The sequence below is a fragment of the Pseudomonas sp. SK2 genome (assembly GCF_016772395.1).
In the GTDB taxonomy this organism is placed as follows: Bacteria; Pseudomonadota; Gammaproteobacteria; order Pseudomonadales; family Pseudomonadaceae; genus Aquipseudomonas; species Aquipseudomonas taiwanensis.
Genome location: NZ_CP061944.1, coordinates 112,247 through 169,917, shown reverse-complemented (window position 1 = coordinate 169,917; position 57,671 = coordinate 112,247). Strand labels below are relative to the sequence as shown.

39 protein-coding genes, 4 tRNA genes and 7 rRNA genes (2 of these 50 running past the window's edge) are annotated in these 57,671 nt (G+C 59.0%); 24 read left to right on the top strand and 26 right to left on the bottom strand.

What is annotated here, in order from left to right:
- Together IF103_RS00775 and IF103_RS00770 are read left to right on the top strand one after the other, a co-directional pair.
- Nucleotides 1-5,068: the 3' portion of a retention module-containing protein gene (locus IF103_RS00775; RefSeq protein ID WP_202675801.1), read on the top strand. It extends 9,131 nt beyond the left edge of the window; 5,068 of the gene's 14,199 nt are visible here — the last part of the coding sequence; its start codon lies beyond the left edge, outside the window; its stop codon occupies nucleotides 5,066-5,068.
- Between the two features lie 81 nt (nucleotides 5,069-5,149).
- Entirely contained in the window at nucleotides 5,150-5,491 is a 342-nt protein-coding gene (locus IF103_RS00770; RefSeq protein WP_023378073.1) for a hypothetical protein, read from the top strand.
- Nucleotides 5,492-5,567: 76 nt separating this feature from the next.
- Here the strand turns inward: IF103_RS00770 and lapD are convergent, their stop codons facing one another.
- Together lapD and IF103_RS00760 are read right to left on the bottom strand one after the other, a co-directional pair.
- Complete coding sequence (lapD, locus tag IF103_RS00765) at nucleotides 5,568-7,511, bottom strand: cyclic di-GMP receptor LapD (protein WP_027907836.1); 1,944 nt, start codon at nucleotides 7,509-7,511, stop codon at nucleotides 5,568-5,570.
- A gap of 10 nt (nucleotides 7,512-7,521) precedes the next feature.
- Nucleotides 7,522-8,193 carry a transglutaminase-like cysteine peptidase gene (locus tag IF103_RS00760; RefSeq protein WP_202675800.1) on the bottom strand — a complete coding sequence of 224 codons (672 nt, stop codon included), beginning with the start codon at nucleotides 8,191-8,193 and terminating at the stop codon, nucleotides 7,522-7,524.
- 220 nt (nucleotides 8,194-8,413) lie between these two features.
- Here IF103_RS00760 and IF103_RS00755 point away from each other — a divergent pair, with 220 nt between their 5' ends.
- Nucleotides 8,414-9,103 (top strand): GntR family transcriptional regulator, encoded by a 690-nt coding sequence (locus IF103_RS00755; RefSeq protein WP_023378070.1) that lies wholly within the window; start codon nucleotides 8,414-8,416, stop codon nucleotides 9,101-9,103.
- 95 nt (nucleotides 9,104-9,198) lie between these two features.
- On the opposite strand, the gene rrf (IF103_RS00750) is transcribed toward IF103_RS00755, so the two are convergent.
- The 13 genes from rrf (IF103_RS00750) to IF103_RS00690 all read right to left on the bottom strand — a co-directional run bounded on the left by rrf (IF103_RS00750) (nucleotide 9,199) and on the right by IF103_RS00690 (nucleotide 23,194).
- Nucleotides 9,199-9,314, bottom strand: a 5S ribosomal RNA gene (gene rrf, locus IF103_RS00750).
- 109 nt (nucleotides 9,315-9,423) lie between these two features.
- Nucleotides 9,424-9,539 (bottom strand): 5S ribosomal RNA (gene rrf, locus IF103_RS00745).
- Between the two features lie 130 nt (nucleotides 9,540-9,669).
- A 23S ribosomal RNA gene (locus IF103_RS00740) occupies nucleotides 9,670-12,561 on the bottom strand.
- A gap of 242 nt (nucleotides 12,562-12,803) precedes the next feature.
- Nucleotides 12,804-12,879, bottom strand: a tRNA-Ala gene (locus tag IF103_RS00735).
- 26 nt (nucleotides 12,880-12,905) lie between these two features.
- A tRNA-Ile gene (locus tag IF103_RS00730) sits at nucleotides 12,906-12,982 on the bottom strand.
- A gap of 86 nt (nucleotides 12,983-13,068) precedes the next feature.
- Nucleotides 13,069-14,605, bottom strand: a 16S ribosomal RNA gene (locus IF103_RS00725).
- A 442-nt stretch (nucleotides 14,606-15,047) separates the two neighbouring features.
- Nucleotides 15,048-15,163 (bottom strand): 5S ribosomal RNA (rrf, locus tag IF103_RS00720).
- A gap of 130 nt (nucleotides 15,164-15,293) precedes the next feature.
- A 23S ribosomal RNA gene (locus tag IF103_RS00715) occupies nucleotides 15,294-18,185 on the bottom strand.
- Nucleotides 18,186-18,427: 242 nt separating this feature from the next.
- Nucleotides 18,428-18,503 (bottom strand) — tRNA-Ala (locus IF103_RS00710).
- A gap of 26 nt (nucleotides 18,504-18,529) precedes the next feature.
- A tRNA-Ile gene (locus IF103_RS00705) sits at nucleotides 18,530-18,606 on the bottom strand.
- Nucleotides 18,607-18,692: 86 nt separating this feature from the next.
- Nucleotides 18,693-20,229, bottom strand: a 16S ribosomal RNA gene (locus IF103_RS00700).
- The 16S, 23S and 5S rRNA genes sit together here with 4 tRNA genes alongside, the layout of an rRNA operon.
- A gap of 547 nt (nucleotides 20,230-20,776) precedes the next feature.
- Nucleotides 20,777-21,997, bottom strand: a complete 1,221-nt coding sequence (locus tag IF103_RS00695) for a CaiB/BaiF CoA transferase family protein (protein WP_023378069.1) — start codon at nucleotides 21,995-21,997, stop codon at nucleotides 20,777-20,779.
- A gap of 15 nt (nucleotides 21,998-22,012) precedes the next feature.
- Entirely contained in the window at nucleotides 22,013-23,194 is a 1,182-nt protein-coding gene (locus IF103_RS00690) for an acyl-CoA dehydrogenase (protein WP_023378068.1), read from the bottom strand.
- Nucleotides 23,195-23,356: 162 nt separating this feature from the next.
- On the opposite strand from IF103_RS00690, the gene IF103_RS00685 reads away from it, so the two are divergent.
- From IF103_RS00685 to IF103_RS00640, 10 genes are all read left to right on the top strand, one after another.
- Complete coding sequence (locus IF103_RS00685; protein ID WP_202675799.1) at nucleotides 23,357-24,283, top strand: LysR family transcriptional regulator; 927 nt, start codon at nucleotides 23,357-23,359, stop codon at nucleotides 24,281-24,283.
- A gap of 408 nt (nucleotides 24,284-24,691) precedes the next feature.
- Nucleotides 24,692-25,813, top strand: coding sequence for a Re/Si-specific NAD(P)(+) transhydrogenase subunit alpha (locus IF103_RS00680; RefSeq protein ID WP_023378065.1), 1,122 nt, complete (start codon nucleotides 24,692-24,694; stop codon nucleotides 25,811-25,813).
- Between the two features lie 11 nt (nucleotides 25,814-25,824).
- Nucleotides 25,825-26,139: an NAD(P) transhydrogenase subunit alpha part 2 gene (locus tag IF103_RS00675; protein WP_023378063.1), complete on the top strand. Its 315-nt coding sequence runs from the start codon at nucleotides 25,825-25,827 to the stop codon at nucleotides 26,137-26,139.
- A 2-nt stretch (nucleotides 26,140-26,141) separates the two neighbouring features.
- Nucleotides 26,142-27,578 carry an NAD(P)(+) transhydrogenase (Re/Si-specific) subunit beta gene (locus tag IF103_RS00670; protein ID WP_202675798.1) on the top strand — a complete coding sequence of 479 codons (1,437 nt, stop codon included), beginning with the start codon at nucleotides 26,142-26,144 and terminating at the stop codon, nucleotides 27,576-27,578.
- 187 nt (nucleotides 27,579-27,765) lie between these two features.
- The gene (scpC, locus tag IF103_RS00665) at nucleotides 27,766-29,259 is read left to right on the top strand and encodes a succinyl-CoA:acetate CoA-transferase ScpC (RefSeq protein WP_202675797.1); all 1,494 of its coding nucleotides are present in this window, start codon (nucleotides 27,766-27,768) and stop codon (nucleotides 29,257-29,259) included.
- Between the two features lie 394 nt (nucleotides 29,260-29,653).
- Complete coding sequence (locus IF103_RS00660; RefSeq protein WP_023378057.1) at nucleotides 29,654-29,869, top strand: DUF1127 domain-containing protein; 216 nt, start codon at nucleotides 29,654-29,656, stop codon at nucleotides 29,867-29,869.
- Between the two features lie 302 nt (nucleotides 29,870-30,171).
- Complete coding sequence (locus IF103_RS00655; protein ID WP_023378056.1) at nucleotides 30,172-30,489, top strand: DUF2388 domain-containing protein; 318 nt, start codon at nucleotides 30,172-30,174, stop codon at nucleotides 30,487-30,489.
- Between the two features lie 88 nt (nucleotides 30,490-30,577).
- Entirely contained in the window at nucleotides 30,578-30,871 is a 294-nt protein-coding gene (locus IF103_RS00650) for a DUF2388 domain-containing protein (protein ID WP_023378055.1), read from the top strand.
- 36 nt (nucleotides 30,872-30,907) lie between these two features.
- Nucleotides 30,908-31,228 (top strand): DUF2388 domain-containing protein, encoded by a 321-nt coding sequence (locus tag IF103_RS00645; protein ID WP_027906620.1) that lies wholly within the window; start codon nucleotides 30,908-30,910, stop codon nucleotides 31,226-31,228.
- Complete coding sequence (locus tag IF103_RS00640; RefSeq protein ID WP_104883083.1) at nucleotides 31,225-33,183, top strand: DUF7844 domain-containing protein; 1,959 nt, start codon at nucleotides 31,225-31,227, stop codon at nucleotides 33,181-33,183. Before IF103_RS00645 ends, IF103_RS00640 begins: the two co-directional genes overlap by 4 nt.
- Nucleotides 33,184-33,218: 35 nt before the next feature.
- Here the strand turns inward: IF103_RS00640 and IF103_RS00635 are convergent, their stop codons facing one another.
- Nucleotides 33,219-33,623: a GFA family protein gene (locus tag IF103_RS00635; protein ID WP_023378052.1), complete on the bottom strand. Its 405-nt coding sequence runs from the start codon at nucleotides 33,621-33,623 to the stop codon at nucleotides 33,219-33,221.
- Nucleotides 33,624-33,889: 266 nt separating this feature from the next.
- On the opposite strand from IF103_RS00635, the gene IF103_RS00630 reads away from it, so the two are divergent.
- The 9 genes from IF103_RS00630 to IF103_RS00590 all read left to right on the top strand — a co-directional run bounded on the left by IF103_RS00630 (nucleotide 33,890) and on the right by IF103_RS00590 (nucleotide 44,058).
- Nucleotides 33,890-35,197: a CitMHS family transporter gene (locus tag IF103_RS00630; protein ID WP_202675796.1), complete on the top strand. Its 1,308-nt coding sequence runs from the start codon at nucleotides 33,890-33,892 to the stop codon at nucleotides 35,195-35,197.
- Between the two features lie 66 nt (nucleotides 35,198-35,263).
- On the top strand, nucleotides 35,264-36,034 hold the full coding sequence (locus IF103_RS00625; protein WP_023378050.1) for a TerC family protein: 771 nt from the start codon (nucleotides 35,264-35,266) through the stop codon (nucleotides 36,032-36,034).
- Between the two features lie 235 nt (nucleotides 36,035-36,269).
- Nucleotides 36,270-37,928 carry a Na/Pi cotransporter family protein gene (locus IF103_RS00620; RefSeq protein WP_023378048.1) on the top strand — a complete coding sequence of 553 codons (1,659 nt, stop codon included), beginning with the start codon at nucleotides 36,270-36,272 and terminating at the stop codon, nucleotides 37,926-37,928.
- A gap of 29 nt (nucleotides 37,929-37,957) precedes the next feature.
- On the top strand, nucleotides 37,958-39,361 hold the full coding sequence (locus IF103_RS00615) for a M16 family metallopeptidase (protein ID WP_023378047.1): 1,404 nt from the start codon (nucleotides 37,958-37,960) through the stop codon (nucleotides 39,359-39,361).
- A gap of 94 nt (nucleotides 39,362-39,455) precedes the next feature.
- On the top strand, nucleotides 39,456-40,475 hold the full coding sequence (locus tag IF103_RS00610; RefSeq protein WP_023378046.1) for a DUF5924 family protein: 1,020 nt from the start codon (nucleotides 39,456-39,458) through the stop codon (nucleotides 40,473-40,475).
- A 99-nt stretch (nucleotides 40,476-40,574) separates the two neighbouring features.
- Complete coding sequence (locus IF103_RS00605; protein WP_202675795.1) at nucleotides 40,575-41,708, top strand: ABC transporter permease; 1,134 nt, start codon at nucleotides 40,575-40,577, stop codon at nucleotides 41,706-41,708.
- Entirely contained in the window at nucleotides 41,705-42,496 is a 792-nt protein-coding gene (locus IF103_RS00600) for an ABC transporter ATP-binding protein (protein ID WP_023378044.1), read from the top strand. Before IF103_RS00605 ends, IF103_RS00600 begins: the two co-directional genes overlap by 4 nt.
- Before the next feature lie 3 nt (nucleotides 42,497-42,499).
- Nucleotides 42,500-43,438: an MlaD family protein gene (locus tag IF103_RS00595; RefSeq protein ID WP_023378043.1), complete on the top strand. Its 939-nt coding sequence runs from the start codon at nucleotides 42,500-42,502 to the stop codon at nucleotides 43,436-43,438.
- The gene (locus tag IF103_RS00590; RefSeq protein WP_023378042.1) at nucleotides 43,435-44,058 is read left to right on the top strand and encodes an ABC-type transport auxiliary lipoprotein family protein; all 624 of its coding nucleotides are present in this window, start codon (nucleotides 43,435-43,437) and stop codon (nucleotides 44,056-44,058) included. Before IF103_RS00595 ends, IF103_RS00590 begins: the two co-directional genes overlap by 4 nt.
- Here IF103_RS00590 and IF103_RS00585 read toward each other — a convergent pair.
- From IF103_RS00585 to IF103_RS00560, 6 genes are all read right to left on the bottom strand, one after another.
- A complete protein-coding gene (locus tag IF103_RS00585; protein WP_023378041.1) occupies nucleotides 44,040-45,269 on the bottom strand; it encodes a spore maturation protein in 1,230 nt (409 codons plus the stop codon). The genes IF103_RS00590 and IF103_RS00585 overlap by 19 nt on opposite strands.
- 136 nt (nucleotides 45,270-45,405) lie before the next feature.
- On the bottom strand, nucleotides 45,406-46,740 hold the full coding sequence (gene gltP / locus IF103_RS00580) for a glutamate/aspartate:proton symporter GltP (protein WP_023378040.1): 1,335 nt from the start codon (nucleotides 46,738-46,740) through the stop codon (nucleotides 45,406-45,408).
- Between the two features lie 736 nt (nucleotides 46,741-47,476).
- Nucleotides 47,477-47,947, bottom strand: coding sequence for an inhibitor of vertebrate lysozyme family protein (locus tag IF103_RS00575; RefSeq protein WP_041925428.1), 471 nt, complete (start codon nucleotides 47,945-47,947; stop codon nucleotides 47,477-47,479).
- Between the two features lie 2 nt (nucleotides 47,948-47,949).
- On the bottom strand, nucleotides 47,950-48,111 hold the full coding sequence (locus tag IF103_RS00570) for a DUF1328 domain-containing protein (RefSeq protein WP_003252966.1): 162 nt from the start codon (nucleotides 48,109-48,111) through the stop codon (nucleotides 47,950-47,952).
- A gap of 43 nt (nucleotides 48,112-48,154) precedes the next feature.
- Nucleotides 48,155-48,439 (bottom strand): hypothetical protein, encoded by a 285-nt coding sequence (locus IF103_RS00565; RefSeq protein ID WP_027906625.1) that lies wholly within the window; start codon nucleotides 48,437-48,439, stop codon nucleotides 48,155-48,157.
- Nucleotides 48,440-48,614: 175 nt separating this feature from the next.
- Nucleotides 48,615-49,436: a BON domain-containing protein gene (locus tag IF103_RS00560; protein ID WP_027906626.1), complete on the bottom strand. Its 822-nt coding sequence runs from the start codon at nucleotides 49,434-49,436 to the stop codon at nucleotides 48,615-48,617.
- 210 nt (nucleotides 49,437-49,646) lie between these two features.
- On the opposite strand from IF103_RS00560, the gene algB reads away from it, so the two are divergent.
- Complete coding sequence (gene algB, locus IF103_RS00555) at nucleotides 49,647-50,993, top strand: sigma-54-dependent response regulator transcription factor AlgB (protein ID WP_027906627.1); 1,347 nt, start codon at nucleotides 49,647-49,649, stop codon at nucleotides 50,991-50,993.
- Entirely contained in the window at nucleotides 50,990-52,768 is a 1,779-nt protein-coding gene (locus tag IF103_RS00550; RefSeq protein ID WP_023378035.1) for a KinB sensor domain-containing domain, read from the top strand. Before algB ends, IF103_RS00550 begins: the two co-directional genes overlap by 4 nt.
- A gap of 18 nt (nucleotides 52,769-52,786) precedes the next feature.
- Here the strand turns inward: IF103_RS00550 and IF103_RS00545 are convergent, their stop codons facing one another.
- The 4 genes from IF103_RS00545 to IF103_RS00530 form a co-directional block, all read right to left on the bottom strand.
- On the bottom strand, nucleotides 52,787-54,397 hold the full coding sequence (locus tag IF103_RS00545; protein ID WP_023378034.1) for an EAL domain-containing protein: 1,611 nt from the start codon (nucleotides 54,395-54,397) through the stop codon (nucleotides 52,787-52,789).
- A gap of 92 nt (nucleotides 54,398-54,489) precedes the next feature.
- A complete protein-coding gene (locus IF103_RS00540; RefSeq protein ID WP_104883086.1) occupies nucleotides 54,490-55,266 on the bottom strand; it encodes an N-acetylmuramoyl-L-alanine amidase in 777 nt (258 codons plus the stop codon).
- A gap of 81 nt (nucleotides 55,267-55,347) precedes the next feature.
- Nucleotides 55,348-55,743 carry a hypothetical protein gene (locus IF103_RS00535; RefSeq protein WP_023378032.1) on the bottom strand — a complete coding sequence of 132 codons (396 nt, stop codon included), beginning with the start codon at nucleotides 55,741-55,743 and terminating at the stop codon, nucleotides 55,348-55,350.
- A 103-nt stretch (nucleotides 55,744-55,846) separates the two neighbouring features.
- A protein-coding gene (locus tag IF103_RS00530; protein ID WP_023378031.1) for a GGDEF domain-containing protein crosses the window boundary here: on the bottom strand, nucleotides 55,847-57,671 show its 3' portion. 173 nt of this gene lie beyond the right edge of the window; the window shows 1,825 of its 1,998 coding nt (coding positions 174-1,998); its start codon lies off the right edge, out of view; its stop codon occupies nucleotides 55,847-55,849.

The window sequence follows — 57,671 nt, the reverse complement described above, 5'->3', positions numbered from 1 at the left end:
CACCAACAGCATCACCGGGGTGAGTGGCGGTAACTACGAGAACCTGGTCGCCAATCCGACGCCGGTGAGCACCACCGTCACCGATGTTCAAGACACCACCACGGTCACCCTGACCGCCACGCCATCGGTGGCCGAGGGTGGCACGATTATTTACACCGCCTCTGTAGGTGCACCCGTCACCGGTAGTCCAGTGGTGGTCACCTTGGCCAACGGCCAAACCATCACCATTCCAGTCGGCCAAAGCTCAGGCACCGCCACCGGTGCCGTGACCAACGACGTCTACCAAGGGCACGCGCCCGTCAGCAACAGCATCACCGGGGTGAGCGGGGGTAATTACGAGAACCTCGTCGCCAATCCGGCACCGGTCAGCACCTCCGTGACCGATGTTCAGGACACCACCACCGTCACGCTAACCGCCACGCCGAGCGTCGCCGAAGGCGGGACCATCGTCTACACCGTCAGCGTCGGCGCCCCCGTCACCGGTAGTCCAGTGCTGGTGACCTTAGCCAACGGCCAGACCATCACCATCCCGGTCGGTCAAAGCTCCGGCACCGCCACCGGTGCCGTGACCAACGACGTCTACCAAGGGCACGCGCCAGTCACCAACGGCATCACCGGGGTGAGCGGGGGTAATTACGAGAACTTGGTCGCCAATCCGGCACCGGTCAGCACCTCCGTGACCGATGTTCAAGACACCACCACGGTCACCCTGACCGCCACGCCAAGCGTCGCCGAAGGCGGGACCATTATCTACACCGCCAGCGTCGGCGCCCCCGTCACCGGTAGTCCAGTGGTGGTTACCTTGGCCAACGGTCAAACCATCACCATCCCGGTCGGTCAAAGCTCCGGCACTGCCACCGGTGCCGTGACCAACGACGTCTACCAAGGACACGCGCCAGTCACCAACAGCATCAGCAATGTCAGCGGCGGCAACTACGAAAACCTGGTGGCAAACAATAGCCCGGTCAGCAGTACAGTCACCGATGTACAGGAGACCACCACCGTCACATTGACGGCCACACCTACCGTGACAGAGGGCGGCCAGATCGTCTATACCGCGACCCTGACCAACCCTGCGCAAACCGCGCTTACCTTAACCCTGAGCAACGGCCAGACCATCACCATCGGCGCCAACCAATCCTCCGGCAGCGTGACGGTGGCCGCACCTTCCGATGACGTCTACATCGACGCTGGACCAGTCAGTGCCACGATCACCAATACCAGTGGCGGCAACTTCGAGAACCTCGTGGTCAACCCGGCGCCAGCGGTCACGGCCGTTTCCGATACCCTGAACAACACCACACTAGGGATCTCCGGCAGCGCGGCAGTGGCCGAGGGCAACAATGCCACCTACACCCTGACCCTGAGCAATGCCCCGCAAACTGACGTCACCGTCAAACTGAGCTATAGCGGTACGGCGACCAATGGCGTCGACTACACCGGCGTCGCAACTGTGGTGATCAAGGCCAACAGCACCCAGGCAACCTTCACTATCCCCACCCTCAAGGACGCCATCAATGAGGGCACCGAACAGATCAATGTGAAGATCGACTCAGCCACAGGCGGCAACTTCGAAGGCCTTGTGATCAACGCCGGTGCATCCAGTGTCACGACCCAGATCTATGAACCCGCCCCAGTGCTGGACCTCGATGCCAACGACTCCAGCGGCAAGAACGGCGCGGACTACCAGACCACCTTCACCGAGAACGGCAACGGCAATTCCATCAGTGACCTGGACATCTCCATCACCGACTTCGACAGCAGCCAACTGACCGGCGCTACCGTCACCCTGACCAATCGCCAGCCTGGCGATGCGCTCAACCTCGGCAACAGCGTCAACGGCATCACCGTCACATCAAGCGTGACCGACGGCAAAGTGGTGCTCACCTTGAGCGGTGCAGCGTCGCTGGCAGACTACATGCAGGCCATCAAGAACATCACCTTCGTCAACACCAGCGACGACCCAAGCACTACACCCCGCGTGATCACCGTTACCGTGACCGATGGGGTCAACGTTTCCAACACGGCCACCACCACGGTCAATGTGGTTGCGGTCAACGATGCGCCAGTCACCACAGGTGGGGCGGCCACTGGCTCGGAGGACACCGATCTGGTGCTGAACTGGAGTGACTTCAACATCACCGACGTCGACAGCTCCGCCGCAAACCTTGGGGTGACTATCACCAAGCTGCCTGACCTCGGGAACTTGAAGTACTTCAACGGCACGGCCTGGGTGAACGTGACGGTCAACCAGACCATCAGCCAGGCAGACATCGCTGCAGGCAAACTCAAGTTCGTACCGCTGACCAATCAGTCGGGGGCCGATGGCTACGGCGGCTCCGGCGTGGGCAACAAGCAGGCCGATTATGCCCAGGTCAAATACAAGCCCACCGACGGCAGCAGCCCAGGTAGCGAGGCGACGCTGAAGGTGGACATCACACCCGTCGCCGACAAACCTGAGCTGAACATTGGCAACAACAACGTCAACTCCCTAGGCCTGACCAAAGAAACCTGGAACACCCTCACCGGCTTGACCAACAGCGGCAACGGTATCACCGGTGATGCGTTGAAATCCGTGTTCGCCAACTCCGGCAGTGCGAGCAAGAGCGAAACCACGACCAATGTGCAGTCCGAGGCCAGCGTCGCCGCCCAGTCCGGCTCGAAAACTTCGGGCCTGATCTATCTGGAAGCCGGCAAGACCTATACCTTCAGCGGCACGGCTGATGACAGTCTGCTGGTCAATATCGGCGGCAAGACGGTGGTCACCGCCACCTGGGGTGCGGGCGGCAATGTCTCGGGCAGCTTTACACCCAGCGCTAGCGGCTACTACACCCTGGAGATCTACCACGCCAACCAGGCCGGGCCAGGCAGCTACGACATCAACATCAAGGTCGGCAACGGTTCGGTCGGCGACTTCAACAGTGCGACTATCCCGATGTACCCCAACGTCACCGAGTTGGCTAACGCCGGGGTGACGGTGTCTGACCTGCATGGCAGCAATGGCCAGGGTTACTACGATGGCTACAAGCTCAATGAAGGACCAGAGAACGGCAGCGTCAAGCTGGTGGGCATCAGCACCAGCCTGACCGATACCGACGGTTCGGAAACCTTGAGCGTCAAGCTTGCCGGGATTCCGGCAGGTTCGGTGGTGAGCGACAACGCGGCACACAGCATCACCGTGGGTGCAACGGCGGTCGATGTCACTGGCTGGAACCTGGGCAGTCTGGCGATCAAGCCACCGGCTTACTACTCTGGCCAGTTCGACGTGAAGATCACCTCCACCTCCAAAGAAGGCGTGGGAGGCAGCCAAGCCATCAACGAAGGCTCGGTTAAAGTCACCGTCTACCCGGAAAGCTACACCTCCAGCAACCTGGGTACCGATAGCGACACCGCGACCGGTACCGTGAACAACGATCTCATCGTCGCCGATGTGACAGGCCTGCACGTCGTGGCGGGGAAGGACTACAACATCGCGTTCATCGTCGACACCTCGGGCAGCATGGGGGCGTCCGGTGTGGATGCCGCCAAAGCCTCCATGGAGTCGGTGTTCCGGACCTTGGCCGCCAGCGTCAAGGGTGCACAATCGGGCACGGTGAACATTCTGTTGGTGGACTTCGCCACGCAGGTCAAGAGTTCCATCTCGGTTACCCTCAATGACGCCGGGCTCAAGACCTTGCTCAACGCCCTGGGCACCATGAGCTCAGAGGGCGGCACCAACTACGAGGACGCCTTCAAGACCACCGCCAACTGGTTCCAGAATCTCAAAAATGCCGGCAACACTGGCAGCAACCAGACGTTCTTCATCACCGACGGCCAACCGACCTACTACCAGACCGGCGAGCAAGCCAACCCGAACCTGGCCAACAGCAGCGTGAAACTCGATACCTTCCTCAGTAGCATCAACTACAAGGCTGGTGACACTGTCACGAACTACCAGCTCGACACCACCAACCGGGTATCGATCGACAGCAGCGGCAAACTGACCGCCGAGACGCGCGGCAGCTTCGACCTACTGACCTGGAGCTACAAGTGGAACACCGTGACCAGCGGCACGATTCGCGCCGAAGGCAATGGCGGCTATGAGCTGTCGACTCGCGCAGGTACTGGCAACACCACCAATGATGCAACGTTGAACAACTCCAACGACAGTTTCAAGATTCTCGCGGCGCTGTCGGTAGTGGAGGCAATCGGCCTGAACAGCGGCGTCGATACGAACGATCTGAAACCCTTCGACTCGGACAAGACGCCGCAATCGAACATCGACCCCAGCAAACTGGCGGAGGCCATCCTTGGCCACACCGAAGTGACACAGCCCGGCTCGGACAGAGTCGATGGCGGCGATGGCCACGACATCATCTTCGGTGACCTTGTCACCTTCGACTCGATCCCTGGCACCGGCGTGGAAGCGATCCAGACCTATGTTGCCCTCAAGCTCGGTGTGGATGCGGGCGACGTGGATGCGCGAACGATGCACAAGTACGTTTCCGAGCATTACTCCGAGTTCGATATCTCCCGCGCCAACGACGGTGCCGATACATTGATGGGAGGTGCTGGCAACGACATCATCTTCGGCCAGGGCGGGAACGACTACCTCGATGGCGGCAAGGGCAATGACATCCTCCTGGGCGGCGCGGGTAACGACACCCTGCTGGGGGGCGACGGCAACGACCTGCTGTTTGGCGGAGCCGGCAATGATGCCCTGACCGGCGGCAAGGGTAACGACATCCTCAGCGGCGGCGCCGGCGCGGACACCTTCGTCTGGAAGCTCGGCGACATCGGCCAGGATGTGATCAAGGACTTCAAAATGAGCGAGGGCGACCGTCTTGACCTGAGCGACCTTCTGCAGGGGGAGCGTGGATCGACGATCGACAACTACCTGAAGATCACCACCGTTGGCGGTGAGTCGACCCTGCAAATCAGCACGGAGGGCAAGCTCAATGCTGCCGGGGGGCTGGCCAATGCCGATGTCTCGATCAAGCTGGAAGGGGTCAACTTGTCCAACACCACGATCAATTCGCTCATAAGCGGTGCCGACCCGACCATCAAGATCGACAATTCCAATAACTGACCGGCAGGCGCAGCTCGGGAACTTTGCCTAAGCTGCGCATAGCCCAACCGTTAAGGAACCCAAGTGACGAGGACGGATGCCATGTTCTACGTGCAACGCGACAGTGAAGGGGAGTTGCTGCGGGTCGAGGCCGCCCCCTTCGAGGGCTTCGCGGAAATCCTCCCGGCCGACCATGCCGAGATCCAGGAGTGGTTTGCCGACGACGTCGTCGAAAACAGCCTCAAGCAACTCAAGCAGAGTGATCTGGACATGATCCGGGTGCTCGAGGACCTGATCGAGGTGCTGACCACCAAGGGGGTGATCAGCATCACCGACCTGCCCGTCGGCGCCCAGGCCAAGCTGCTCAACCGCTCAACGGCCCGTAGGGCATTGGGCAGCCTGAACAACCTGATCGAGGAGGAAAGCGAAGGTGGGTTGATCTGAGGGCGGGGGGGATGCAGGAGCCGCTGTCTTTGCTGGCCCAATCGCCGGCAAGCCGGCTCCTAGGATGCCCGTGTACTCATCGCCAGGGCGCAGGTTCGCCCACCAGTTGTCCTTGAACGCCCTCTACCCCCATTTCTCGCAGGACGCTCAGTTCCCCTTCCGTCTCTACCCGCTCGGCGATCAGTGGCAAGTCGATGCCATGCGCCGCCCGCTGGATGGCTTCGATGAACAGGCGCTTGTGCTGTTCCTGGTCGATGTTGCGGATGTAGCTTCCGTCCACCTTGAGGTAGGCAAGGCCCAGATTAGCCAGGTTGCCAATCATGCTGAAACGTCCGCCAAAGCGCTGTAACGCGAGGCCGAAGCCCAACCCACGCAGGCGCCGGGTCAATTGCTCGAGCATCGATTGTTCGGGCAGTTGCTCCTCTCCGATCTCGAAGATCAGCCGTGGCCCTAAAGCAACGTTCTGGCCCAGAAGCTCATAGACTCGCCTCAGGGCTTCGGGATCGGCCAGGGTTGCCCCGGACAGGTTCAGCGCCAGCACCTGGTCATGGCCACGCAGGTGGGCGAGCACTTTCTCCAGCATCAGCAGATCCAGCCGGGCCATCCAGCCAAAGCGCTCAAGCCAGGGCAGGAAACGGCCCGCCGTCAGTGCTTCGCCACGCCCGTCGTCAAGTCGGGAAATAACTTTATGGTGCAGCACTACTTCAGTGGATTGGCAGTCCACCACGGGCTGGAAGAACAATTCGAAATGGCCGTTGACGAAGGCCTTGTCCAGGCGCGAGTGCCAGTCGTGCTGGCTGTCCCCGGCCACGGCCGCCGCGCCCTGCTCAAGGCACACCCAGCCCGGTGTCGGTTGGTTCTCAGCCCTTGCCAGGGCCTCGTCCGCCAGTGTTAGCAGTGCCTGCGGTGCATCGCCTGGGGTGTAGGGTGCCAAGCCGATACAGGCGACCGGAGCGACATCGCTGGCCCCAGTGTCATGCAGACTGTGCAACGAAGCTTCGAGTGCCTGGGCCAGCTTCACCGCCTCTTCATGCACCATGCCTGGTGCAAGCACGGCGAATTCGCCTCCACGGCTGCGAGAAATCAGGTCTTTGGTTTCGGGAAAACCGGCACAGGTACGGCGCAGGTGCTCACCCACCGCCTGCAGCAACTGGTCCGTCCGCTGGCCACCCAATCGGGCATTGAGGCCTGCAAGATCCTGCACTCGAAGCAACAACAGATAGCCGGCTCGGGCTTCCTCAAGGTTGCTCACCTTGGCATTGAGCTGCATTTCGAAATAACGTCTATTGGACAAGCCAGTGAGGCTGTCCTGGTATGACTCTGCTCGGAGTCGCTCGCTTCGCTCGGCCTGTTCGGTGAACAATGCCTTGAGCTTCTCGACCATCTGGTTCATGGCCTGCACCACACGGCGCAATTCTGGGGTACGTGGCAGCGGCGAGGTGAGGAACTCGCGGCGGGCAATGGCATGGGACTGCTCCACCATGTAGTCCAACGGTCGCAGTTGCCGACGCAGCAACAACGCGCCAAGCACCGCACTAGCCGCACCACACAGCAACAACCAGCCGAGGCTGCCTAACGCACTCTGCCAGAGCTTGGCGACGGCGAACATGGGGTGGCTCACCACCTCGACGCGCGCGGCCTGCTGCCAGCCGCGGCTGACGATGGCATCCCCACCTGCGGGTTCTAGGCCAATCATGCGCACGAACCAGCTCGGCACACCACTGCTGTCGGGCTCGGCGTGGCGCTCGACCAAGGTGGCGTTGGAGTCCAGATCGACAACTTTGATGCTTGCGTAGTAGCCACTGTCGAAAATCGAGCTGACCATCAGCTCGACCATCGCAGGGTCGTCGATATTGGGTGTCAGCGACAAGGCCAATGCAGTGGCTGCATCCTGCGCGTGTGAACGCAACTGGTTGACGTACTGGCTGCGCGAGCTTTCCAGGCTGACCACGAAGCTTCCACTGAAAGCGACCACCAGGAACAAGCAAATGGCCAACAGCAATTGTTTGAACAGTGACATCTGCGCTCCCTCAGTAAACCGGTTCGGCCGGGAACCCTTCGGCCTGCATTTTTTTCAACAGATCCTGCCAACGCGACAAGCGCTTGGTATCCCCTACCTTCTTGTTGCCCGTGGTACCGGTCAGCCACAGGCCCTCGCCGTTGAAGGCATACACCGGTAACAGGTCAGGACGCTGGCTCGCCGGCTTGATGGCATCCATCAGGCTATCGAGTACCAGCGGCTGGGCCTGTGGGCTTGAATAATAGGTCAGGACCATGTGAGCCCTGTTCTGCCGCAAGGCTTTGACGTAAGTGATGCGCAGCTTTTCACTGGGGATGCCCATACGCCGTAGGCTGAAGTACTTGGCGATAGCGTAGTCCTCACAATCGCCAGCGCCTTTGATCAAGGCCTGAATGGGCGTTGCCCAATAATCGACCTCACGCCACAAGTCGATGTCTTCGACGTAACGCAACTGCTGCCAGGCATCGATACGGGCCTTTCCGGCACCCAGGGGGCCGTAGAGCGCCTGAGACTTGCGGCTGATCTGGGAGAAATCCCAGTCGGCGTGCAGAGCGCCCAGCAACAAGCCCCCCAGCAACGTGGCAAGGCCGAAACAACGCAAGACGGTTTTAAGTATCCAGGATATCGCCACTGCGAAGACCTGTTCAGGCCAGCCTAATGCAGCGATGGTGCGGCCTGCCAAGGCAAAAGACAATGGCGCGATGCAATCACGATGCCGATAGTCGGGCTAATCTAACTTTATCGTTAACTCGATATGTGTATTGCTTTCTTTGGTAGGCGACTTGCTCCACCATACCCGCGGTTTTGGGGCGCTCCCTGCTGTGTGGGCAGTGGTTTGACAAGCCTCCTTGCTCGTCACTAGTGTAATTGGATCCAACTTTAATCGTCGAGGCAGACTTCGCGTGGCCGAGAAATTCAAACTGAGCAAAGTGCTGGCCAGCGAACAGGTACCAGCACACCTGGCCCGTAGCGTGATCGAAGAACGCTTGCGCAGTGCCATCCTAGACGGTCGTTTGCCTCCGGGAACAGCCCTGCGCCAACAGGAGCTCGCGACCCTGTTCGGTGTCAGCCGCATGCCAGTGCGTGAAGCTTTACGTCAGTTGGAAGCGCAGTCCCTGCTCAAGGTGGAAATGCATAAAGGGGCCGTGGTTGCGCCCTTGATCGGTGAAGATGCAGTCGATACCTACGAACTGCGGGTACTGTTGGAATCCGAGGCATTGCGCCAGTCGATCCCCCTGCTCAATGCCGATGACATTGCTCAGGCCCGTGGGTATATCCAGCAATTGGAAAGCGAAACCAGCCACGCCGAAATCGGTCGTCTCAATCGGCTGCTCCACATGGCACTGTACAACAAGGCGCCGAACCAAAAACTGCTGCGGCTGATCGAGAATGAACTCAACGAAGAAGAACGCTTCCTGCGCTTCCATCTGTCTTCGATGGGGCTGGGCAAATTGACCCAGGATGACCACAACGCCTTGGTCGATGCAGCCAGCGACAAGCTGGTGGACGAAGCGGTCACGGTGCTGGAAAAGCACCTCAATACAGCCGCTCGTGTGATCAGGGCCTACCTGGACAAGCAAACGGCCCGCTAAGTGTGCTCACCTGAAGCGCTTAGCAATTGACGTGACGATAAGCCCAAAAGGACAAAGCCCCTGTCTGCAACGCAGACAGGGGCTCTGGATTTGAATCTTGACGATGACCTACTCTCACATGGGGAAACCCCACACTACCATCGGCGATGCATCGTTTCACTGCTGAGTTCGGGATGGGATCAGGTGGTTCCAATGCTCTATGGTCGTCAAGAAATTCTGTGTGCCGATCCGTCCTGCGGACGCTTCAGCGAAAATCTATAACTTCTACTTAAAGACAAAACCCCTACCTGCTCACGCAGATAGGGGTTTTGCGAAATGAATCTTGACGATGACCTACTCTCACATGGGGAAACCCCACACTACCATCGGCGATGCATCGTTTCACTACTGAGTTCGGGATGGGATCAGGTGGTTCCAATGCTCTATGGTCGTCAAGAAATTCTGTTGCCAGAATGTCGTGTAAACACTCTTGGCCAATTCGGATATGTGAATTTGTGGTCTTGCGAACTTTCGGTCGTTTCGTCTTCACCACCGCAATCTGCGTCAGCAAATTGCTTGGGTGTTATATGGTCAAGCCTCACGGGCAATTAGTATTGGTTAGCTCAACGCCTCACAGCGCTTACACACCCAACCTATCAACGTCGTAGTCTTCGACGGCCCTTTAGGGAACTCAAGGTTCCAGTGAGATCTCATCTTGAGGCAAGTTTCCCGCTTAGATGCTTTCAGCGGTTATCTCTTCCGAACATAGCTACCCGGCAATGCCACTGGCGTGACAACCGGAACACCAGAGGTTCGTCCACTCCGGTCCTCTCGTACTAGGAGCAGCCCCTCTCAAATCTCAAACGTCCACGGCAGATAGGGACCGAACTGTCTCACGACGTTCTAAACCCAGCTCGCGTACCACTTTAAATGGCGAACAGCCATACCCTTGGGACCGGCTTCAGCCCCAGGATGTGATGAGCCGACATCGAGGTGCCAAACACCGCCGTCGATATGAACTCTTGGGCGGTATCAGCCTGTTATCCCCGGAGTACCTTTTATCCGTTGAGCGATGGCCCTTCCATACAGAACCACCGGATCACTAAGACCTACTTTCGTACCTGCTCGACGTGTTTGTCTCGCAGTCAAGCGCGCTTTTGCCTTTATACTCTGCGACCGATTTCCGACCGGTCTGAGCGCACCTTCGTACTCCTCCGTTACTCTTTGGGAGGAGACCGCCCCAGTCAAACTACCCACCATACACTGTCCTCGATCCGGATAACGGACCTGAGTTAGAACCTCAAAGTTGCCAGGGTGGTATTTCAAGAATGGCTCCATGAGAACTGGCGTCCCCACTTCAAAGCCTCCCACCTATCCTACACAAGCAAATTCAAAGTCCAGTGCAAAGCTATAGTAAAGGTTCACGGGGTCTTTCCGTCTAGCCGCGGATACACTGCATCTTCACAGCGATTTCAATTTCACTGAGTCTCGGGTGGAGACAGCGCCGCCATCGTTACGCCATTCGTGCAGGTCGGAACTTACCCGACAAGGAATTTCGCTACCTTAGGACCGTTATAGTTACGGCCGCCGTTTACCGGGGCTTCGATCAAGAGCTTCGCTTGCGCTAACCCCATCAATTAACCTTCCGGCACCGGGCAGGCGTCACACCCTATACGTCCACTTTCGTGTTTGCAGAGTGCTGTGTTTTTAATAAACAGTCGCAGCGGCCTGGTATCTTCGACCGACATGGGCTTACGGAGCAAGTCCTTCACCCTCGTCGGCGCACCTTCTCCCGAAGTTACGGTGCCATTTTGCCTAGTTCCTTCACCCGAGTTCTCTCAAGCGCCTTGGTATTCTCTACCCGACCACCTGTGTCGGTTTGGGGTACGGTTCCCAGTTATCTGAAGCTTAGGAGCTTTTCTTGGAAGCATGGCATCAACCACTTCGTCGCCTAAAGGCAACTCGTCATCAGCTCTCGGCCTTGAGATCCCGGATTTGCCTAAGATCTCAGCCTACCACCTTAAACTTGGACAACCAACGCCAAGCTGGCCTAGCCTTCTCCGTCCCTCCATCGCAATAACTGGAAGTACAGGAATATTAACCTGTTTTCCATCGACTACGCTTTTCAGCCTCGCCTTAGGGACCGACTAACCCTGCGTCGATTAACGTTGCGCAGGAAACCTTGGTCTTTCGGCGTGGGAGTTTTTCACTCCCATTGTCGTTACTCATGTCAGCATTCGCACTTCTGATACCTCCAGCAAGCTTCTCAACTCACCTTCACAGGCTTACAGAACGCTCCTCTACCGCGTCATCAAAGATGACACCCGTAGCTTCGGTGCATGGTTTGAGCCCCGTTACATCTTCCGCGCAGGCCGACTCGACTAGTGAGCTATTACGCTTTCTTTAAAGGATGGCTGCTTCTAAGCCAACCTCCTAGCTGTCTAAGCCTTCCCACATCGTTTCCCACTTAACCATGACTTTGGGACCTTAGCTGACGGTCTGGGTTGTTTCCCTTTTCACGACGGACGTTAGCACCCGCCGTGTGTCTCCCATGCTCGGCACTTCCAGGTATTCGGAGTTTGCATCGGTTTGGTAAGTCGGGATGACCCCCTAGCCGAAACAGTGCTCTACCCCCTGGAGTGATACATGAGGCGCTACCTAAATAGCTTTCGAGGAGAACCAGCTATCTCCGAGCTTGATTAGCCTTTCACTCCGATCCACAGGTCATCCGCTAACTTTTCAACGGTAGTCGGTTCGGTCCTCCAGTCAGTGTTACCTAACCTTCAACCTGCCCATGGATAGATCGCCCGGTTTCGGGTCTATACCCAGCGACTAAACGCCCTATTAAGACTCGCTTTCGCTACGCCTCCCCTATTCGGTTAAGCTCGCCACTGAATATAAGTCGCTGACCCATTATACAAAAGGTACGCAGTCACCTAACAAAGTAGGCTCCCACTGCTTGTACGCATACGGTTTCAGGTTCTATTTCACTCCCCTCTCCGGGGTTCTTTTCGCCTTTCCCTCACGGTACTGGTTCACTATCGGTCAGTCAGTAGTATTTAGCCTTGGAGGATGGTCCCCCCATGTTCAGACAAAGTTTCTCGTGCTCCGTCCTACTCGATTTCATTGACAAGAGATTTTCGTGTACGGGGCTATCACCCACTATGGCCGCACTTTCCAGAGCGTTCCACTAATCTCAAATCAACTTAAGGGCTGGTCCCCGTTCGCTCGCCACTACTAAGGGAATCTCGGTTGATTTCTTTTCCTCAGGGTACTTAGATGTTTCAGTTCCCCTGGTTCGCCTCTTGCACCTATGTATTCAGTACAAGATAACCAGCTTGTGCTGGCTGGGTTCCCCCATTCAGAGATCTCTGGATCACAGTCTGTTTGCCGACTCCCCAAAGCTTATCGCAGGCTACCACGTCTTTCATCGCCTCTGACTGCCAAGGCATCCACCGTATGCGCTTCTTCACTTGACCATATAACCCCAAGCAATCTGGTTATACTGTGAAGACGACATTCGCCGAAAATTCGCATGTTGCTCAATTAAGAGCAGAACTCACAAATTTTACCTTAGCCTGACATCACACCAGTGAAAGTGCGTGCCAGTCTATCTATCACATATCCGAATTTTTAAAGAACGATCTGACAAAAGTCAGAAATCAACATTCGATCTGAATGTTCATTTCTAAGTTCTGAGCAGCTGTACAACCTGAAAGAGTGGTGGAGCCAAGCGGGATCGAACCGCTGACCTCCTGCGTGCAAGGCAGGCGCTCTCCCAGCTGAGCTATGGCCCCGTGTGTTCTAGGCCGCACCAAGTAATTGGTAGGTCTGGGCAGATTTGAACTGCCGACCTCACCCTTATCAGGGGTGCGCTCTAACCAACTGAGCTACAGACCTATAACAGGGTCGCGTTACAGCATCGTCTTTATACAAAGAATCAAGCAATTCGTGTGGGAGCTCATCAGCAGGCTGATGTCGTCGATTAAGGAGGTGATCCAGCCGCAGGTTCCCCTACGGCTACCTTGTTACGACTTCACCCCAGTCATGAATCACACCGTGGTAACCGTCCTCCCGAAGGTTAGACTAGCTACTTCTGGTGCAACCCACTCCCATGGTGTGACGGGCGGTGTGTACAAGGCCCGGGAACGTATTCACCGCGACATTCTGATTCGCGATTACTAGCGATTCCGACTTCACGCAGTCGAGTTGCAGACTGCGATCCGGACTACGATCGGTTTTGTGAGATTAGCTCCACCTCGCGGCTTGGCAACCCTCTGTACCGACCATTGTAGCACGTGTGTAGCCCAGGCCGTAAGGGCCATGATGACTTGACGTCATCCCCACCTTCCTCCGGTTTGTCACCGGCAGTCTCCTTAGAGTGCCCACCATAACGTGCTGGTAACTAAGGACAAGGGTTGCGCTCGTTACGGGACTTAACCCAACATCTCACGACACGAGCTGACGACAGCCATGCAGCACCTGTGTCAGAGTTCCCGAAGGCACCAATCCATCTCTGGAAAGTTCTCTGCATGTCAAGGCCTGGTAAGGTTCTTCGCGTTGCTTCGAATTAAACCACATGCTCCACCGCTTGTGCGGGCCCCCGTCAATTCATTTGAGTTTTAACCTTGCGGCCGTACTCCCCAGGCGGTCAACTTAATGCGTTAGCTGCGCCACTAAAATCTCAAGGATTCCAACGGCTAGTTGACATCGTTTACGGCGTGGACTACCAGGGTATCTAATCCTGTTTGCTCCCCACGCTTTCGCACCTCAGTGTCAGTATCAGTCCAGGTGGTCGCCTTCGCCACTGGTGTTCCTTCCTATATCTACGCATTTCACCGCTACACAGGAAATTCCACCACCCTCTACCGTACTCTAGCTCGCCAGTTTTGGATGCAGTTCCCAGGTTGAGCCCGGGGCTTTCACATCCAACTTAACGAACCACCTACGCGCGCTTTACGCCCAGTAATTCCGATTAACGCTTGCACCCTCTGTATTACCGCGGCTGCTGGCACAGAGTTAGCCGGTGCTTATTCTGTCGGTAACGTCAAAACAGCAAGGTATTAGCTTACTGCCCTTCCTCCCAACTTAAAGTGCTTTACAATCCGAAGACCTTCTTCACACACGCGGCATGGCTGGATCAGGCTTTCGCCCATTGTCCAATATTCCCCACTGCTGCCTCCCGTAGGAGTCTGGACCGTGTCTCAGTTCCAGTGTGACTGATCATCCTCTCAGACCAGTTACGGATCGTCGCCTTGGTGAGCCATTACCTCACCAACTAGCTAATCCGACCTAGGCTCATCTGATAGCGCAAGGCCCGAAGGTCCCCTGCTTTCTCCCGTAGGACGTATGCGGTATTAGCGTTCCTTTCGAAACGTTGTCCCCCACTACCAGGCAGATTCCTAGGCATTACTCACCCGTCCGCCGCTGAATCAAGGAGCAAGCTCCCGTCATCCGCTCGACTTGCATGTGTTAGGCCTGCCGCCAGCGTTCAATCTGAGCCATGATCAAACTCTTCAGTTCAATACTGCTTGGGTTTTTAAGAAACCCTAAACTTGGCTCAGCAATCTCAAATGACTATGTGATTTCTCGCATGGCCACTTGTGATGCTGATAATCTTTGTGACTATCAGTCCGTACTCACAAGCACCCACACGAATTGCTTGATTCGATTTGTTAAAGAGCGTTTGGCTAAGAGCGTTTCGTCTCAACCGAGGCGCGCATTCTACGCTTTCCTCATTTGCTGTCAAGCGTTTATTTTGAAGTTTTTTGCGAGAAACTCGTTTAGCTTCAAACACTTAACTCGCTGCGATCTCTCGTAGCGGGAGGCGAATAATACAGCATCCAGAAATGCTGTCAACCCCCTTTTCCTTGCCAGCCCCTCGGCTGTCCAGGACGAAGCATCTGCTTCTACTTAAAGACAAAACCCCTACCTGCTCGCGCAGATAGGGGTTTTGCGAAATGAATCTTGACGATGACCTACTCTCACATGGGGAAACCCCACACTACCATCGGCGATGCATCGTTTCACTACTGAGTTCGGGATGGGATCAGGTGGTTCCAATGCTCTATGGTCGTCAAGAAATTCTGTTGCCAGAATGTCGTGTAAACACTCTTGGCCAATTCGGATATGTGAATTTGTGGTCTTGCGAACTTTCGGTCGTTTCGTCTTCACCACCGCAATCTGCGTCAGCAAATTGCTTGGGTGTTATATGGTCAAGCCTCACGGGCAATTAGTATTGGTTAGCTCAACGCCTCACAGCGCTTACACACCCAACCTATCAACGTCGTAGTCTTCGACGGCCCTTTAGGGAACTCAAGGTTCCAGTGAGATCTCATCTTGAGGCAAGTTTCCCGCTTAGATGCTTTCAGCGGTTATCTCTTCCGAACATAGCTACCCGGCAATGCCACTGGCGTGACAACCGGAACACCAGAGGTTCGTCCACTCCGGTCCTCTCGTACTAGGAGCAGCCCCTCTCAAATCTCAAACGTCCACGGCAGATAGGGACCGAACTGTCTCACGACGTTCTAAACCCAGCTCGCGTACCACTTTAAATGGCGAACAGCCATACCCTTGGGACCGGCTTCAGCCCCAGGATGTGATGAGCCGACATCGAGGTGCCAAACACCGCCGTCGATATGAACTCTTGGGCGGTATCAGCCTGTTATCCCCGGAGTACCTTTTATCCGTTGAGCGATGGCCCTTCCATACAGAACCACCGGATCACTAAGACCTACTTTCGTACCTGCTCGACGTGTTTGTCTCGCAGTCAAGCGCGCTTTTGCCTTTATACTCTGCGACCGATTTCCGACCGGTCTGAGCGCACCTTCGTACTCCTCCGTTACTCTTTGGGAGGAGACCGCCCCAGTCAAACTACCCACCATACACTGTCCTCGATCCGGATAACGGACCTGAGTTAGAACCTCAAAGTTGCCAGGGTGGTATTTCAAGAATGGCTCCATGAGAACTGGCGTCCCCACTTCAAAGCCTCCCACCTATCCTACACAAGCAAATTCAAAGTCCAGTGCAAAGCTATAGTAAAGGTTCACGGGGTCTTTCCGTCTAGCCGCGGATACACTGCATCTTCACAGCGATTTCAATTTCACTGAGTCTCGGGTGGAGACAGCGCCGCCATCGTTACGCCATTCGTGCAGGTCGGAACTTACCCGACAAGGAATTTCGCTACCTTAGGACCGTTATAGTTACGGCCGCCGTTTACCGGGGCTTCGATCAAGAGCTTCGCTTGCGCTAACCCCATCAATTAACCTTCCGGCACCGGGCAGGCGTCACACCCTATACGTCCACTTTCGTGTTTGCAGAGTGCTGTGTTTTTAATAAACAGTCGCAGCGGCCTGGTATCTTCGACCGACATGGGCTTACGGAGCAAGTCCTTCACCCTCGTCGGCGCACCTTCTCCCGAAGTTACGGTGCCATTTTGCCTAGTTCCTTCACCCGAGTTCTCTCAAGCGCCTTGGTATTCTCTACCCGACCACCTGTGTCGGTTTGGGGTACGGTTCCCAGTTATCTGAAGCTTAGGAGCTTTTCTTGGAAGCATGGCATCAACCACTTCGTCGCCTAAAGGCAACTCGTCATCAGCTCTCGGCCTTAAGATCCCGGATTTGCCTAAGATCTCAGCCTACCACCTTAAACTTGGACAACCAACGCCAAGCTGGCCTAGCCTTCTCCGTCCCTCCATCGCAATAACTGGAAGTACAGGAATATTAACCTGTTTTCCATCGACTACGCTTTTCAGCCTCGCCTTAGGGACCGACTAACCCTGCGTCGATTAACGTTGCGCAGGAAACCTTGGTCTTTCGGCGTGGGAGTTTTTCACTCCCATTGTCGTTACTCATGTCAGCATTCGCACTTCTGATACCTCCAGCAAGCTTCTCAACTCACCTTCACAGGCTTACAGAACGCTCCTCTACCGCGTCATCAAAGATGACACCCGTAGCTTCGGTGCATGGTTTGAGCCCCGTTACATCTTCCGCGCAGGCCGACTCGACTAGTGAGCTATTACGCTTTCTTTAAAGGATGGCTGCTTCTAAGCCAACCTCCTAGCTGTCTAAGCCTTCCCACATCGTTTCCCACTTAACCATGACTTTGGGACCTTAGCTGACGGTCTGGGTTGTTTCCCTTTTCACGACGGACGTTAGCACCCGCCGTGTGTCTCCCATGCTCGGCACTTCCAGGTATTCGGAGTTTGCATCGGTTTGGTAAGTCGGGATGACCCCCTAGCCGAAACAGTGCTCTACCCCCTGGAGTGATACATGAGGCGCTACCTAAATAGCTTTCGAGGAGAACCAGCTATCTCCGAGCTTGATTAGCCTTTCACTCCGATCCACAGGTCATCCGCTAACTTTTCAACGGTAGTCGGTTCGGTCCTCCAGTCAGTGTTACCTAACCTTCAACCTGCCCATGGATAGATCGCCCGGTTTCGGGTCTATACCCAGCGACTAAACGCCCTATTAAGACTCGCTTTCGCTACGCCTCCCCTATTCGGTTAAGCTCGCCACTGAATATAAGTCGCTGACCCATTATACAAAAGGTACGCAGTCACCTAACAAAGTAGGCTCCCACTGCTTGTACGCATACGGTTTCAGGTTCTATTTCACTCCCCTCTCCGGGGTTCTTTTCGCCTTTCCCTCACGGTACTGGTTCACTATCGGTCAGTCAGTAGTATTTAGCCTTGGAGGATGGTCCCCCCATGTTCAGACAAAGTTTCTCGTGCTCCGTCCTACTCGATTTCATTGACAAGAGATTTTCGTGTACGGGGCTATCACCCACTATGGCCGCACTTTCCAGAGCGTTCCACTAATCTCAAATCAACTTAAGGGCTGGTCCCCGTTCGCTCGCCACTACTAAGGGAATCTCGGTTGATTTCTTTTCCTCAGGGTACTTAGATGTTTCAGTTCCCCTGGTTCGCCTCTTGCACCTATGTATTCAGTACAAGATAACCAGCTTGTGCTGGCTGGGTTCCCCCATTCAGAGATCTCTGGATCACAGTCTGTTTGCCGACTCCCCAAAGCTTATCGCAGGCTACCACGTCTTTCATCGCCTCTGACTGCCAAGGCATCCACCGTATGCGCTTCTTCACTTGACCATATAACCCCAAGCAATCTGGTTATACTGTGAAGACGACATTCGCCGAAAATTCGCATGTTGCTCAATTAAGAGCAGAACTCACAAATTTTACCTTAGCCTGACATCACACCAGTGAAAGTGCGTGCCAGTCTATCTATCACATATCCGAATTTTTAAAGAACGATCTGACAAAAGTCAGAAATCAACATTCGATCTGAATGTTCATTTCTAAGTTCTGAGCAGCTGTACAACCTGAAAGAGTGGTGGAGCCAAGCGGGATCGAACCGCTGACCTCCTGCGTGCAAGGCAGGCGCTCTCCCAGCTGAGCTATGGCCCCGTGTGTTCTAGGCCGCACCAAGTAATTGGTAGGTCTGGGCAGATTTGAACTGCCGACCTCACCCTTATCAGGGGTGCGCTCTAACCAACTGAGCTACAGACCTATAACAGGGTCGCGTTACAGCATCGTCTTTATACAAAGAATCAAGCAATTCGTGTGGGAGCTCATCAGCAGGCTGATGTCGTCGATTAAGGAGGTGATCCAGCCGCAGGTTCCCCTACGGCTACCTTGTTACGACTTCACCCCAGTCATGAATCACACCGTGGTAACCGTCCTCCCGAAGGTTAGACTAGCTACTTCTGGTGCAACCCACTCCCATGGTGTGACGGGCGGTGTGTACAAGGCCCGGGAACGTATTCACCGCGACATTCTGATTCGCGATTACTAGCGATTCCGACTTCACGCAGTCGAGTTGCAGACTGCGATCCGGACTACGATCGGTTTTGTGAGATTAGCTCCACCTCGCGGCTTGGCAACCCTCTGTACCGACCATTGTAGCACGTGTGTAGCCCAGGCCGTAAGGGCCATGATGACTTGACGTCATCCCCACCTTCCTCCGGTTTGTCACCGGCAGTCTCCTTAGAGTGCCCACCATAACGTGCTGGTAACTAAGGACAAGGGTTGCGCTCGTTACGGGACTTAACCCAACATCTCACGACACGAGCTGACGACAGCCATGCAGCACCTGTGTCAGAGTTCCCGAAGGCACCAATCCATCTCTGGAAAGTTCTCTGCATGTCAAGGCCTGGTAAGGTTCTTCGCGTTGCTTCGAATTAAACCACATGCTCCACCGCTTGTGCGGGCCCCCGTCAATTCATTTGAGTTTTAACCTTGCGGCCGTACTCCCCAGGCGGTCAACTTAATGCGTTAGCTGCGCCACTAAAATCTCAAGGATTCCAACGGCTAGTTGACATCGTTTACGGCGTGGACTACCAGGGTATCTAATCCTGTTTGCTCCCCACGCTTTCGCACCTCAGTGTCAGTATCAGTCCAGGTGGTCGCCTTCGCCACTGGTGTTCCTTCCTATATCTACGCATTTCACCGCTACACAGGAAATTCCACCACCCTCTACCGTACTCTAGCTCGCCAGTTTTGGATGCAGTTCCCAGGTTGAGCCCGGGGCTTTCACATCCAACTTAACGAACCACCTACGCGCGCTTTACGCCCAGTAATTCCGATTAACGCTTGCACCCTCTGTATTACCGCGGCTGCTGGCACAGAGTTAGCCGGTGCTTATTCTGTCGGTAACGTCAAAACAGCAAGGTATTAGCTTACTGCCCTTCCTCCCAACTTAAAGTGCTTTACAATCCGAAGACCTTCTTCACACACGCGGCATGGCTGGATCAGGCTTTCGCCCATTGTCCAATATTCCCCACTGCTGCCTCCCGTAGGAGTCTGGACCGTGTCTCAGTTCCAGTGTGACTGATCATCCTCTCAGACCAGTTACGGATCGTCGCCTTGGTGAGCCATTACCTCACCAACTAGCTAATCCGACCTAGGCTCATCTGATAGCGCAAGGCCCGAAGGTCCCCTGCTTTCTCCCGTAGGACGTATGCGGTATTAGCGTTCCTTTCGAAACGTTGTCCCCCACTACCAGGCAGATTCCTAGGCATTACTCACCCGTCCGCCGCTGAATCAAGGAGCAAGCTCCCGTCATCCGCTCGACTTGCATGTGTTAGGCCTGCCGCCAGCGTTCAATCTGAGCCATGATCAAACTCTTCAGTTCAATACTGCTTGGGTTTTTAAGAAACCCTAAACTTGGCTCAGCAATCTCAAATGACTATGTGATTTCTCGCATGGCCACTTGTGATGCTGATAATCTTTGTGACTATCAGTCCGTACTCACAAGCACCCACACGAATTGCTTGATTCGATTTGTTAAAGAGCGTTTGGCTAAGAGCGTTTCGTCTCAACCGAGGCGCGCATTCTACGCTTTCCTCATTTGCTGTCAAGCGTTTATTTTGAAGTTTTTTGCGAGAAACTCGTTTAGCTTCAAACACTTGACTCGCTGCGATCTCTCGTAGCGGGAGGCGAATAATACAGCGTTTTAAAACGCTGTCAACCACCTCTTTCAGCGCTTCCGATTGCTTTCTAAACGCTCAACCTGTTGATTAACAAGGAGTTTTTCGTTTCGACTGCGTCGGAAGTGGGGCGCATTATAAGGGGATTCGAGAGGCCGTCAACCTTTTAATTCCAAGAAACTTCAATACCGCTTAAAAAGCCAAGCGGGGAGGCCTGACGGCCTCCCCGCTTAGCGCTCACCTTCCATCACCTCAAAGCACACCCGCATCACGCAATCGCTGGACCTCACCCGCATCCAATCCCAACAGCTGATGCAATACGGCCTCGGTGTGCTCACCCAACAGAGGCGGCGCATGACGGTATTCCACTGGCGTCTGCGATAACCGAATGGGACTAGCCACCTGGGGCACCTTGCCTGCCAACGGGTGATCAAGACTCACTGACAACCCTCGAGCGACCACCTGCGGATCCTGGAACATCTGCGCCAGATCGTTGATCGGCCCACACGGCACGCCTGCTGCCTCCAGCTGACTGACCCACTCGGCCGTGGTCTTGAACACAGTAGCCTGACGGATCAATGGGATCAGCTCGGCCCGGTTGGCGACGCGCTGCTTATTCGTTGCGAAACGCGGATCGTCAGCCCACTGTGGCTGCCCAGCCACTTCCGCAAACTTGCGGAACTGCCCATCGTTGCCCACGGTAAGGATGAAATCGCCATCCGCGGTCGGGAAATCCTGATAAGGCACGATATTTGGGTGAGCGTTGCCCAACCGCTTTGGCGGGATGCCTGTCGTCAGGTAGTTCATCGCCTGGTTGGCCAGGCAGGCCACCTGCACATCCAGCAGCGCCATATCGATGTACTGCCCGGTACCGGACTGGTCGCGGTGGGCGAGGGCGGCGAGTATCGCCACAGTGGAGTACAACCCGGTCAATATGTCGGTCAGGGCCACACCCACCTTTACCGGACCCGCCCCCTCCTCACCCTCGGGTCGCCCGGTCAGGCTCATCAGCCCACCCAGCCCCTGGATCATGAAGTCATAGCCAGCACGCTTGGCATAAGGCCCTGTTTGGCCAAACCCGGTAATCGAACAATAGATGAGCGTCGGGTTCACCGCCTTGAGGCTTTGATAATCCAACCCATAAGCCGCTAGCCCGCCAACCTTGAAGTTCTCGATGACGATGTCCGACTTGGCCGCAAGCTCACGCACCAGGCGCTGCCCCTGGGGCTGCGTGAAGTCGATGGTCACCGATCTTTTGTTGCGGTTGGCCGAGAGGTAATAAGCCGCCTCGCTGGTGTTTTCACCTTGGACGTCCTTCAGGAAAGGAGGCCCCCAAGCCCTTGTATCGTCGCCGCTGCCTGGCCGCTCCACCTTGATCACATCAGCACCAAGGTCGGCCAGGATCTGGCCGGCCCAGGGCCCGGCCAACACACGCGAAAGGTCTAGCACCCGCAAATGTGAAAGCGCGCCCATGGGCTGGCTCCTCGATCAGTAGAAGGCCTGAATGCCGGTCTGCGCACGCCCGAGGATTAGTGCATGCACGTCATGCGTGCCCTCGTAGGTGTTGACGACCTCCAGATTCACCAGATGACGCGCAACCCCGAATTCGTCAGAGATGCCATTGCCACCCAACATGTCGCGCGCCATGCGCGCAATGTCCAGGGCCTTGCCACAGGAGTTGCGTTTCATGATCGAGGTAATCTCGACGGCGGCCGTGCCTTCGTCCTTCATACGACCCAGGCGCAAGCAACCCTGCAGCGCCAGCGTGATTTCTGTCTGCATGTCGGCCAGCTTCTTCTGGATCAACTGGTTGGCAGCCAGTGGGCGCCCGAACTGCTGACGATCCAGAGTGTACTGGCGCGCAGTGTGCCAACAGGCTTCAGCAGCCCCAAGGGCGCCCCAAGAGATGCCGTAGCGTGCCGAGTTCAAGCACGTGAACGGGCCTTTCAGGCCACGGACATCCGGGAAGATGTTTTCCTCAGGCACGAAGACGTTGTCCATCACGATCTCGCCGGTAATCGACGCACGCAGGCCAACCTTGCCATGAATCGCCGGGGCACTGAGGCCCTGCCAACCTTTCTCCAAGACGAAACCACGAATATCGCCCGCATCATCCTTGGCCCACACCACGAACACATCGGCGATCGGGCTGTTAGTGATCCACATCTTGCTACCCGTAAGGCGATAGCCGCCTTCAACCTTCTTGGCACGGGTAATCATCGAACCTGGGTCGGAACCATGGTTAGGCTCGGTCAACCCGAAGCAACCGACCCACTCACCGCTGGCCAGCTTGGGCAGGTACTTCTGCTTTTGTGCCTCGGTGCCGAACTCGTTGATCGGCACCATCACCAAGGACGACTGAACACTCATCATCGAACGATAGCCCGAGTCGATGCGTTCCACCTCGCGGGCGATCAGGCCATAGCACACATAATTGAGACCGCTGCCACCGTACTGCTCCGGGATGGTCGCACCCAGCAGGCCGACCTCGCCCATCTCGCGGAAAATCGCTGGGTCTGTCCGCTCATGCCGGAAGGCTTCCAACACACGGGGCGCCAACTTGTCCTGGGCGAACTGATAAGCGCTGTCACGCACCATGCGCTCTTCTTCAGTGAGCTGCTGATCGAGCAGCAGTGGGTCGATCCAGTTGAAGCTTGCTTTACCAGCCATGAGCGAGATCCTCGAAATAGGGGAGGTAGTTCTTGTGCCCTTGATCCTAGGCCTGATCTGCGCCCTCTACAAACGAGGATTGCGCACCATTAAGTGATAATTTGTCACTCCGTAGCCAGCAGACTCCTTATACCGCCTGCCGAACGAGTGAGGTTGACGTACATGCGCCGCAAGATACCCAGTACCGCCGCCCTGGTTTGCTTCGAGGCAGCAGCCCGCCACGAAAGCTTCACCAAGGCCGCACATGAACTTGCCCTGACACAAGGCGCCGTTTGTCGGCAAATAGGCGGCCTGGAGGCATTCCTGAACGTCGAGCTGTTCCGCCGCTCTCGACGCGGCGTAAAGCTAACCGAGGCAGGTTTGTCCTACAGTCGGCAAGTCGCCGCGCAGCTAGACGCGGTGGAACGCGATACCTTGTCGGTCATGCGCCAGCAGGGCGCGAACGTAATCGAATTGGCGGTGGTGCCAACTTTCGGCACACAGTGGTTGCTGCCCCGACTCAAGGACTTCCAGCAGCGCACCCCCGATGTCACCGTCAACCTGACCAACCGCACTCGGCCCTTCCTGTTCGCCGATACAGCCTTTGACGCCGCCATCTATTTTGGTGATGCCGATTGGCCTGGTACCCAGGCTCACCGCCTAATGGGCGAAAATCCAGTCCCTGTGTGCAGCCCAAACCTGCTGGGCGGGGAGGGCAGACTGGACGCGCGGCGCATCGCCGAGCTCCCTTTGCTGCAGCAGACCACCCGCCCCTATGCCTGGAGGCAGTGGTTCGGCAGCCTGGGCATTAATGTCGAAGGCGACATGACAGGCCCACGCTATGAACTATTCTCCATGCTTGCCCAAGCAGCCATGCATGAGATGGGGGTTGCGCTCATCCCTCCATTTTTGATTCAGCACGAGCTGGATGAGAGTAGGCTGGTGCAGGCCAATGGGCACGCGCTGACGAGCGACAAGGCCTATTACCTCATGATCCCTGAACGCAAGGTCGAATCCGCTTCCCTGCGCGCATTCCGCGACTGGCTACTGCAACAGGCGCAACTGTTCACGGCAGCGCAGACGGGCAGAACGCCTTCCCGACCTTTGTAGTCAATTATTTTTAACACCTACAGATATAATTATTTGTCGCAAAACAGCAAACTGTTCAGGTGAACCGAAAAAGCTGCTGAAAGCTGCCAAGGACGCGGCCTCCAGCAGTATTTGCGACATTTGCAGGCCTGTCAGCGAAATCTCTGCAAAAAATTTCAAAATTTCCCCTAATCTGCCAATTGCCCGTATTTGACGGGCTGCATCCCGCCCCTTGCGACATACGGTCACAGGGTGACTTGTAGTTTTAAGTTCGTATCGCTTCAGAACCGGTTGAAGGGCTCCGGGTTCGTCTGCAAAATGCTTCGCCCGCCCGTAAACAGGCGGCTCGGCGCTTATCGGCCACACCAGCGCACCACCCGTAGTGCGCTGGATTCACAAAGACAAAAGGTCACCGCAGGAGACAAAGTCGTGCACATTGGTGTTCCTCTCGAGACGCAGACCGGTGAGACAAGGGTCGCTGCGACCCCAGAAACCATCAAGAAACTGATTGGCCAAGGCCATCAGGTCACCGTCCAACGGGGGGCAGGGCTTAACGCCAGCATTCCGGACAGTGCCTATGAGGCCGTGGGAGCTTCCCTGGGAAGCGCTGCCGATGCCTACGGCGCCCAATTGGTCCTCAAGGTCGTTGCCCCCAACGACGAGGAGCTTGCGCAGATCAACAGTGGCAGCCTCCTGGTGGGCATGCTCAACCCCTTCAACAACGAGCTGATCGCCAAGATGGCCGAGCGCGGTATCACCGCCTTCGCCCTGGAAGCCGCACCTCGCACGTCACGGGCTCAAAGCCTCGACGTGCTGTCGTCGCAAGCCAACATCGCCGGTTACAAGGCCGTGCTGCTGGCAGCTCACCACTACCCGCGCTTCATGCCGATGCTCATGACTGCCGCCGGCACCGTGAAGGCCGCCCGTGTCCTGATTCTTGGCGCAGGCGTAGCTGGCCTTCAGGCCATCGCGACGGCCAAACGCCTGGGCGCAGTGATCGAGGCTTCGGACGTTCGCCCCGCGGTGAAGGAGCAGATCGAGTCGCTCGGCGCCAAGTTCATCGACGTGCCCTACGAAACCGATGAAGAGCGTGAGTGCGCCGAAGGGGTAGGCGGTTATGCGCGTCCGATGCCGGCCAGTTGGATGCAGCGCCAGGCTCAGGCCGTACACGAACGCGCCAAACAGGCCGACATCGTCATCACCACCGCACTGATCCCCGGCCGCAAGGCACCGACCCTGCTCAGCGCCGAAACCGTGGCGCAGATGAAGCCGGGCTCGGTGGTCATCGACCTGGCAGCCGCCCAAGGCGGCAACTGCCCGCTGACCGTTGCCGATCAAGTAGTGATGGAGAACGGTGTGACCATCGTTGGCCCCACCAACTTGCCCGCTCAGGTCGGTGCCGATGCCTCGGCGTTGTACGCACGCAACCTGCTGGACTTCATGAAGCTGCTGTTCGACAAGGACGGCGCGCTGGTCATCAACCTCGAAGACGACATCGTCGCGGCCTGCCTCATGTGCCGTGATGGCCAGGTCGTCCGCAAGAACGGCTAAGGAGCACGACAATGGAAGACATGCTGATTTCCCACGGCATCTACAACCTGATCATCTTCGTGCTGGCCATTTATGTGGGCTACCACGTGGTCTGGAACGTCACCCCGGCGCTGCACACACCGCTCATGGCGGTTACCAATGCCATCTCCGCCATTGTCATCGTCGGCGCCATGCTGGCCGCCGCACTGACCGTTACCCCGGCCGGCAAGCTGATGGGCACCCTGGCCGTGGCGTTGGCCGCGGTGAATGTGTTCGGTGGTTTTTTGGTCACCCGACGCATGCTTGAGATGTTCAAGAAGAAAACCAAGAACGAAGGGCAGAAGTAAGCATGAGCATGAATCTGGTAACGCTTCTCTACCTCGTCGCGTCGGTGTGCTTCATCCAGGCACTGAAGGGGCTTTCGCACCCGACCACATCGCGCCGCGGCAACGTGTTCGGCATGATCGGCATGGGCATCGCGATGCTCACCACCGTCGGCCTCATCTACAAGCTTGGTTCCGAACTGGCGACCGCAGGTATCGGCTATGTGATCCTGGGCCTGCTGATCGGTGGTACCGCCGGCTCGATCATGGCCAAGCGCGTTGAAATGACCAAAATGCCTGAACTGGTCGCCTTCATGCACAGCATGATCGGCCTGGCTGCCGTGTTCATCGCCATCGCCGCCGTGCTTGAACCTCAGTCGCTGGGTATCGTGGCCAGCATCAGCGACCCGATTCCAACCGGTAACCGGCTGGAGCTGTTCCTGGGTGCGGCTATCGGTGCGATCACCTTCTCCGGTTCGGTGATCGCCTTCGGCAAGCTGTCCGGCAAGTACAAGTTCCGTCTCTTCCAAGGAGCACCGGTACAGTTCGCGGGTCAGCACAAGCTGAACCTGATCCTGGGCCTGACCACGATCCTGCTGGGCCTGTTGTTCACCTTCACTGGCCATTACAGCGCCTTCACCCTGATGCTGGTCCTGGCCTTCATCATGGGTGTGCTGATCATTATCCCGATCGGTGGCGCCGACATGCCTGTGGTGGTGTCGATGCTCAACAGCTACTCGGGGTGGGCGGCGGCGGGCATCGGTTTCTCGCTGAACAACTCGATGCTGATCATCGCTGGCTCGCTGGTCGGTTCCAGCGGTGCGATTCTTTCGTACATCATGTGCAAGGCGATGAACCGATCGTTCTTCAACGTCATCCTCGGCGGCTTTGGCGGTGATGCCGATGCCGGCGCAGCGGCGGGTTCGAAAGAACAACGCCCGGTGAAGTCCGGCTCGGCCGACGATGCCACGTTCCTGCTGAGCAACGCCGACAGCGTGATCATCGTTCCGGGCTACGGCCTGGCCGTTGCGCGCGCCCAGCACGCGTTGAAGGAGTTGACCGAAAAACTGACCCACAACGGCGTGACCGTGAAGTATGCGATCCACCCGGTAGCGGGGCGCATGCCTGGACACATGAACGTGCTGCTGGCCGAGGCCGAAGTGCCGTACGACCAGGTGTTCGAGATGGAGGACATCAACGCCGAGTTCGGCCAGGCCGACGTGGTGTTGGTATTGGGTGCCAACGACGTGGTCAACCCGGCAGCGAAAAACGATCCTAAGTCGCCGATTGCCGGCATGCCAATCCTGGAAGCGTTCAAGGCCAAGACCATCATCGTCAACAAGCGCTCCATGGCCAGCGGCTATGCGGGCCTGGACAACGAACTGTTCTACTTGGACAAGACCATGATGGTGTTCGGTGACGCGAAGAAAGTCATCGAGGACATGGTCAAGGCAGTGGAGTGACGACACCCGCTTCAAACCCTGCGCTATAAAGGAAGCCCCGGTCAGAATCGACCGGGGCTTCCTCATTCATTGCTCCAGATCAACGGCTCTATTTCCTGGGTTCTCATACGACCATGGTCGTGGGACGGCGACGGGCGAAATCTCTAGACTGCGCTGCAGTAGCCTCAGTAGCCCGAGATAACAATCCATGTACCGTGATCGTATCCGCTTGTCCTCCCTGCACAGCAAGGTAATGAGTGCGGCTGATGCCGCTGGTCTGATCGAGGACGGCATGACCGTCGGCATGAGCGGTTTCACCCGCGCCGGCGAAGCCAAGGCCGTACCCCATGCACTGGCCGAGCGCGCCAAGCAGTCGCCGCTGCAAATCAGCCTGATGACTGGCGCCAGCCTGGGCAACGACCTGGACAAGCAACTGACCGAAGCCGGAGTCTTGGCTCGTCGCATGCCCTTCCAGGTTGACAACACCCTGCGCAAGGCCATCAACGATGGCAAGGTGATGTTCATCGACCAGCACCTTTCGGAAACGGTCGAACAGCTGCGCAACAAGCAGCTGAAACTGCCTGACATCGCTGTCATCGAAGCGGTGGCGATCACCGAAGAGGGCCACATCGTGCCGACCACTTCGGTGGGCAACTCGGCGAGCTTCGCGATCTTCGCCAAGCAAGTGATCGTCGAGATCAACCTGTCGCACAATGCCAATCTCGAAGGCCTGCACGACATCTATATCCCGACCTACCGTCCGACCCGCACGCCCATTCCGTTGGTCAAGGTCGACGACCGTATCGGCAGCACCGCCATCCCGATCGACCCAGCCAAGATCGTCGGTATCGTCATCAGCGACCTGCCGGACTCGCCGTCGACTGTTCTGCCGCCGGACGACGAAACCCAGGCCATCGCCGACCACCTGATCGACTTCCTCAAGGGCGAAGTCGAGGCCGGTCGCATGACCAACAAGCTCGGCCCGCTGCAAGCCGGTATCGGCAGCATCGCCAACGCGGTGATGTGCGGCCTGATCGAGTCGCCGTTCGAAGACCTGACGATGTACTCCGAAGTACTGCAGGACTCGACCTTCGACCTGATCGACGCCGGCAAGCTGAGTTTCGCCTCGGGCAGCTCGATCACCCTGTCGACCCGTCGCAATGCCGACGTCTTCGGCAACCTCGAGCGTTACAAGGACAAGCTGGTCCTGCGCCCGCAGGAAATCTCCAACCACCCGGAAGTCGTGCGTCGCCTGGGCATCATCGGCATCAACACCGCCCTGGAGTTCGACATCTACGGCAACGTGAACTCCACCCACGTGTGCGGCACCAAGATGATGAACGGCATTGGCGGTTCCGGCGATTTCGCCCGTAACGCGCACCTTGCCGTATTCGTGACCAAGTCGATCGCCAAAGGCGGTGCCATTTCCAGCGTCGTGCCTATGGTCAGCCACGTCGACCACACCGAGCACGATGTCGACATTCTGGTCACCGAGCAAGGCCTGGCAGACTTGCGCGGCCTGGCGCCACGTGAGCGGGCCCGTGCGATCATCGACAACTGTGTCCACCCGGACTACCGCGCCGCGCTGAACGATTACTTCGAGCGCGCCTGCCAACGTGGCGGCCACACCCCGCACATCCTGCGTGAGGCGCTGAGCTGGCACGAAAACCTGGAAGAAACCGGTCGCATGCTGGCCAGCTGATCCAGCCGCTTCACTGTGACACCCCTATCGCCGGCAAGCCGGCTCCTACTGGATGTACACCATCCCTGTAGGGGCCGGCTTGCCGGCGATAGCGCCAGTAGAGTCAAACCACTCGCCCGGACAGACCACTTCAGTCTCACGAAAAAACTGTACTACTGTACCGTTAATCGCGACCTTCCCGACGCATAAAACCCATCTCATTATTCAAATTCGCACCATATCAGTGCGGACCAGTACAGTTGCGCCAGTTTCGAGTGCAACAGTAGGGTTAAACAGTTAACTGGACCATCGCATTACCATTGAACTGTATCTACTGTTATGGACGACAGGAGAGGATCATTGGCATCAGTTAAATCACTACCTAATGCCGCCATAAGCGGAAGGATGTCACATCATGGAACGTACCCTCAGTTCCGGTCTGGTTTTTGAAAACAACGCCCAGCAATCTAACGCTTCGCTGCCGCTGCGCGCGCTCTCCACCCTGCTGCTCTGGCAGCGTCGCATGGCCAGCCGCCGTCAACTGGCTCGCCTGGACGCCCGCCTGCTGGCCGACGCCGGTATCAGCGAGTCGCAGCGTTACGAAGAGCTGAGCAAGCCGTTCTGGCGCTAAGCACCGGTTCGCCGGCTACGGCCGGCACCGCGATTTCCCTAACCCGTTGCAGGAAACTGCAGCGGGTTTTTTATTTAGGCCCCGAGCTAGAGCACCCCTAACTCGAAACAGGTACAGTTTCTGTAATTCAGAAAACAACCATAACAGTTAAGCTGCGCAGTGCTCATTAACATCCAGAAACATCGGCGCGTGATACGCTTGCTTCAGCACTCTGGTAGAACATCTTGTTGTAACGTACCGCCAATAGCCGTGTAAGCGTCCGATAAGCAGTACCACTGCCCCTAGTCCAGGAGTCCACGATCATGTCCCGCAACCACCTGATTGGTGCCGCACTGCTGCTGAGCCTCGTCGGCACTGCCAACGCCACCAGCTTCGTCGTTACCACCGATGCTGTCGTTGGCGCAGTCGCCGCCTCGACCGACGCCACGTCCGATGTCTCGTCCTCGTTCAAAGATGACAAGATCGTTCAGGCCGCCCGTGACGATGCCGCCAGCTTCGTCGGTAGCCAGGGCGCCATCCGCGGCGCCAAGCTGGAAAGCGCCTTCGTGCACATTCGCTCGCAGATGCCCGCCCTGCAGGCCAGTGACGCTCAACTTGCCCAGGCCATCCTCGCGCTTTGACTCGTAACGGCTAAAACGGATGCGCTGGCTCTGGCCGGCCCATCCGGGGTAGCCTTCGCTGTCCACGTTCCAAGCCTTTAGAATACCCATGCGTTATCTGTTGCCCTTGCTGTTCGCCGTTGTCGGGATGGCGCAAGCCCATGCCATGGACACCACCACACAGAGCCTGGTCATCACTGGCTATGTCACCAGTCAGGTCACCACCGCCCCGTTCGACCGCAAGCTGGTCCGGCAAGCCCGGGACGATGCTGCGGCCTTCGTGGCCAGCGACGGCATGATTCGCGGTGCCCGCCTTGAAGCCGCCCTCGGCGCTTTGCGGCACAGTGGTGCCCGGCACTCTGTCGGCGACCTTGAACTGGCAGAAGCAATTCTCGTCCAATAACTACACCTGACTCCTTGTATGTTCCGGAGATGTTCCATGCGTAAATCGCTGATCGCCGCCACCCTCGGCATGCTCGTGCTGGCCGACCTGGCTCAGGCGCAAACCCTGGTGGCCACCAGCAACATCATCGTGCGTGCCTTTGGCCGTTCGATCGACTTCACCTCTGACACCACCACCTCGATCCGCGACTCGAAAGTGGTACGTGAAGCGCACGACGATGCTGCCAGCTTTGTCGCCAGCAACGGTGATATCCGTGGCGCCCAGCTCGAGGCTGCCTTCAACACCCTGCGCGAACGCGTTCCCGAAGCGCGTGGCGCCAGTGACCAGGTACTGGCAGAAGCCATCCTCGCGCTGTGAAATCCTTGCGTGCCTGGCTGCTCGGCGGTGTGCTGACACTGCTCGGCACGCCCGCCCTGGCCGACCTGCAGCTCGAGCTGCAGGCTTCCGGCCTCACTTCCCCAGAACAGCAAGCCACCCAAGCCCTGCTTGACGAAGCACTGGGCAAGTTGCCGCCGCGCTTCAAACAGCAGTTGGACCGCCGCATCCTGGTCAGCTGGAGCAATGCGATGCCCGCTGACGCTTATGGACAGGCATCTCTGGTTTCCACGCTGGCGCTCAACAGCCGGCTACTGCCGGGACTGGTCGATGGCAGCGCCGCGCGCGAACGCACCAACCGCCCGCACGGCACGGTTCGCCAGGAACTTCTGGCCACCGTTCTGCACGAACTGACCCATATCTACGACCGAGCCCGCCTCTGGTCCAGTGCCGATCGTTCTTTGATTGCCCAATGCAAGCGCCAGCAGGGCACCCTGGGCAAAGTCGGCTTGCCAGAACAATGCCGTGGCCAGGCCGAACGCCGCTTCACCCTGAGTGACGACCCACGTCTGCTGGACCTTGCCGGCTGGCCGCAGTACGTGGGGCGCCGTGGAGAACGCGAACAGCACAACGGCCAGGGCGTTCGCAGCCCTGACACGTATGAACTGAGCAGCCCGAAGGAATTCATCGCGGTCAATATGGAGTACTTCCTGCTTGACCCAAGCTACGGTTGCCGCCGCCCAGCGCTCAACCAGTATCTGCGAGACCACTTTGGCTGGGCGCCGCCGCAGGACACCTGTGCCAAGGGCCTGCCGTTCCTCAACGCAGGCAGCGACTTCGCCCGCCAACCGCTGGGCGAAATCGACCCGCAACGGGTCTACGAAGTCGACTACCTGCTGGCCGAAGCCAATCAGAACTGGGTCAGCCGCTGGGGCCACAGCATGTTGCGCCTGGTGATCTGCGCGCCAGGGCGCCCACGCGGCCCAGACTGTCGGCTGGACCTTGACCAGCATCTGGTACTGTCGTATCGCGCGTTCGTCAACGACGTACAACTGTCCAGCTGGGACGGCCTGGTCGGGGCGTATCCATCACGGCTGTTCGTCCTACCGCTGGGTCAGGTGATCGACGAATACACCAAGACCGAACTGCGCAGCCTGGCCTCCGTTCCCCTCAAGCTCAGCCGCCCAGAGATCGAAAACCTGGTCCGCCAAGCGGCAGAGATGCACTGGAGCTATGACGGCAACTACTACTTTCTGTCCAACAATTGCGCAGTGGAATCGCTCAAGCTGCTGCGCAGCGGCACGGCCAATCCACGCTTGAACGACCTGGACAACATCATGCCCAACGGCCTGCTGGAAGTGCTCAAAGGGCGAGGGCTGGCCGATACCAGCGTGCTCGACGACCCGCGCGAGGCGCTGCGCCTGGGTTATCGCTTCGACTCCTACCGCGATCGCTACCAGGCCATGTTCGAGGTGTTGAAGAAGCAGCTGCCGATCAAGCAGGACAAGGTCGAGGACTGGCTAGCCCTGGATGCCGATCGGCGTCGCGGCTGGTTCCAGCAGGCCGATCTGCGAACCAGTGCGGCCTTGCTACTGCTCGAACAAGCCAGTCTGCGTCGCCAACTTCTGCTGGCTCAGGATGAGGTCAAGCAACGCTATCTCAATGCCAGTGCGCTCAAGGATGGCAGCATCGACAAGGCCAACAAGGCCCTGCAGCAGATGCTGGCCAACAGTGGCTTCCTCAGCCGGCCAGCAGAATTGCTCGACGCCAGGGGCTACGGCCTGCCGCAGCCGGAAGAGCGCCAGCACCTGGAAAAGGTCAGCAGTGAGCGGCAGGCCCAACTACTGCGCCTGAGCACCGACCTGGACAAAGAGGTGAGGGCGTTGCTGAAGCCGTCGCGGGCCAGGGAAATTGCCGCTGTCGAGGCCAATGTGAAGCAGGTTGGCGAGCACCTGCGGGCGCTGCACAAGGCCGCGGGTGGGTTGCAGTTACCGTAGTGCCTGCAGCGGCCTCATCGCCGGCTAGTCGGCTCCTACAGGTATCTCTCTTCGACCTCCCCAGGCAAGTCCTCATCCAGGTGCAGCCACGGCAAGCGGCTTGCAATCCAGATATGCCGGTTGGCCCGGACGCGCTCCGGGTAGTCCAGCGTGCCCACTGTCACATCGATGCTTTGCGGACTGTGCGTGGTCTCCAACGCCACGTGCGCGCCGCAGTGGCCACAGAAGTACCGGCTACAACTGGTCGGCGCGACATAACGGTTGGGCGTGCCGGCCAGCCAGGTGAAACCGTCGCGGGGCAGGGTGAGCCAAGTCACCAGCAACCCGCCTGTGACCCTCCGGCAGATCGAGCAATGGCAATGGGCGATATCCGTCAGATCGCCCTCCAGCCGGTAGCGCAGGGCGCCGCAATGGCAACCTCCTTCGAGTGATTCCGTCATGACCTACCTCCTGTCGCCTTCATCGAGGCGAAAGCTGGCTGAAAGCTTGCGCCAATAGGATAGCCCCACCACCGGCAGCAGACCGGTCAGCCAGGGCATTCGGAAACGTCCATGCCCGGCCCAATCAACAACAACAATGGTGATTCTGATGTTTTCCTGTGCCCGCCCGTTCGTAGTCCCACTTCGCTTACTCCCCGCGCAGCGCATCACGCGCTGATCAGCCCGAATCGACTGTCCTTTCGCCGCGCCACGCCTGGAGTACCGCCATGCTGACCTTCCTCGGCTTTGCCATGGTCATCACCTTCATGTACCTGATCATGACCAAGCGCCTGTCGGCCTTGATCGCGCTGATCCTGGTACCGATCCTGTTCGCCGTGTTCGGGGGCTTTTCCGCCAAGATCGGCCCCATGATGCTCGAGGGCATCAGCAAGCTTGCGCCGACTGGCGTGATGCTGATGTTCGCCATCCTCTACTTCGCCCTGATGATCGATTCCGGCCTGTTCGACCCGGCCGTGCGCAAGATCCTCAAACTGGTCAAGGGCGACCCGCTGAAAGTTTCTGTCGGCACTGCCGCCCTGGCCCTGGTGGTCTCGCTCGACGGGGACGGCGCCACGACCTACATGATCTGCTGCGCCGCGATGCTACCGCTGTACAGCCGCCTGGGCATGAGCCCGCGGATCATGGCCGGCCTGATCATCCTGGCCGGTGGGGTCATGAACATGACCCCATGGGGCGGCCCGAGCGCTCGCGCCGCCAGCGCCCTGCATGTGGACCCATCCGACATCTTCGTGCCGATGATTCCGGCCATGGTCTTCGGCGTGCTGGCGATTCTTGCCATCGCCTATCTGTACGGCAAGCGCGAGCGTGCCCGCCTGGGCGAACTGCACCTGCCGACCGACGATATCGACCACAGCGAAATCAGCGTCTCGCAGTTCCCCGAAGCTCGTCGTCCGAAGCTGATCTGGTTCAACGGTGCCCTGACCGCCGCACTGATGGTGGCCCTGATCGCAGGCGTGTTGCCGCTGCCCGTGCTGTTCATGATCGCCTTCAGCATCGCCATGATCGTCAACTACCCGTGCCTGCAGCAGCAAAAAGACCGTATCGCCGCCCATGCTGGCAGCGTGTTGGCAGTCACCGGGCTGATCTTCGCCGCCGGCATCTTCACTGGCATTCTCTCGGGTACCGGCATGGTCGAGGCGATGTCCAAGAGCCTGCTCGCTGTCATTCCAGAGGCATTGGGGCCGTACCTGGCAGTGATCACCGCGATCGTGAGCATGCCGTTCACCTTCTTCATGTCCAACGACGCCTTCTACTACGGCGTACTGCCGGTGCTCTCGGAAGCCGCCAGCCATTACGGCATCAGCCCGGTGGAAATGGCCCGTGCGTCGATCGTCGGACAGCCGGTACACCTGCTGAGCCCCTTGGTACCCTCTACCTACCTGCTGGTGGCCCTGGCCGGTATCGAGTTCGGTGACCATCAGCGCTTCACCCTCAAGTGGGCAGTGCTGGTCTGCCTGTGCATAATGCTCGCCGCGCTGTTGATGGGCATTTTCCCGCTGTTCAGCAGTCTGTAAACGCATCACCCAACCGCGCTGCGTGCTTCACTGTGCGCAGCGCCTTTATCGTTTGAAGGAATACACATGGAATGGCTGACCAGCCCGGAAATCTGGGTTGCCTTTTTCACCCTCACCGCGCTTGAGATCGTTCTCGGTATCGACAACATCATCATGATCTCGATCCTGGTCAGCCGCATGCCCAAGCACATGCAGCCGCGCACCCGGATCTTCGGCCTGGCCCTGGCCATGGTCACGCGCATCATGCTGCTGCTGTCCATCACCTGGGTCATGCGCCTGACGGCCGACCTGTTCGTGATCTTCGGCCAGGGTATTTCCGGCCGCGACCTGATCCTGTTCTTCGGTGGCCTGTTCCTGCTGTGGAAAAGCTCCCAGGAGATCTACCACGGCCTGGAAGGTGAGGACGAAAACCAAGAAGAACCCAAAGGCGCAGGCGGCAAGTTCTTCTACACCATCATCCAGATCGCCATCATCGACATCGTGTTCTCCCTGGACTCGGTCATCACTGCCGTTGGGATGGTGTCGCATGTGCCGGTCATGATCGCCGCCATCATCGTGGCTGTACTGGTGATGATGCTGTGCGCAGGTGCCATCAGCAATTTCATCGACAAACACCCGTCGCTGAAGATGCTCGCGCTGTCATTCCTGATCGTGGTGGGCACGGTGCTGATCGCCGAGTCGTTCGACGTGCATGTGCCCAAGGGCTACGTCTACTTCGCCATGGCCTTCTCCCTGGCGGTGGAAGCCATCAACATCCGCATGCGTACCGCCATGGCGCGCAAGCAGGGCAAAGAGCATGAGCCGGTGAAACTGCGCAAGGACATTCCAGGTCAATAAGACTGGAGCGTGCGACATTAAAAGCCCTTCGGGGCTTTTTTTGTTCGTGTGACCTGCACTGTCGCCGGACGATCATCAAATGTTTCAAATATGTTCCAGCCATGCCAAGCTGGCGCCACGTCCGCAAAACAACTAAAGCTTGAGTGAGCACTGAAAAGAAGCCCACCCCCGGGCCAGGCTCACCGCTTCACCCATTGGCCCTGACACTGGGGCAAAGAAGGAAGGGGGGCTACACATGCTGACCCTGCTCAACCTGCTCTCCGCCGTGGCATTGCTGGTATGGGGCACACACATCGTCCGTACTGGGATCCTGCGCGTGTTCGGCTCCAACCTGCGCCGCGTACTGAGCCAGAACATGAACCGCCGCCCGATGGCCTTCATCGCCGGGATTCTGGTTACAGCCATGGTGCAAAGCAGCAACGCCACCGCCATGCTGGTGACGTCGTTCGTCAGCCAAGGCTTGATGGCGATGACCCCCGCGCTGGCGATCATGCTGGGGGCCGACGTCGGCACTGCGTTGATGGCCAGGGTCCTGACCTTCGACCTGTCGTGGCTGTCGCCGCTGCTGGTGTTCATCGGCGTCATCTTCTTCCTGTCACGCAAACAGACGCGTCTGGGCCAGTTGGGCCGGGTAGCGATCGGCCTGGGTCTGATCATCCTGGCCCTCGAACTGATCGTACAGGCCGCGGCGCCCATTACCCACGCGCAGGGCGTAAAAGTGCTGTTCGCCTCGCTCACCGGCGACATTCTGCTCGACGCCCTGGTTGGCGCGCTGTTCGCCATGATCACCTATTCCAGCCTGGCCGCCGTGCTGCTTACCGCCACTCTGGCGGGCGCCGAATTGATCAGCCTGCCCGTGGCCATCGGCCTGGTGGTGGGCGCGAACATCGGCAGTGGCCTGTTGGCCTTCATCAGCACCAGCATGCAGAACGCCTCCGGCCGCCGAGTGGCATTGGGCAGCCTGCTGTACAAGCTGATCGGCCTGCTGCTGATCATTCCCGTGCTGCATCCACTGGTGAACTGGATGGATAGCCTGAGTTTCAGCCCGCAAGAGCTGGTCATCGGCTTCCACCTGCTCTACAACACGCTGCGCTGCCTGATCATGCTGCCCACCGTCAAACCCATGGGTCGGCTGTGCAATAGCCTGCTGCCCGAGCGTGAAAACGGAAACGGCCAGATTCGCCCCCGTCACCTCGACCCTGCCGCCTTGAGCACGCCCAGCCTGGCCCTGGCCAACGCCGCCCGGGAAACCCTGCGCCTGGGCGACATCGTCGACAACATGCTCGAAGCGATGCTTGGCGCCTTGCGCGGCACCCAGACCGCCTTGCCTCAGCAGGTCCGGGCCTTGGGCGAGGATGGCGAGGCCCTGTACAGCGCGATCAAGCTGTACCTGGCACAAATGACTCGCGAAGACTTGAGCGACCAAGACAATCGCCGCTGGGCCGAGATCATCGAACTGGCCATCAACCTGAAGCTGGCCTGCGACCTGATCGAGCGCATGCTGCGCAAAGTCCAGCAGCAGAAAACCAGCCAGCGCCGGGAGTTTTCCCAAGTCGGCCTGGAGGAACTGACCGGTTTGCAGGAGCAGTTGCTGGCCAACCTGCGACTTGGCCTGTCGGTATTTCTCAGCGCCGACCCTCAGAGCGCCCACTTGCTGCTCCGGGAAAAACGTCGCTTCCGAGCCCAGGAGCGGCGCCTGGCTCATGCCCATGTCAGCCGACTGCAACGCAAGGTGGTACAAAGTATCGAAACCAGTTCGCTACACTTGGAGCTGATCGCTGACATGAAGCGGTTGAACTCTTTGTTCTGCAGCAGTGCCTACGTTGTACTGGGCGGTTCCGATACTGGCGGGCTGATGCTCGACACTGTACCGGACGAAGCCCGCTTGCCCTGATCTCGCTGACCGGAGACCCAAGCTCGCCCATGCGTTGCCTGATGTTCCTTTGCCTGCTGATCTGCAGCCTGCCCACGCTGGCCCTCGACCGGTCGAGCGTTGAGGGCTATCTGCTACCCAATGGCCTGCAAGTGATCCTGAAGTCCGGCTATGAACGCGACCATGTCGCCATCCGCCTGGTAGTGGGCGTTGGCCTGGACGATTTCGACTGTGACCAGAAGGAGTTGCCGCACCTGCTCGAACACCTGCTGTTCAGCGGTATCGACGAGACCGGGGAGGGGGGGCTCGAAGAACGGCTGCAGGCACTGGGCGGGGAATGGAATGCCTACACCAGCAGCGCCGACACCACGTTCGTGATCGAAGCGCCGGCACGCAACCAGCGCAAAGTCCTCGACCTGCTGTTGGCGGTCATCCGCGATACTCGCATCGACGCCGAGGCGCTGGCCACGGCCAAGCGCATCATCGAACGTGAAGATGGTGGCCATTATGGTCACCTGCAGCGTTGGCTCGACCGCCAGGACATCGGTCACCCCGCCAGCGACCAGCTGGCTGTCGAGCTGGGCCTCAAATGTCCGGAGCGCTCCAAGCTGGACGACATGACCCTGGAGCAGGTCCAAGCCCTGCGCGAGCGCTGGTACGCGGCCAACAACATGACGCTGATCATGGTCGGTGGCCTTGATCGGTTGCTGCCGGCCTACCTCGAACGCACCTATGGCGAACTGCCAGCCACCGAACCCGAAGAACGACGCAACCTCGACAGCATCAGCCAACCTGCCCAGCAACGTCGCGAACTCATCAAAGGGTGGCTCGGCGACAGCGTCAAACTGCACTGGCTGTTCATCGAGCCGGTGCTGGACAACGACCACCAGAGCACCCTCGACCTGCTCTCACGCTACCTGGAGTGGGCCGTCTACGACCAGCTGCGCCTGCGTCATGGCCTGTCGTACGGTCCAACTGTTCAGCGTGAGAGCTTCGGTGACAGCGGCATGCTCAGCCTCAACGCCGACCTTGAGCGCGACGACATCGACAAGGCGACCAAGGTGATGCAACAGCTGTTGGATCACCTGCGCAAGGACGGCCTGGACCCTGATACCTTCGCGCGCATCAAGGATGCCGCCGTCGCCAAGGAAAGCTGGAGCACCCAGGGTAACAGTGCCCTTGCTGACTATTACTGGGGGGCGCTCAACGACTACAGCAACGGACGCTTCCCCGACCCGGCACGCAAGCTACGCCAAGTGACACTGGAGCAAGCCAACGATGCGTTGCAGACATTGCTCAAGGACCAAGGCTATTTGCGTATCGAGAAGCCGTTGCTGGGGTATGACGAACTGTATGGGCTGGTTGCCTTGTTGCTGGGACTGATTCTGGCGCTGGGGTTGCTGCGTTGGCGCGGTCATGGCGCGAAGCGACCAAGCGGTGCTACACGGCAGTAGTAAATCGGCGGTATCCTTTCGCCATCAGCGGCCGGTTCGCGGGTCTACCCGCGAAAGGCCGACACTGCCTCCCCATATGCCTTGTTGTAAACCCATGCCCCCAATACCCCACTTCGTCCAGCGCGTCATCGAACTGCTCAAACGCTACCCCGGCATCATCGCTCTCGGCGGTTTTCTTTCCGGTATCGGCAGTTTCATCCTGGTCGATCGCCAAGCCGGCCTGGCTAGCTGGGTAGCCGTTCTCATGCTGGTCAGTTGGGTCTGGCTGATGCTCGAAAACACCCTCACCGGCCTGTTCGCCCGCACCTTCAACCGCGAGATCCCACAGCCGCTGCTGCGTTACGCGACGCAGATGATCCACCAGGAAAGCCTGTTCTTCGTCCTGCCGTTCTTCTTCATCACCACCACCTGGAACAGCGGACAACTGGTCTTCACCGGCTTGCTGGGCGCTGCCGGACTGATTTCGATCATCGACCCGCTGTACTACAAGTGGCTGGCCCCGCGCCGCTGGCTGTTCCTCGCCCTGCATACCCTGACGTTGTTCGCAGCGCTGCTCACCGCGCTCCCGATCATCCTTCACCTGACCACAGCCCAAAGCTTCAAGCTGGCGCTGATCGCGGCAATGGCGCTGTCGTTCCCGAGCCTGGCCAGCAGTTTCCCGATCAACAACTGGCGGCGAGGCGTGGCGCTGGTACTGGTGACCCTGGCGGTTGGCGGCGGCGGATGGCTGCTGCGTTCCTGGGTACCACCGGCGACGTTGTGGATGACCGAAGTGGCAGTGAGCACTGAGGTGCTGAACCGCCAGCCGGGCGACTCGCTCGATGAAATTGCCGCCAGTCGCATCCGCAGCAGTGGCTTGTACGCCTACACCGCCATCAACGCACCTCGGGGCCTGAACGAGCGGATCTACCATGTGTGGCAGAAGGATGGCAAAGAGGTCGACCGCATCGCCCTCGACATCCATGGCGGGCGCAAGGAAGGCTACCGGGCCTGGACCCACAAGCAGAATTTCCCGCCCAACCCGGTGGGCAAGTGGCAAGTGCGAGTGCTGACCGAGGATGGCCAGGTCATCGGCGTGCTGCGCTTCAAGGTGGTGGACGACGCCGCGCCATGAGCTCAGGTCTTTTGTAGCCGTAGACAGCACATTCTCAACAAACCACTCCATGCCTGCTGCGCTATGATCAGGCTCTACGCCTAGCGGACCGTCAGTTGCATGGAGCCTATGACCACCCCAAGCGCCACCCTGGACACTAGCGTTCAACCGGCTTGCCTGCGCATTGTCGGTGACTGGACGCTGGCCCATTACGCCAGCCTCAAGCGTGCGAGCGAGCACCTGCGTACGCAATACGGCGCCGACACCATTGCCGACCTCAGTCAACTGGGGCGACTGGATACCGCCGGCGCCTCGTTGCTGGCCGAGCTGCTGGGCTCAGATCGGCTGTCGCGCTGTACCGACGACCTACCCGAGGCCAGCCGCGCCTTGCTCAAGAATGTCTACTGCTCGGTGCAGGACTACTGCATTCCGGTCAAGGAACCAGAACGCCCGGTACTGTTGCAGCTACTGGAACGTATCGGACGGGCGGTGGACAAACTCTGGCAGGACACCCGGCAGATACTGGGCTTCGTCGGCCTGATCCTGGAAACCCTCCTGCTGCGCGTCTTCCAGCCTCACCGCTGGAGGGTCACGCCAGTGGTCGCGCACATCGAGCAAACCGGCCTGGATGCAGCGCCCATCGTGGCGCTGCTGACTTTTCTGGTGGGGGCGGTGGTGGCGTTTCTCGGCGCTACGGTGCTGGCGGACTTCGGTGCAACCGTATTCACCGTGGACCTGGTGGCATTTTCCTTCCTGCGCGAATTCGGGGTGCTGTTGACCGCCATCCTCATGGCCGGACGGACAGCCAGCGCCTTCACCGCACAAATTGGCTCGATGAAGGCCAATGAAGAAATCGACGCCATCCGCACCCTTGGGCTGAACCCGATCGAACTGCTGGTGGTGCCGCGGGTACTGGCCCTGTTGATAGCCCTGCCGTTGCTGACCTTCCTCGCAATGATCTGCGGCATCGTCGGCGGCGCCGTGGTCTGCGCCCTGACACTGGATATCTCGCCTGCGATGTTCCTGTCGCTGCTGCAAAGCGACATCGGCGTCCAGCATTTTCTCGTCGGGCTGGCCAAAGCGCCGTTCTTTGCCTTCCTGATCGCCTCCATCGGCTGCCTGGAGGGCTTCAAGGTCAGCGGCAGCGCCGAGTCGGTCGGTGTACATACCACCTCCAGCGTGGTCCAGTCGATTTTCGTGGTCATCGTGCTGGATGCGGTGGCGGCGTTGTTCTGCATGGAGATGGGTTGGTGAATGGCCGGGATGCAGTGATTGAAGCGCGGGGCATCTGCAACCGCTTCGGCAGCCAGAGCGTGCACGAAAACCTCGACCTCGACCTTAACCGGGGCGAGATCCTGGCCGTGGTCGGCGGTTCTGGCAGCGGCAAGTCGGTACTGCTGCGTAGCATCATCGGCCTGCGCAGGCCCAACGAAGGGCAGGTCAAGGTGTTCGGCCAGGACCTGGCCAGCCTCAATGAGAGCCAGCGCTCACAGGTAGAGCGACGCTTTGGCGTGCTGTTCCAGAAGGGCGCCTTGTTCTCTTCACTTACGGTGACCGAAAACGTTGCCTTGCCCCTGATCGAGCACGCGGGGCTGTCCCGCGCCGATGCCGAGCACCTGGCCGGGGTCAAGCTGGCCCTTGCAGGGCTGCCGATTTCCGCTGCCGACAAGTACCCGTCGTCACTGTCCGGCGGCATGATCAAGCGCGCCGCACTGGCCCGCGCCCTTGCGCTGGATCCGGACATCCTGTTCCTCGACGAGCCTACCGCCGGCCTCGACCCCATCGGTGCCGCAGCCTTCGACCAATTGATCCTTACCCTGCGCGACGCCCTGGGCCTGTCGGTGTTTCTCATCACCCACGACCTGGACACCCTCTACACCATCACCGACCGTGTGGCCGTGCTGTCGCAGAAGAAGGTACTGGTGGCAGGACCATTGGCCGAGGTCGAGCAGACCGACGATCCTTGGATTCACGAATACTTTCACGGCCCGCGCGGGCGGGCGGCCGAACACGCCGCCACCAACGCGGCGCAGGAGCGCTGAACAATGGAAACCCGAGCTCATCACGTCCTGATCGGCCTGGTCACCGTCCTGGTGGTGGCCGGCGCCATGCTTTTTGGTCTGTGGCTGACAAAGTCCAGCGTCGACGACGCGTTCAAGGACTATGAAGTCGTCTTCAACGAAGCGGTCTCTGGCTTGTCCCGGGGCAGCCCGGTGCAATACAACGGGATCAAGGTCGGCGACGTCACCAGCCTGCGCCTCGATCCGAAGGACCCACGCCGTGTACTGGCCCGTGTGCGCCTCAGTGGCGATACACCCGTCAAGGAAGACACCCAGGCCAAACTGACCCTGGCTGGGGTGACCGGCAACTCGTTCATCCAGCTCAGCGGCGGCACGCCGAAGAGCCCGGAACTCAAGGGCAAGGACGGCAAGCTACCCGTCATCATCGCCTCGCCTTCGCCCATTTCGCGTCTGCTCAATGACAGCAGCGACCTGGTGACGAACATCAACATGCTGTTGCACAACGCCAACCAGATGTTCTCGGAAAGCAATATCGACCGACTGAGCAACACCTTGTCCAACCTGGAACAAACCACCGGTGCCTTCGCCAGCCAGAAAGGCGGCATTGCCCAGGCGATCGAGCAATTGGCCGAAGTCGGCAAGCAGGCCAGCGCCACCTTGGCAGAGACCCAGGCGCTGATGCACAACGCCAACGGCCTACTGGGCAAAGAGGGCAGGCAGGCCTTCGGGAGCGCCGAGCAAGCCATGCAGTCGCTCGCCGAAAGCACAGCGACCATCAACGAGCTGCTCAAGGACAACCGCGAAGCCCTCGATGGAGGCGCCCAGGGCCTCGATCAGCTAGCCCCCGCCATACGCGAGCTACGTGAAACCCTGAATGCGCTCAAGGGCATTTCCCGGCGCCTGGAGGCAGACCCGAGTGGTTACCTGCTGGGCCGCGACAACAACAAGGAGTTCCAGCCATGAAACCGTTGCTGCGCGTGATGGCCCTGGCGGCCACGATGGGCTTGGCCACGGCCTGCTCAATCCTGCCGAAAACCGAGCCTGTGGATATCTACCGCCTGCCAGTGAGCCAAGCCAGCCGAAACGTGGTGGCGGTGGACTGGTCACTGCGCCTGAACAAGCCACTGGCCAGTGAAGTGCTCGCCGGGCCGCGTATCGCCGTGATCCCCCAAGGTAATGTGATCAGCAGCTACAAGGGCGCCCGCTGGAGCGACCCGACGCCCCTGCTGGTGCGTAACCGGCTGCTCGATGGGTTCCAGCGTGACGGCCGGGTACAGCGCCTGAGCGCCGACGATAGCAACCTGCAGGCCGACTACGAACTGGCAGGTGAGCTGCAGGCTTTCCAGAGCGAGTATCGTCCGGGCGGTACGGTAGAGGTGGTGATCCGCTATGACGCACGACTGGTTCAGGGCCGTAGCCAGCGCATCCTCGCCAGCAAGCGCTTCGAGATCCACCAGCCGCTGGCCGGCACCGAGGTCTCAGCAGTGGTGGCAGGTTTTGGCGCGGCCAGCGACCAACTGGCCTCGCAGGTGGTGGACTGGACAGTGGCCCGCAGTGCCCAGGCTCAGGCGAAGAACCAGTAGCAGACGAAGATCGCCGCAATCACGCCGGACAGTTCGGCCAGCAGCGCGCAGCCAACCGCATGGCGCACGCGCTGGATGCCAACCGCACCGAAGTAGACCGCCAGCACGTAGAAAGTCGTTTCGGTGCTGCCCTGAATGGTCGCTGCCACCAGCGCCGGGAAGCTGTCCACCCCTTGCGTCTGCATGGTCTCGATCAGCATGGCGCGCGCGGCACTGCCCGAGAACGGTTTGACCAGCGCCGTTGGCAACCCCTCTACGAAACGGGTATCGAGCCCCATCCAGTTCACCGCGTGGCGTATGCCATCCAGCGCAATCTCCAGCGCCCCCGAGGCACGCAGCACGCCGACGGCCACCAGCATCGCTACCAGGTATGGCAGCAGGCTCTTGGCAACGTCGAAGCCTTCCTTGGCTCCCTCGACGAAGGCTTCATAGACCTTCACCCGCTTCAGCGCGCCAACCAGCAGAAACAGGATGATCACGCCGAACAACGTGAGGTTGCCCAAGATCGATGACAGGCTTGCCAGGGCGGCGGCGGACAATGTGCCGAGAAACGCCATGAAGGCGCCCAGCAACAACGCGCCAGGAACCAGATACGCCAGCACCACCGGGTCCCATAGCCGCAGGCGTTGCATCACTGCGACCGACAGCAGGCCCACCAGGGTAGAGGCACTGGTGGCCAGAAGAATTGGCAGGAACACCATGGTCGGGTCGGGCGCGCCTTGCTGGGCGCGGTACATGAAGATGGTAACCGGCAGCAGCGTCAGGGACGAGGCATTGAGCACCAGGAACAGGATCTGTGCGTTGGTCGCGGTGGTGCTGCTGGGGTTGAGCTCCTGCAGGGCACGCATGGCCTTGAGGCCGATTGGCGTAGCAGCGTTGTCCAGGCCCAGGCCATTGGCAGCGAAGTTCATGGTGATCAGGCCAAGCGCAGGGTGCCCCGGCGGCACCTCCGGCATCAGCCGTGCGAACAACGGGCCGAGGACTTTTGCCAGCCATTCAACGATTCCGGCCTTTTCAGCGATCTTGAGAAAGCCCAGCCAAAGGGTCAGGGTGCCGAACAGCAAGACCATGACCTCGACGGACAATTTGGCCATGGCGAAGATGCTCTCGACCATCGCGGCGAAAATACCGGCATTGCCAGCCAACAGCCACTGGGCCAGCGCGGACACCGCCGCCACCAGGAAAAAGCCGAGCCAAAGGCCGTTGAGCATCCGTGTATTCCCCCTGAAAAATGCCCGAATGATAGCGGAGATTATCCGCGAGGGCTGCGTCCCTGATGCAGCCCGTAACGCCCTCAGACAACAAAAAGCCCCGACAAGTCGGGGCTCTTCGTTCAGTACGTGAGGCTTAGTGCTTGGCGGTTTCGCCGACGACTACGGCTTCTTTCTTGCCTGCAGCCTGCACCAGCGATGTGTAATACGCCTCGCCTTTCTGAGCGTCGTACATACCCTGCCAGCGGGCAATGACCACGGCGGCCAGTGCGTTACCCACCACGTTCAGCGCGGTACGGGCCATGTCCATGATGCGGTCGACACCGGCGATGAACGCCAGGCCTTCCAGCGGAATACCCACGCTGCCCAGGGTAGCCAGCAAGACCACGAAGGACACGCCCGGCACGCCAGCGATACCTTTGGAGGTGACCATCAGGGTCAGTACCAGCATCAGTTGCTGGCCGATCGACAGGTCGATACCGTACAGCTGGGCGATGAAGATCGCTGCGATGCTCTGGTACAGGGTCGAACCGTCGAGGTTGAACGAGTAGCCAGTCGGTACCACGAACGAACAGATCGACTTCGGCGCACCGTACTTCTCCATCTTCTCGATCACGCGCGGCAGGACGGTCTCGGAGCTGGAGGTCGAGTAGGCGAGGATCAGCTCGTCTTTCATGATGCGCATGATCTTGATGATCGAGAAGCCAAATACGCGCGCTACCAGGCCCAGCACCATGAAGGCGAAGAAAGCGATGGCGAAGTACACCAGCAGCACGAGCTTGGCCAGGGGCAGCAGCGAGGCGAAACCGAAGTTGGCGACGGTAGCGGCGATCAGGGCGAACACGCCAATCGGGGCGTAGTTCATGATCATGTGGGTGACCTTGAACATGGTCTCCGACACGCCCTGGAAGGTACGCACCAGCGGCTCGCGCAGGTCGGCATTGAGGCTCGACAGACCCATGCCGAACATGACCGAGAAGAAGATGATCGGCAGCATCTCGCCACGCATCAGCGCTGCGAAGATATTGGACGGGATCAGATTGAGCAGGGTCTCGATGAACGCGTGCTCATGCTGCACTTCGGCCGCAGTGGCCTGGTACTTGGAGATATCGACGGTACCCAGGGTGCTCATGTCGATGCCAGCGCCCGGGTGGAACAGGTTCGCCAACACCAAGCCGACGACGATGGCGATGGTGGTCACCACTTCGAAGTAGATGATGGTCTTCAGGCCGATGCTGCCCAGTTTCTTCGCGTCGCCTACCCCGGCGATGCCCACGATCAGCGACGAAATCACAATCGGGACGACGATCATCTTGATCAGGCGAATGAAGATGTCGCCGGCGGGCTGGAGTACGTTGCTGATCCACCATGCCTTTTCTGCACTGAAATGGTTCAGTAGCGCGCCGACTGCAACGCCCAGAAGCAGACCGATCACAATCTGCCAGGCGAGGCTCAGTTTTGCCTTCTTCATGTCATTACCCTTTGTTGTAGTGGTCATGGGAGCCGGCTGGAGAGGCGCGTAACAGAGCCGTTCTTAACGTCTTCGTTAGCGTTTTGATTCCAACCGGAGACCGCATGTAAAGACACCGCTGCCGAGCATTCGGGTGCTCGACCAGCGAAAAAAGGCCGCAACTATTGCGATGGGGAAGGGGGAAATCTAATGCCGGAAACAGATACCCTATGCCGAATATGCATAACGCTTCTGTCCTTAAACCACTGTTCTCAAGCCTTTGATTTGTAACGTTCGGAATCCCGAACAAGACCAAACCGCCATTCTTAGGCAGATTTGACCGTACCCAAGCCGGGCTGAAAATGGCTTGTTCGACAATCCGAATGGCCGAAATGACACCTCTTGCGCCCTCTCGGCAGACGAAAAAAAATGGATATACGGTCGAGACAAAATGTGTCTCGTAGGAAAAATCCAGAAAGGGAATGGGACAAATCCCTATGGCGTCTCGGAAGCCCGACCGGTCCGAAGTGTCTTTCAGCTTTGAAGACACGACCGGTCCGGGACTTCCGAATCTGCCTTTCCTGACCCGGCCCATTGCTGGAGGCACTCCCTGTACCCCTAGGCCACTCCGATCCTGCAACAATCAGAACAGCCCGACCCCTTGGTCATGTGCAGCCCCTCCTCGGGGCAGCGCATCATAGAAGCGTGAAATATAGAAAGGTTCAGCTTCTATTTCGTGACAGCGCGCGCATCGGTGTCAGTACCACTTCGGATCGCGCTTGAGTTGCTCTTGCAGCATTGCCTTCATGCCGTCATCCGGGTCGCCCAACCAGCGGTACTGTGCATGGCGGGTCGGCGACTTGTCGCTCGGCAGGCCTTCGGGCACCTCCACGAGCATCCCGTAGGCATCGTCCTTATCCCAGCTGAAGGCCACGATGAGGCGTTTGTAGGTGCACTTGTCCGCCGATTCGCACAAAGGACCGACCAGGTAGCGATCACCGTCCTCGGTGACCGCCGACATCTGCTCCTGGGCACTGCCGCTCAGGTTGATGACCCAGTCTGGCAGCCGCTCCTCGTCCTCGATGGTGTGCTGCCACGTCTCGCGATATTGGGGGTCCGAGCCCAGCAGTTGGTCGACCCGGACCTGGCCGTCATTGGCCGCTATCGCCCCTGCGCTACCGCCCAACAGCAGGGCGGTAACCAGGGCGTTGCGAAGCATCCTGCTCATCTTCAACCTCGACCACGTCCAAAGAAGAAGGAGGCTACGAACAGCACCAGGAAGACAATGAACAGGATCTTCGCGATACCAGTGGCAGCGCCGGCAATGCCACCGAAGCCCAGCACAGCAGCGACAATGGCGATGATGAGGAAAGTGATAGCCCAGCTCAGCATGGTGGTTCTCCTTTCTTTTTTGAAATCAGCCCGTCAGCGTGCCTCAGAACACCCAACGGTCCTGCGGCACGACGTTTTCGAGAGTGGCAGGGGAAGTCTTGGCCGAAGGCAAAGGATCGGCTGCCTTCACCAGCGTGTTGGCACGGGTCGACTGGATCTGCATGATCAACGCCGTTTGAGCCGCCACTTGCTCGGACAGCCGTGCGGTCTGCCAGCTGTAGTGAAAGAGACCGGCAGCCAGCGTCAACAGCAGCGCCAGTGCAAGAAACAACGCCTGGCGAATGGGTAATGCTGCAGCTTGGAAACGGTCCACGGATGGGCGGTTCATGCCGGCTTCTCCTGCTGTAATTCTTGTTCAAACCTGAACAGGTAATTGCAGCCTGCATGCCAGACTTTTATTTTAATAAAAAGCTTTATAAATCATTTACTTATGAAACAAGCCGCAAGGCGCAGGGGACGTATCCTGCACGATGCCCCCTCTGGCATCGTGCGTATTGCACGATTCAACCCTCTACTTTGGTGGCTACTTTCAGCAGGTCGGCGTCGACGCCACGCACTCCAGAGATCTGTCGAGCGGTTTCCACCGCGATGCTCTTCTGCTCGCGACTGACCACTTCGCCAGAAAGCCTGACGAGCCCCTGCTCGCAGTCCACCTTTATATTCAAGCCATCGAGATTGCGACTGAACCTGAAACTGGCCTGGATCTTGTCCACCACCCAGCGGTCACTGGGTTGCGGCCCGGTTTGCGCTCCCACAGGCGTTTCCCTGGCCTTGGCCATGGCTGCGCTGTCCAGGCTGACCAGGTTGTTGACCAGATACACACCCTCGGTGGTCCGCGCCAGAACACCCGCCAACTCCTTGGCCTGCGCGCTATCGACCTTGCCTCGCAAAGTCACCACGCCCTCACTGCTTTGCACGTCTATAGGTGCCTGCTCGGTGGTGTGGCTCCAAAGCAGCCGCGCCTTTATCTTCGCCGCCAGCGTCGCATCCTCCAGACGCTGCGCGTAGGCACGCAGTTCAAGCGGTCGTTCCACCAGGTCGGCGTTGATCCGCAGCTGATTGTCGACCTCTTCGATCCCCCGAGTGGCAAGGGCAACCTTTTCTGCAAGCTGTCGCTCGACCTCGTTCTCGACTTCGCCGGCCAGTCGGGCCTGCTGGCCGTCGACCTCTACCTGGATACGAAACGGGTTCAGCATGCTGTTCAACGCCAACGCCGTTTGCAGGGCACCCTCCAGGCGAGCGTCATTCACAGGGTCAGCGAAAGCTGGGGGGAATGCTGGTAGCAGCGTGACCGCGAACACGGCCAGGCGGTAGGAAAAGGGCATGACTGCACCTCCTTCTGTAGGCAAAAGCTAAAAATCTTCGCAACCAATGTGCCATTCGACACCTCTAAGCCAATCATCGAGATATCGCGGCTTCACCGCGAAGATGGGCCATTGGCTAGCATGCAAAGGACAGAATCCGTCAATATTGACCATGCAACTTGCCCGATTTTTCCCACACTAATTGAAGACACATCCTAAGGAGCGCAGGAAATGGAGTCAGCCCAGGACACCCAAGGCCGCATTCTGCTGGTGGATGATGAGTCCGCTATCCTGCGTACATTCCGCTATTGCCTCGAGGACGAAGGCTACAGCGTGTCCACCGCAAGCAGCGCCGCCCAGGCCGAAGCCTTGCTTCAGCGCCAGGTGTTCGACCTGTGCTTCCTGGATTTGCGCCTGGGCGATGACAACGGCCTGGACGTACTGGCCCAGATGCGCATCCAAGCGCCGTGGATGCGGGTGGTGATCGTCACCGCTCATTCCGCAGTCGACACGGCGGTGGACGCCATTCAGGCCGGGGCTGCCGACTATCTGGTCAAGCCCTGCAGCCCCGACCAGTTGCGCCTGGCCACGGCCAAACAACTGGAAGTGCGCCAGCTGTCGGCGCGGCTGGAAGCCCTCGAAGGCGAAGTACGCAAACCAAAGGACGGGCTGGATTCGCACAGCCCGGCGATGATGGCTGTCCTGGAGACTGCCCGCCAAGTCGCCACCACCGATGCCAATATCCTGATTCTGGGAGAATCGGGCACCGGCAAGGGCGAACTGGCCCGGGCGATTCATGGTTGGAGCAAGCGGGCACGCAAGGCATGCGTCACCATCAACTGCCCATCACTGAACGCCGAGCTGATGGAAAGCGAACTGTTCGGCCATACCCGTGGTGCCTTCACCGGCGCCAGCGAGAGCACATTGGGGCGCGTCAGCCAGGCCGATGGCGGTACGCTGTTCCTCGACGAGATCGGCGATTTCCCGCTGACCCTGCAACCCAAGCTGCTGCGTTTCATCCAGGATAAGGAATACGAGCGGGTAGGCGATCCGGTCACCCGGCGAGCCGACGTACGGATTCTCGCGGCCACCAACCTGAACCTGGAAGAAATGGTGCGCGAAAGCCGTTTCCGCGAAGACCTGCTGTACCGTCTCAACGTCATCACGTTGCACCTGCCACCTCTGCGGGAGCGCAGCGAGGATATCCTGACCCTGGCCGAGCGCTTCCTGGCCCGCTTCGTCAAGGAATACTCCCGCCCCGCCAGAGGCTTCAGTGAGCAAGCTCGCACTGCGTTGCTCAATTACCGATGGCCGGGCAACATCCGCGAACTGCGTAACGTGGTGGAGCGGGCCAGCATCATCTGCCCGCAGGAGTGGGTGGAAATGAGCCACCTGGGAATGGGTGAACAACCTGCAGGCAACACCCCTCGGATCGGCGCGCCCCTCAGTCTGGATGAGCTGGAGCGCGCCCATATCGGCGCGGTGCTGGCCACCAGCGATACGCTGGACCAAGCCGCCAAGACCTTGGGTATCGATGCCTCCACCCTGTACCGCAAGCGTAAGCAGTACAACTTATGAAATGGTCGATGAAGCTGCGCACGCGGCTTTTTCTAAGCATTTCAACGCTCGTTACAGCATCTCTGCTTGGCCTGACCCTGGGTCTGGTCAGCGTGATGCAAATGGCGACGGTACAGCAGCAGTTGGTGAAAGAAGCGACCCACGCCCTGGAAATCGGCCTCAAGTTGCGGCAGAACCTAGGCGAACAACTGACCTTGATCCTCGATGAAGATACCGTCCCCGAGCATCTGCAATCGCTGCAGGACAACTTCCAGGCCCTGCTCGATCAGGGTCTAGCTCAGGGTGGTGAACAGAGCAGCTTCAGCAAGGCCAGTAGCCATTTTCAAAGCTTTCTGCGGGCCTATCGGGAAAGCGCCAATCCGGCTCGAAGCATGGGTGCGGATCAACCGCTTGGCGCGGCGTTTGGTCAAGTGCGCACCGACCTGATCGACTCCCACAGGCAAACGCTAGAGCTCATCATCCGCAGCGAAGAGCAGACGCGCAGCCGCGCCCTGCTGGTCAGTGGCCTGCTTGGCCTGATCGGCCTTGTAGTACTGGCGCTAGGGTTCGTCACCGCACACAAGATCGCCCGCCGCCTGGGCCAACCGATCGAGGCCCTGGCCCAGGCCGCCGACCAACTGGGCAAAGGCAACTTCAACGTCACCCTGCCGGTCACCCAGGCAGCCGAGCTGAACCAGTTGACTCGCCGTTTCGGGTTGATGGCCGAAGCGCTGCGCAAGCACCAGGAAACCAATGTCGATGAATTGATGGCCGGCCAGCAGCGCCTGCAGGCTGTGCTCGACAGCATCGACGATGGCTTGCTGATCATCGACCGCCAAGGCCATCTGGAGCATCTGAACCCGGTAGCACAGCGTCAGCTGGGCTGGAGCGACAGCCGTGTGGGCAGCAGCCTGGCCGACGCCCTGCAGCGCCCGGAGCTGGAACATCAACTGCGACAGGTATTGCGCGGCGGCAACCTCGATCGCCCCCCTGACGACCTGCAGATCGAAGTCGACGAAGAGTCTCGGCTGCTGACCTATAGCCTGACACCGGTCAGCCATCCACAGGGGCCAATTCTGGGCGCGGTGATGGTGCTGCACGATGTGACCGAGCAGCGCGCCTTCGAGCGTGTACGCAGCGAGTTCGTACTGCGTGCCTCCCATGAGCTGCGCACGCCGATCACCGGCATGCACATGGCATTCGGCCTGCTTCGCGAACGCCTGACATTCCCCCCGGATGCACGCGAGTACGACCTGATCGAAACCATCGGCGAAGAGATGCAGCGTCTGACCCAGTTGATCAATGACCTGCTGAACTTTTCACGCTATCAAAGTGGGCTGCAAAAACTCGAACTGGCGCCTTGCCCCATCGACGACCTGCTTGAACGCGCCAAGGCACGCTTCACCGAGCAGGCTGCGCATAAGCAAATCGAATTGGTCAACGTCCTGGAACCGCCATTGCCACGCATACAGGCCGACGTCGCCCAACTCGACCGGGTAATGGACAACCTGCTGCACAACGCCATTCGCCATACTCCAAACGGTGGAAAGATCCGCCTGCATGCACGGCGGCACGCAGAGCGAGTGATCATCAGTGTCGAAGACAATGGCGAAGGTATCGCCTATGGGCAGCAAGGCCGAATTTTCGAACCGTTCGTGCAGGTGGGCCGCAAGAAGGGCGGCGCAGGGCTGGGCCTTGCATTGTGCAAGGAGATCGTGCAACTGCATGGGGGGCGCATGGGCGTGTTTTCCCGCCCCGGACAAGGCACCCAATTCTATATGGCGCTGCCTGTCTGAACCCTCGCCCAACGCAAGTCAGTTTTCACCCCGCCGAGCTGCAACCTGTCTTCCGCGGGTCACCAGCTCGGCGAACTGCCGTGCGTTAAGTGGATGGGCGAACAACCAGCCCTGGCCGTAGTTCACCCCTTCGCTGTTGAGCAGCTCGGCCTGGTCTTCGCATTCGATGCCTTCGGCAATCACTCGCAGGTGCAGGTCATGGGCCATGCGAATGATGTGCGGTGCAACTCCGCTACTGGCGGCATCGTGCCCCAGTGCATCGATGAAGGCCTTGTCGATCTTCAGGCAATCCACGGGCAAGGTCTGCAGGTAGGCCAGACTGCAATATCCCGTGCCGAAATCATCGATCAGCACCTGGTGCCCCACGGCCCGCAACGCCTGCAGATTGTCACGGGCCACTACCACGTCGATCAGCCCCCGCTCGGTAACCTCGAAGGCGATCTGGCTGGCCGACACCCGGTGCAACGCCAATAACCGTGCAGCGACTCGCCCGATGCGCGGCACCATCACATCACAGGCAGCGAGGTTGACCGAGATGTACAGGTTGGGGTGCGAACGCAGCAACTGCCCAAGTTGTTCGAGCACACGCTGCAGGACGAAGTCGGTGATCTGGCATATCTGCCCGGTGTTCTCGGCCAGGGGAATGAACAAATCCGGGCTGGTCAGCGTCCCGTCTGGGCGGCGCCAGCGCACCAACGCCTCGGCCCCCACGCATCGTCGGCTGTCGAGTTCGAATATGGGCTGGTAAAGCACTTGCAGTTCGCCACGGCGTAGAGCGTTCTGCAATTCGGAACTCATCGAGCGCCGCTGCTGCACCAGCTGCAGCACCAGCCAACCGATGCAGCAGGCCGCCAACAGGCTGCCAGGAATCAGCAACCAGAGCATGCCGTTCATTTTCAATGGCAGGCTCGCCCGTGGAGCGATCAGCACCAACTGGTAATCCGGCGATTTCGTCGGCATGCGATAGATAAGACGGTCGCTCAGTTCGAGTAGCGTGTTCTCGCTGGAAGGCCAGGCAGCAGCGGGCGGCCAGACTTGCGGCGGGCCCAGCACCGGGATGGCTCGGGCACCATTGTCGAGCACGACCAGCAAGCTGCCGCCGGGGGGCAAGTCGACCACATCGGTCAGGTGCCCACGGGATGTCGAAACCACGAACCTGCCGCGCCCCAACATCAGCGCCGCCAGGTTTTCATCAGGCTCGGTGGTGGTGTTCAACCAATAGCTGTAGGTGGGGCCTCGAATGTCTGGCGCCCGCAAGGATTCGATGAGCCTTTCACCCCCCCGATTCGAACAGGCGATGTTGCCGTCGATGTATGCGGCCTCATAAATAAAGCGCGACCCGAGGCCGACTGCCTGCAAGGCCTGCAACATCGCCGCGTCACAGCCGCGCAAGGGCTGCGCCTGCAACGCATCGACGCCCTCGCGCAGCTGGCCGAATACCTGCTCTAGCCGCTCGAGAAATCGGTCGCCCTGCGCATTCATTTGCGCACTTTCGTTCTGCTTCATCTGTTGCAGGGCGATACCGAAGCTGGCAGTCAGCAGCACTGCGCCACTGGCCAACGCTGCCAAGGTGGCCAGCATCCAGGGACGGTAAAAAAATTGGCGCAGTGCAGTGAGCAAGGCTGACATCGCTAGCATCCAGTTGATTAACAAGGTATAGCAACTGGTTTGACACTCAGCCTGCCCGTTGAGCGGTGATTAAGGCGCGTGGGGGCGCCTGACTAACGCATGCGGTTGAGCACCTGCAGAATTGCGGCTGTCTGTGCGTCCGGCATGCCATCGAAACGCGCTGGACGGAAGCGCATCTGGAATGCAGCGATCACATGGCGGGTGGCAACGTCCAGCTCTGCGGTTTGCTCGATTGCGTAACCAAAACGGGCTAATTCTTGCTGATACCAGCCGATCGTGGGGGGATTAGCACTGAAATATGCTTGCTGGCGTGCTACCGCCGCGGCGTCTGGCCAAATCCCGAGGCCCGCTTCGGCCAGGCGCTTCCAGGGGAACAACGGCCCGGGGTCCAGTTTGCGTAATGGTGCGATATCACTGTGGCCAATAATGTGGCGCGGCTCGATGTGATTGCGTTTGACGATATCGTTGAGCAGGGCGATCAGCGACTGGATCTGCGCCTCGCTGTAAGGGTGCCAGACCCGACCATTGGGGGTGTCGGTGAAACCAGGATTGACGATCTCGATGCCGATGGAGCTCGAATTGAGCCAGGTTCGACCTTGCCACTGGCTGTCACCGGCATGCCAGGCCCGACGGCTCTCGTCGACCAACTGGTAGACCGTCGCCGGGCCGTCACCTATCAGGTAATGACTGCTGACCTCACCATGGGTCAGCAGCGCCAGGGAACGTTCAAGGGACGCATTGGTGTAATGCAGGACCACGAACTGGATTCGGTCGTCCTGGTTGGCGGAAACATGGCTGCGGTCGATGCGCAGGCCTGTGGAACAGCCCGCTAGGATCAACAGCATGCAAGCGGTGAATAAGGTTTTCATCGGTGGGAGCACGTCTGGAGGAGTCTACATCGTCGCTACAGTATAACGTGCTCCTTCCCGGCCATTAGGCTAAAGAGTGATTCAGCGTGTGCACAGCACCAGGAATTCCATCGAGTTGTCGCCACTGGGGCCTTTCACATCCACCAGTTGGGTCAGCACCGTTGCCTGCTCGGCCAATGGCTTGCCGATCACTTTGGCGTAGCCATGTACCAGCCTGTTTTCGCTGCTGGCATCGATCGGCGAGACCGAGCAGAAGCCGGGGTCCTGATGCACGATGCGCTTGTTGAAGAACAGCGTGTATTGGGTGAAGTAGTTGTCCTGAGGTTTGTGCTCGACCCTTTCGATCCACTTTGGCCATTGGCGCAACACACTGCCGTCACCGCCAATGTGTGCGGTCCACCAGGTTTCATTGGCCAGGGCAGAGGCCTGGTAGGCCAACCCCATCATTAGTACAACCCACGCTTTGAATGCTTTCATCGCTCGGCTCCTCATCAGAGATCGTTCCGTAACGACATGCACGACAGTGCACATGTCGGTTACGCAGTCTCGACCTCGTAGGCGCGATGAATGCGGTACTTGTTTATGCCATTTCGACCCGGTTACGCCCCAGGTCCTTCGCCCGGTACAAGGCGTCGTCGGCACGCTTGAGCACTTGGTCGGCACGCTCGCCGGAGCGGAAAGCGCTCACGCCAATGGAAGCGGTGATCACCACGCGCTCGCCCTTGAAGTGAAATGGGCACGCCTCGATGGCCGCGCGTAGCACTTCGGCGAATTGTTGACCGGCAGCCGGGGAGGTCTGCGGCAACAACAGGACGAACTCCTCACCGCCAAAGCGGGCGATGAAATCCTGGCCTCGCAGCCGCTTGCGCAGTTGGTCGGCAACGATCTTCAGCACCTTGTCGCCGGCCAGGTGGCCGTAGCCGTCGTTGATGCGCTTGAAATGGTCCAGGTCAAGGATAGCCATCAGCAGATGCCCGCCACCCTCCTGCCAGTCCTGGACCTCGCGCTCGACCCGCTCGGCCCAGGCTGCGCGGTTCGGCAAGCCGGTGAGCGGGTCGATAAGCGCCTTCTGCCGTTGCTCCTCCAGATGCTCACGGTAGCCAAGGGCTTCCTGCTCCATACTGGCCACACGTTCGGCCAGGCCCTGCAGGCGCCCTGCCAGTTCCTGTTCGCGGCGGTCGCGCTCACGCTGATGATCGTCAATGGTGACAGACAACCCCTCAAGACGGTTTTCCAGGATGTGCTTGAGGCTTTCCAGGTCCGCCGCGCCCTGTACGCTACTTTGCAGGCCATCGACCTGTTCGCGCAGTTGGCTGTCCAGCTCACGGGCAGCGGTACTGTTGTCGGCGTGTCCGGCACTGGCTTCCTGCAAGTGGCTCTGGAAATTCTCCAGGCGCTCGTTGAGCTGTTGCAGGTAAGCCTCGAATTCGTGCTGACCGCTGTCGGTAATGGCCAGCATGAGCACTGCCAGGTCGTCGAGAACCGGGATCAGCTCATACCAGTTCAAGCCGCGCGCCACCCGCTCGCGCATTGCCAGGGCTTGTGCCTTGTGGCGCTCGGGCAGGCTCAGGTCGTCGAGCAGGCCAATCAGGGTCTGCTCGATATGCGCAGCGACCTGGCTGTAAGGTGGTTCGACAGCGTCGGGCAAGGCATAGGGGCCGTCCTCGCCAGCAGCATCCTCGACCTGCAACGAAGCGTCGACCAGTGAAGGCAGCTCGCCTTCCTGGAGCTGCTCAGACACGGGCAACGGCGCAGCGGGTGGGGCCGCCGGTGGCTCATGGCGTTGGTTCTCGACCAGTGCAGGCTCGGACAGCACGGTCGGTTCCGACTCTGCAACGGCTTCCGGCATTTGGGGCTGCTCGGCACTCACGGGCTCGGCAGGCGCTTGCAGCTGCGCCGCAAGCGGCTGCAGCTCATCCACATCGGGCGCTGGTGCCTCGACTACATCGGAAGCTGGCGGCGCGGGCGCGACGTCGAGCGAAGGAGGTACCGCGGGAACATCGGCCGCTGCCTGGTCTGCATGGACCAGTGCCTGCTCACCCTGCTGTTCGATTTCGCGATTACCGAACAGGCGCTGCAGAAACCCCGGCCGGGCTTCTTCCTCGGGTTTGCTCAGCGTGGACAGGGCGAGCCCTTGCAGACCGCTGAGCTCGCCGAGTAAAGGAGGCAGGTCGCGGGACTGGCTTACGCCGCCATCGAGTTTCTTGGCCAGCTTTTTCAATGATCTGGATACATCACCCGGCAATGGCAGCGTTTGCAACTGGCTTACCAATGACGTGAGCGCATCGCGGACCTGGTTCATCCGTGTTTCACGTCGCTGCTCGGAATCCAGAACGGCTTTTTCCAGGCGCGGAATCAGGCCGGCCAGGCCGGCGTCCATGTTGTCGCTGCGGATCACCTCGCGC

Bases quoted from the DNA above. Each gene is read 5' to 3' on its own strand.
- IF103_RS00770 (WP_023378073.1), top strand. From the start codon at position 5,150: ATGTTCTACGTGCAACGCGACAGTGAAGGGGAGTTGCTGCGGGTCGAG.
- lapD (WP_027907836.1), bottom strand. From the start codon at position 7,511: ATGTCACTGTTCAAACAATTGCTGTTGGCCATTTGCTTGTTCCTGGTG.
- IF103_RS00695 (WP_023378069.1), bottom strand. From the start codon at position 21,997: ATGGGCGCGCTTTCACATTTGCGGGTGCTAGACCTTTCGCGTGTGTTG.
- IF103_RS00690 (WP_023378068.1), bottom strand. From the start codon at position 23,194: ATGGCTGGTAAAGCAAGCTTCAACTGGATCGACCCACTGCTGCTCGAT.
- IF103_RS00685 (WP_202675799.1), top strand. From the start codon at position 23,357: ATGCGCCGCAAGATACCCAGTACCGCCGCCCTGGTTTGCTTCGAGGCA.
- IF103_RS00675 (WP_023378063.1), top strand. From the start codon at position 25,825: ATGGAAGACATGCTGATTTCCCACGGCATCTACAACCTGATCATCTTC.
- IF103_RS00670 (WP_202675798.1), top strand. From the start codon at position 26,142: ATGAGCATGAATCTGGTAACGCTTCTCTACCTCGTCGCGTCGGTGTGC.
- scpC (WP_202675797.1), top strand. From the start codon at position 27,766: ATGTACCGTGATCGTATCCGCTTGTCCTCCCTGCACAGCAAGGTAATG.
- IF103_RS00660 (WP_023378057.1), top strand. From the start codon at position 29,654: ATGGAACGTACCCTCAGTTCCGGTCTGGTTTTTGAAAACAACGCCCAG.
- IF103_RS00655 (WP_023378056.1), top strand. From the start codon at position 30,172: ATGTCCCGCAACCACCTGATTGGTGCCGCACTGCTGCTGAGCCTCGTC.
- IF103_RS00650 (WP_023378055.1), top strand. From the start codon at position 30,578: ATGCGTTATCTGTTGCCCTTGCTGTTCGCCGTTGTCGGGATGGCGCAA.
- IF103_RS00645 (WP_027906620.1), top strand. From the start codon at position 30,908: ATGCGTAAATCGCTGATCGCCGCCACCCTCGGCATGCTCGTGCTGGCC.
- IF103_RS00635 (WP_023378052.1), bottom strand. From the start codon at position 33,623: ATGACGGAATCACTCGAAGGAGGTTGCCATTGCGGCGCCCTGCGCTAC.
- IF103_RS00630 (WP_202675796.1), top strand. From the start codon at position 33,890: ATGCTGACCTTCCTCGGCTTTGCCATGGTCATCACCTTCATGTACCTG.
- IF103_RS00625 (WP_023378050.1), top strand. From the start codon at position 35,264: ATGGAATGGCTGACCAGCCCGGAAATCTGGGTTGCCTTTTTCACCCTC.
- IF103_RS00620 (WP_023378048.1), top strand. From the start codon at position 36,270: ATGCTGACCCTGCTCAACCTGCTCTCCGCCGTGGCATTGCTGGTATGG.
- IF103_RS00615 (WP_023378047.1), top strand. From the start codon at position 37,958: ATGCGTTGCCTGATGTTCCTTTGCCTGCTGATCTGCAGCCTGCCCACG.
- IF103_RS00610 (WP_023378046.1), top strand. From the start codon at position 39,456: ATGCCCCCAATACCCCACTTCGTCCAGCGCGTCATCGAACTGCTCAAA.
- IF103_RS00605 (WP_202675795.1), top strand. From the start codon at position 40,575: ATGGAGCCTATGACCACCCCAAGCGCCACCCTGGACACTAGCGTTCAA.
- IF103_RS00595 (WP_023378043.1), top strand. From the start codon at position 42,500: ATGGAAACCCGAGCTCATCACGTCCTGATCGGCCTGGTCACCGTCCTG.
- IF103_RS00590 (WP_023378042.1), top strand. From the start codon at position 43,435: ATGAAACCGTTGCTGCGCGTGATGGCCCTGGCGGCCACGATGGGCTTG.
- IF103_RS00585 (WP_023378041.1), bottom strand. From the start codon at position 45,269: ATGCTCAACGGCCTTTGGCTCGGCTTTTTCCTGGTGGCGGCGGTGTCC.
- gltP (WP_023378040.1), bottom strand. From the start codon at position 46,740: ATGAAGAAGGCAAAACTGAGCCTCGCCTGGCAGATTGTGATCGGTCTG.
- IF103_RS00575 (WP_041925428.1), bottom strand. From the start codon at position 47,947: ATGAGCAGGATGCTTCGCAACGCCCTGGTTACCGCCCTGCTGTTGGGC.
- IF103_RS00570 (WP_003252966.1), bottom strand. From the start codon at position 48,111: ATGCTGAGCTGGGCTATCACTTTCCTCATCATCGCCATTGTCGCTGCT.
- IF103_RS00565 (WP_027906625.1), bottom strand. From the start codon at position 48,439: ATGAACCGCCCATCCGTGGACCGTTTCCAAGCTGCAGCATTACCCATT.
- IF103_RS00560 (WP_027906626.1), bottom strand. From the start codon at position 49,436: ATGCCCTTTTCCTACCGCCTGGCCGTGTTCGCGGTCACGCTGCTACCA.
- algB (WP_027906627.1), top strand. From the start codon at position 49,647: ATGGAGTCAGCCCAGGACACCCAAGGCCGCATTCTGCTGGTGGATGAT.
- IF103_RS00550 (WP_023378035.1), top strand. From the start codon at position 50,990: ATGAAATGGTCGATGAAGCTGCGCACGCGGCTTTTTCTAAGCATTTCA.
- IF103_RS00545 (WP_023378034.1), bottom strand. From the start codon at position 54,397: ATGTCAGCCTTGCTCACTGCACTGCGCCAATTTTTTTACCGTCCCTGG.
- IF103_RS00540 (WP_104883086.1), bottom strand. From the start codon at position 55,266: ATGAAAACCTTATTCACCGCTTGCATGCTGTTGATCCTAGCGGGCTGT.
- IF103_RS00535 (WP_023378032.1), bottom strand. From the start codon at position 55,743: ATGAAAGCATTCAAAGCGTGGGTTGTACTAATGATGGGGTTGGCCTAC.